Origin of the sequence: Streptomyces phaeoluteigriseus (genome assembly GCF_001896135.2) — a bacterium.
In the GTDB taxonomy this organism is placed as follows: Bacteria; Actinomycetota; Actinomycetes; order Streptomycetales; family Streptomycetaceae; genus Streptomyces; species Streptomyces phaeoluteigriseus.
Map to the genome: position 1 here is coordinate 491040 of NZ_MPOH02000015.1, position 57671 is coordinate 548710.

Below are 57671 nucleotides of genomic sequence, written 5' to 3' on the forward strand. Positions count from 1 at the left end.
GGGGGGGGTCGCCGGGCGCGGGGGGGATCGAGGCGCGGCGTGCTTCCGTGCTCATGCACCCCCCGTTTCCTCGTGCCCGCGCCGTCGTTGTCCTGCGCGGGCCGCTCTCCTCGCCCGGGCGGCCCCGGTGCGGACACGCCGGTCCTTCCTGGGCACGCATACCCGCACGGGCGGACCGGCATCCCGGCACGGGTGCCCGGCCGGAGCGGTCCTCCGTGCGTGCGCGTCACTCTACGGCTTGTTCCTGCGCGAACGGGAACCAGTCCGCGCCCCCGGGGCATCTGCCCGGAACGTCCCCCTACCCTGCGGTAATCGGGTCTGGCAGGCTGCGTCCATGACTGCGCGCGCCGCCGACCGGGCCCGGTACGACCGGGCCACCGCCCATCTCGACGCCCCTCTCGCCATCGTGGACCTGGAGGCATTCGACGCCAACGCGGACGACCTGGTCCGCCGGGCGGGCGGGAAGCCGGTCCGGGTCGCCAGCAAGTCCGTCCGCTGCCGGGCCCTGCTGGAACGCGTCCTGGCGAAGGACGGTTTCGCGGGCATCATGTCCTTCACCCTGGCCGAATCCCTGTGGCTGGCCCGGTCGGGCTTCGACGACGTCCTGCTCGCCTACCCCTCGGCCGACCGCTCCGGCTTCGCGGAACTGGCCGGTGACCCCAAGCTGGCCGCCGCCGTGACCGTGATGGTCGACGACGTCGCCCAGCTCGACCTCATCGACTCCGCGCGCGGCGACGGACACGAAGTGGTGCGGGTCTGCCTGGAGTTGGACACCTCGCTGAGGCTGCTGGGCGGGCGGATGCGGGTGGGCGCGCTGCGCTCCCCGCTGCACTCACCCGCCCAGGTCGCCGACGTGGCACGGGCGGTGGCCCGGCGGCCCGGGTTCCGGCTGGTGGGGATCATGGCCTACGAGGGACACATCGCGGGGGTGGGCGACTCGCTGGCCGGACGGCCCTTCCGGTCCCGTGCGATCCGGCTGATGCAGGCCACCGCCCGCCGCGAACTCGTCGAGCGGCGTGCCGCGGTGGTGCGCGCGGTGCGGGCCGTGGTGCCGGACCTGGAGTTCGTGAACGGCGGCGGCACCGGCAGTGTGCAGCACACCGCCGCGGAGGACGCGGTCACCGAGATCGCGGCGGGCTCGGGCCTGTACGTGCCGCGTCTGTTCGACAACTACACGTCCTTCAGCGGCCGTCCGGCCGCCCTGTTCGCCCAGCCCGTCGTGCGGCGGCCGGGCGTCGGCGTCGTCACCATCCTCGGCGGCGGCTACCCCGCCTCCGGGGCCGCAGGACCCGACCGGCTGCCGGTGCCGTATCTGCCTGAGGGACTGCGCTACGACCCGCAGGAGGGACCCGGTGAGGTGCAGACCCCGCTGCTCGGTTCCCCCGCCGACGATCTGCTGATCGGCGACAAGGTGTGGTTCCGGCACGCGAAGGCCGGTGAGCTGTGCGAGCGGTTCGACGTGCTGCGCCTGGTCGAGGGGGACGCGGTGACGGCGACGGTGCCGACGTACCGGGGCGAGGGGCAGACGTTCCTCTAGACCGCTCAGCGGCGTTCGGCACGTGCGGCGGCGGTCGGCTCACGGCGTCGGTCCGAGGCCGCTGCCGACCCCGCCGCCCGTGTCCGCGTCGCCCACCGGGCGGATGCCCTTGGTGATGCGGTCCATGTCGGCGAGCGGCGGGCCGTCCTGGCCCGCGTCGAAGACGTACCGGACGAGGACGGGGGCCTCGGTGCCGACGGTGGACGGGAAGACCAGGGACTGGACGTAGCCGCCCGGCCCCTCGGCCGTCGTCACCCGCCAGCGGACGTAGTACCCGGCGCGGCCGGCGACCGCGACCGGCCCGGCCGCCACCACCTGGTGCGACTCGATGCCGCCGAAGTGGCTCCGGCCGACGAGGTCGCGGTCGTAGGCGTCGTCGCCGCGTCGGCGATGTCCGCCTCGGCCAGTGCCCTGGGCGAGGTCTCGCTGGTGTCGGTGACGGTGCGGCAGATGACCCGGCCGTGGCGGCAGACCCCTCCGCCCGGACAGTCGTAGGTGCCGTCGGTGGTCATGACGACGTCGGGTTCGGCGACGTGCTCGGGGAGAACCCAGCCCTCGGGCAGCGGGAGGGTGATGCCGTTCAGCTCGTCGACGACGACGGAAGGGTCGGTCGACGGGCTGGCGGACGGGTCGGTGGAGGGTGCGGAGGGGGAGGCGTCCGGGTTCGTCGCGGGCGCCGAGTGGGTGGCGGCCGGCGGGGCCGCGTCGGGTTCGGTGCCGGCGCCGTCGTTCCCGCGCAGCACGACGGCTGCGGTCACGACCGCCGCGACGAGGACGGCCGCGACGACCGTCAGCGCGACGGGCCGGGACCGGCGGCCACCACCGCCACCGCCACCGGACGAGGAGTGGCCTGGACCCGCGGGCGGTCCGAAACCACCGGAAACCGGTGTCACAGCCGGTACCGGCGGTCCGAAGCCCTGCTCCGGCACCACCGGCGCCACCCGCGCGGCCAGGCTCTGCGGGGTGCGCCGGTGGTCGGTCCAGGTCGTGCCGTCCCACCAGCGTTCCTGATGCGGGGCCGTCGGGTCGCCGTACCAGCCGGGCGGGGGCCTCATGCTCATCCCCGCACTGTAGGACGCGGCCTACAGCGGCGTGACGTACGCCCCCGAGATGCCGCCGTCGACCAGGAAGTCGCTGGCGTTGACGAAGGAGGAGTCGTCGCTGGCCAGGAAGGCGACGGCGGCGGCGATCTCGTCGGCCTCGGCGAACCGCCCGACCGGGATGTGCACGAGGCGGCGGGCCGCCCGCTCGGGGTCCTTGGCGAACAGTTCCTGGAGCAACGGGGTGTTGACCGGTCCGGGGCAGAGGGCGTTGACGCGGATGCCCTCCCGTGCGAACTGCACGCCCAGTTCACGGGACATGGCGAGGACGCCGCCCTTGGAGGCCGTGTACGAGATCTGCGATGTGGCGGCGCCCATCCTCGCCACGAAGGACGCCGTGTTGATGATGGAGCCCCTGCCCTGGCGCCGCATGTAGGGGATGGCGGCCTTGCAGCACAGGTAGACGGAGGTGAGGTTGACCTCCTGGACGCGCTTCCAGGCGTCCAGGCCGGTGTCGAGGATGGAGTCGTCGTCGGGAGGTGAGATGCCGGCGTTGTTGAAGGCGATGTCGACGCTGCCGTAGGTGTCGTACGCCGCCTTGAACAGCGCCTCGACCTGGTCGGGGTCGGTGACGTCGACCTTCACGAACAGGCCGCCGACCTCCTCGGCGGCGGCCTTGCCGCGGGGTTCGTCGATGTCGCCGCAGACGACGTGCGCGCCCTCCGAGGCGAGGCGGCGCGCGGTGGCGAGGCCGATGCCGCTGCCCGCCCCGGTGATGACGGCGGTGCGGCCGACGAGCCGACGGCAGATGATCTCTCTGGTCACTGTGCGGGGCCCTCCGTGCTGATGAAGACGTTCTTGGTCTCGGTGAAGGCGGTCAGGGCGTCGGGGCCGAGTTCGCGGCCGATGCCGGACTGCTTGAAACCGCCGAACGGGGTCCAGTAGCGGACGCTGGAGTGGGAGTTGACGGACAGGTTGCCCGCGCGGACGGCCTGCGAGACGCGCAGGGCGCGGCCGACGTCGCGGGTCCAGATGGAGCCGGAGAGGCCGTAGTCGGTGGCGTTGGCGAGTTCGACCGCCTGCGCCTCGTCCTCGAAGGGCAGGACGACGGCGACCGGGCCGAAGACCTCCTCGACGGCCACGCGCGCGCCGGGGTCGACGCCGGTCAGGACGGTGGGCGGGAACCAGAAGCCGGGCCCCTCGGGAGCCTTGCCGCGGATGCCGGCCAGGTCGTCCGTCACGTAGGAACGCACCCTGTCCAGCTGGGCCTTGGAGATCAGCGGCCCCATGTCGGTTCTCTCGTCGGCCGGGTCGCCGACCCTGACCGACTCGACCGCGGGGGCGAGGAGGTCCAGGAAGCGGTCGTAGACGGAGCGCTGGACGAGGATGCGGGTGCGGGCGCAGCAGTCCTGGCCGGAGTTGTCGAGGAAGGACATGGGAGCCGCCGCGGCGGCGGCCTCGATGTCGGCGTCGGCGAAGACGATGTTGGGGCTCTTGCCGCCGAGTTCGAGGGTGACGCGCTTGAGCAGGTCGCTGCCCTTCGCCAGCACCCGTCTGCCCACGGCCGTCGAACCGGTGAAGACGATCTTGGCCACCCCCGGATGCTCGACCAGCGCGTCGCCCGCGACGGGGCCGTGGCCGGGCAGCACCTGGAGGAGATCCTCCGGCAGGCCCGCCGCCAGGGCGAGTTCGGCCAGTCGCAGGGCGGTCAGCGGGGTCGTCTCGGCGGGCTTGAGGATCACCGCGTTGCCGGCGGCGAGTGCCGGGGCGGTGCCCCAGGCCGCGATCGGCATCGGGAAGTTCCAGGGCGCGATGACCCCGACGACGCCCAGCGGTTCGAGGATCGTGATGTCGAGGCCGCCCGGAACCGGGATCTGGCGCCCGGTGAGCCGCTCCACTCCCCCGGCCGCGTAGTCGAGCAGGTCCCGGACGTTGCCCGCCTCCCAGCGGGCGTTGCCGACGGTGTGTCCGGCCTCGCGGACCTCCAGCTGCGCGAGTTCCTCGAGGTGTTCGTCGACCTGGACGGCGAAACGGCGCAGCAGGCGGGCGCGGTCACCGGGCGCCAGGGCGGCCCACCGGACCTGGGCACGGGTGGCCCGTACGACGGCGGCGTGGACGTCGGCCCGGGTGGCGGCGGGGACGGTGGCGACGATCTCTTCGGTGGCCGGATCGAGCACCTGGAGCTGGTCTGACGTGAACGGGTCCGCCGTGAGCGGGTCCGCGGTGAGCGGGTCGGACGTGAGCGGGTCGGACACCAAGGGCCTCACATGCGTTCGAAGGAGCGGCGCAGCTCCCAGTCGGTGACCGCCGCGTCGAAGGCCTCCAGCTCGACGCGGGCCATGTTGCGGTAGTGCGCGACGACCTCGTCGCCGAAGGCGGCCCGCGCGATGGGGCTGTTCTCCCAGAGTTCGGCGGCCTCGCGCAGGGTGGTGGGGACGTGTGCGTAGTCGGCGGAGTAGGCGTTGCCCGTGCAGGGCTCCGGCAGTTCCAGCTTCCGCTCGATGCCGTACAGGCCTGCGGCCACCAGTCCGGCGACGGCGAGGTGCGGGTTGACGTCGCCGCCGGCAGCCGGTTCTCGAAGCGCAGGGAGCGGCCGTGGCCGACGACGCGCAGGGAGCAGGTGCGGTTGTCGTGGCCCCAGGCGACGGCGGTCGGGGCGAAGGAGCCCGGCTGGAACCGCTTGTAGGAGTTGATGTGCGGGGCGTAGAGCAGCGAGAAGTCGCGCAGGGCGGCGAGCTGTCCGGCGAGGAAGTGCCGCATGACCTCCGACATGCCGTCCGGCCCGGCCATCGCGTTGGCGCCGTCGGCGTCGGCGAGGGAGAGGTGGATGTGACAGGAGTTGCCCTCGCGCTCGTTGTACTTCGCCATGAAGGTGAGGGAAACGCCTTCCTGGGAGGCGATCTCCTTGGCACCGGTCTTGTAGATGGCGTGCTGGTCACAGGTGACCAGGGCTTCGTCGTACCGGAATACGATCTCGTGCTGGCCGGGGTTGCACTCGCCCTTGGCGGACTCGACGGTGAGGCCGGCGCCGGCCATGTCGTTGCGCAGGCGGCGCAGCAGGGGCTCGATGCGGCCGGTGCCGAGGATCGAGTAGTCGATGTTGTACTGGTTGGCCGGGGTGAGTCCCCGGTAGTGGGCGTCCCAGGCCTGCTCGTAGGTGTCCTTGAAGACGATGAACTCCAGCTCGGTGCCGACCTGGGCGGTGAGGCCCAGCTCGGCGAGACGCTCCAGCTGGCGGCGCAGGATCTGCCGGGGTGCGGCGGTGACGGGCGAGCCGTCCTCCCAGGCGAGATCGGCGACGAGCATCGCCGTACCGGGGTGCCAGGGCAGGCGGCGCAGGGTGCTCAGGTCGGGGTGCATGGCGAAGTCGCCGTAACCACGCTCCCAGGAGGACATCTCGTAACCGTCCACCGTGTTCATCTCGGTGTCGACGGCGAGGAGGTAGTTGCAGCCCTCGGTGCCGTGTTCGAGGACCTCGTCGAGGAAGAAGCGGGCGGCGAAACGCTTGCCCTGGAGACGCCCTTGCATGTCGGGGAAGGCGAGGACGACAGTGTCGATCTCTCCGCCGGCGACGAGGGCGTGCAGTTCCTCGACGCCGAGCGGGGGTGTGCGGTCTGCCACGGGAGGGCCTCCTCAGGCTTCCTCTGCTGCTACGGCTGTGCCGGACGGCCGGGAGCCATAAGGTATTGCCGGAGACCTTTACTTGGGAAGGGGGCGCGACCGGATGCCGGTGGACGCCGAGGAGGAACCGGCGGACCGGCTCACGCCGGTACTGCGGCCGGTACGCGCCGGGAACGGCTTCGAGGAGGCACTGGAGCAGATCCTCCTGGTGGTGCGGCTGGGTCTGGTGCCCGGCGGGGAGCGGCTCCCTGCCGAACGGGACCTGGCGGAACGGCTCGGGATCAGCCGGGTGACGCTGCGCGAGGTACTGAAGGTGCTCCAGGACCAGGGGCTCGTGGAGTCCCGGCGCGGCCGGTACGGAGGAACGTTCGTGCTGCCGCGCGCTGACGCGGTCGGCGAGGCCGAGCTGCGGCGGCGGATCGCCGAGGTCGACATAGAGGACGTGCTCCGGTTCCGGGAGGTGCTGGAGGTCGGCGCGGCCGGACTGTGCGCGGCGCACGGCCTGACCGGGGAACGGGCGGGACGGCTCCGGGAGGCGCTGGCGCGCACCGAGGACGCCCCGCTCACCGACTACCGCCGCCTCGACACGATGCTGCACCTCACCCTCGCCGAGCTGTGCGGTTCGCCGTCGCTGACGGCGCAGTACGCGGCGGTCCGCGCGACGGTGAACGACCTCCTGGACTGCATCCCGCTGCTGGTACGCAACCTGGAGCACTCCCAGCGCCAGCACACGGCCCTGGTGGAGGCGGTGCTCGACGGGGACGCGGACGGGGCGCGCGAGATGATGCGCGAGCACTGCGCGGGGACGGCCGCGCTGCTGCGGGGCTTCCTCGCCTGACCTGCGGGCGTGTGCAATGGTTCCGGTCAAGTCCATTCAGGGGTCGTCGGGGTGGGAGGGAGGCGGGCATGGCGAACGTGACGGGCAGACCGCTGATCGGTGTCAGTACGTATCTGGAGGCCGGGGCGCGCTGGGGGGTGTGGGAGCTGGAGGCGGCGCTGCTGCCGGCCGGGTATCCGCGGCTCGTGCAGCGGGCGGGCGGACTGGCGGCGATGCTGCCGCCGGACGCCCCCGAGCACGCGGCGTCCGTCGTGGCCCGGCTGGACGGGCTGGTGATCGCGGGTGGGCCCGATGTCGAACCCGGGCGGTACGGGGCCGAGCGGGATCCTCGCACGGGGCCGCCGGCGCGGGAGCGGGACGCCTGGGAACTGGCCCTGATCGAGGCGGCGTTGGGGGCACGGGTGCCACTGCTCGGCATCTGCCGGGGGATGCAGCTGCTGAACGTGGCGCTCGGGGGGACGCTCGTACAGCATCTCTGGGGGCATGCGGAGCTGGTCGGGATGTTCGGGCGGCATCCGGTGAAGCCCGTGCCGGGGACGTTGTACGCCGGGCTCGTGCCCGAGGAGATGTCGGTGCCGACCTTTCACCATCAGGCGGTGGAGCGGTTGGGGGCGGGCTTGGTGGCATGCGCGTATGCGGGCGACGGGCGGTGGAGCGTGACTCCCGTCGGGTGGGCGGGGGTGGGTGCTGGGGGTGCAGTGGCATCCGGAGATGGGGGAGGACCTGCGGGTGATGCGGGGGCTGGTGCGGGCGGCGGGGTAGGTTCGGGGCCTTTTTCGGGGCCTTTTCGGGGCGTTTTTCGCCGCCCCCACCCCGTCCCGTCCCGACCGTGGGGCCTGGGCCGCAGAACCAGACCCCGCTTCGGCCTGAACGGCCTCGTCCGGCGTCTCCCCAGGAGGGAGACCCCGGAGCCGGAGGTGCTGCGCCGCCCTAACCCCGCGTCAGCGACAGCAGGTCCCGGGCCGGGCCCGTGGGGCGGTGGCCCGTGGGCCAGACCGCTCGCAGGTCTCGGGCCAGGCGGACTCCGTCGACCGGGACGGACACGAGGCGTCGTCGGCCCAGTTCCTCCCCCACCGCCAGTTCGCTCAGGACCGCCGGCCCGGCGCCGCTGACCGCCGCCGCTTTCACCGCCGTCGTCGAGGACAGTTCGATCAGGGGGCGGGCCAGCCCTCCGAGGGCCGCGTCGAGGACCTGGCGCGTGCCGGAGCCCTCCTCCCGGAGGATCAGCGGCGTCGAGGCCAGCTCCTGCGCCGACAGGGCCCGCCGGCGCCGTGCCCACGGATGTGCCGGTGCGGCGACGACGATCAGCCGGTCGTGGGCGATGACCGTCGAGTCCAGGCCCGCCGGCACGTTGAGCCCCTCGACGAAGCCGAGGTCGGCCTCCCCGGAGAGCAGCCGCTCCGCGACCACCGTCGAGTTGCCCGCGAGCAGCGACACCGCCGTGTCCGGCCGTTGCGCGCGCAGCGCGAGGAGCCAACCGGGCAGCAGGTACTCGGCGATGGTCATGCTCGCCGCGACCCGCAGCCGCGAGTCACGGCGGTCGCGCAGCGCCTGCGCGCCCGCGTCGAAGGCCGCCGCCGCGTCGACGATCCGCCGCGCCCAGTCGGTGACCAGCGCACCGGCGTCGGTGAGCCGGGATCCGCGCGGTGAACGGTCGACGAGGGCCACGCCGAGCTGGCGTTCCATGGAACGGACGCGGCTGCTCGCGGCGGGCTGGGTGATGCCCAGTTCCCGGGCCGCCGCTCCCAGGCTGCCGAGCCGGGCCACGGCCAGCAGGAGTTCCAGGGCGCCGAGATCGGGGACCCGGTGCGCGATCGAGCCGCCGGGCCTGTCCCCCAGGGGCTCGTGCGTCGTCTCGTCGCTGGTCATAAGGTCAGCTTATGCCCCCATAGAGCCATCGTCCCTGGTCGGGGCCGCGTCGGGGCGGGACGGTGGAGTCATGGTCACCGCAGCCCCGCCCCTGTACGTCGCGAGCCCAGGGCCACGCCCGCGTGCCACAGCCGTCCGTCATCTCGGACCGAACTGGTACGCGACGGTGATGGGCACCGCTGTGGTGGCGACGGCGGGCGCGGCACTGCCCGTCCGTGTTCCGGGGCTGCGCCCGGCCTGCGCGGCCGTCTGGCTCCTCTCCCTCGCGCTCCTGTCCGCGCTGCTCGCCGCCAGGACCCTGCACTGGCGTCACCACCGCGACCGGGCCCGCGCCCATGTCCTGGACCCGGCGACGGTCCCGTTCTACGGCTGCCTGGCGATGGCGCTGGTCGCGGTCGGCGGCGGAAGCCTCGCCGTGGGCCGGGACTGGATCGGCACCGACGCCGCCGTCGCCCTCGACGCCGTGCTGTTCTGCGCCGGTACCGCGGTGGGGCTGGCGGCGGCCGTCGCCGTCCCGTACCTCATGGCCGTACACCACAGGGTCGAGCCGGGGCAGGCCACGCCCGTGTGGCTGCTGCCGCTGGTCGCGCCCATGGTGTCGGCCGCGGCGGGCCCGCCTGGTGCCGTATCTGCCGGCCGGGCAGGCCCGCGAGACGCTGCTGTTCGGGTGCTTCGCGCTGTTCGGGCTGAGCCTGCTCGCCACGCTGGTGATGCTGCCGGTCGTCTTCGCCCGGCTGGTCACCCGCGGGCCGCTGCCCCTCGCCCTGACGCCGACCCTGTTCCTGGTGCTGGGGCCGCTCGGGCAGTCGACGACGGCCGTGGGCACGTTCGCGGAGGTCGCGCCCGCAGTGGTGTCCGCGCCGGACAGCCGTGGGTTCGCCGTCCTCGCCGTCCTGTACGGGGTGCCCGTCATGGGGTTCGCGCTGCTGTGGCTGTGCCTCGCCACCGCCCATGTGATGCGGGCCCGCCGGCACGGGATGGGCTTCGCGATGACGTGGTGGGCGTTCACCTTCCCCGTCGGCACCTGCGTGACCGGCGCCGAGGCTCTGGCCCGGCACACGGGACTCGTCGCGTACGAGGCGCTGGCCACCGGGCTGTACGTCGTGCTGGTGGCCGCCTGGGCCGTCGTCGCCGCGCTCACCGTACGGGGGCTGCTCAGCGGTGAGCTGCTCGCAGCGCCCCGGCCAGTACCTGTGGCGCCTCGGCCAGCGACGGCCCGTACCACGTCAGGTGCCGGCCGCTGACGAGTGCGCACGGCAGGCCGGGAAAGGCCTCCGGGCCGTCCTCGGCGGTGAAGCGGTAGGGCTCGTCGGGGAGGACGACCAGGTCCGGGGCCGCCGCCCGCAGCTCGTCCAGGGCGACCTTGGGGTAGCGGTCCTGGTGGGCCGCGTACCGGTGGTCCACGCCGAGGCGGGACAGGACGTCCCCGGCGAAGGTGTCGCGGCCCAGCACCATCCACGGGCGGCGCCAGACGGGTACGACGGCCGTCCGGCGCCGGTCCGGCTCCAGGGCGCCCCAGACCTCCTCCGCCTCGTCCAGCCAGCGGGGGCGTGAGCGGGCGCCGCATGCCTCCAGCACCCGTGCCAGCTCCCGGAAGGCCTGCGGCACGTCCCGCACCTCGGTCACCAGCACCTCGATGCCGGCGTCCCGCAGGGCGGCGAGATCGGGCTCGCGGTTCTCCTCCTCGTTGGCGATCACCAGGTCGGGCGCGAGCGCGGCGATCCGGTCGGTGGCGGGGTTCTTGGTGCCTCCCACGCGGATCACGTCCAGGTCCGGCGGATGGGAGCACCAGTCGGTGGCGCCGGCCAGGACGCCGGGCAGCGACACGGCCACCGCTTCGGTCAGCGAGGGCACCAGGGAGACGGCCCGCACTACCGCTTGCGGTCCCGGACCGCCTCGATGTGCTCCGCCACGGCGACGACCACGATCCGGGTGTCCGGCACGGTGGCGCGCCAGCGGTGGCGGACCCCGCCGGTGAGGTAGAGGGTGTCGCCGCGGCCCAGGCGGTAGGCCCGGCCCTCGGCCTCGATCTCCACCGCGCCGTCGGCGACGTACATCAACTGGTCGTTGCGGTACTGGAACTCGCGGCCGGCCTCGTGGTCGCCGGTGAACTCGGAGGCGTGCATCTGGTGGTGGCCGCGGACCAGTGAGCGGGAGCGCGGGTCGGGGCGGCCTCGGCGATCTCGGCGCGCACGACGTCGACGCTGCACGCCGGGTCGGCTGCGGCCAGGAGTTCGACGGCCGTGGTGCGCAGGGCGTCGGCGACCTTCTCCAGGGAGCCGGTGCTGGGCCGCGCCCGGTCGTTCTCGATCTGGCTCAGGAACGGGACCGACAGGCCGCTGCGCTCGGCCACGACGGCGAGCGTGAGGTCCAGGGACCGGCGCCGCCGCCGGACGGCAGCGCCCACCCGGAGGGGCTGTTCTTTGTGGTCGCCCATCGCTCCGGCTCCCTCCTACGCTCGTCGGTCCGACTACCGAGTGCCCCATCGCGGGCGCCCGTCCTCTGATGAGTTCTCTGCACCCTACGCATGTTCGGCAAACCGTTTCACGAGCCCGTGACATCGAGGACATCGGGCGTCACACACGAACCCACGGTTCACGCCAGTCGATCATCCGCGCGCGGGCCGGTCCCTCGTGTTCTCCGGTTCAATGCCCGGAAGCCTTGGGGTGTTCCCGTGCCGTTTCCGGAGACGATCGGGCAGGTCGCGCGGCCGACGCGGCCGGGCGACGGCGCGCCGGGCCGGGGGCGGGAGTGGCGCTGTGTGGTTGGCCGGATCCTTGTCGTGCGAAACGGCGCGCGGGGCGGGCACCGGCGTACGTGTCCCGGACGTACGCCGGTGCCCGCCCCGGGTAGGGCGGTCGTGGTGCTGTCAGGTCACCCGGCCGCCCCGCTCTTCTCCCCGGCGCCGTCGACCGGTGCCCACCTGTCGAGCAGGCCGGGGTTGTCCTTCAGCCAGGTGCGGACGGCGTCCTGTTCCCTGCCCTTGCCGGACTTCTGGATCTGCGCCTCCAGACCGGTGAGCTGCCGCTCGGTCATGGAGAAGTCCTTCAGCCAGGCGCCGACCTCGGGGTGGTCGGCGGCGAAGCCGTTGCGGGACAGCGTGTGCACGCCGTCACCCGCGCCCCAGGCGCCCTCGGGGTCCTTCAGCTTCTTCAGGTCGTACTCGCTGTACGCCCAGTGCGGCGACCACAGCGTGACGACGATCGGGTCCTTCCTGGCGTACGCCCGCTTCAGCTCGGCGAGCATCGCCGGGGTGGAGCCGTCGACGACCCGGTAGCCGTCGAGTCCGTACTGCTTGACGACCTTGTCCTTGAGCAGGCCCATCATTCCGGCGCTGGGCTCGATGCCGGTGATCCTCCCGCCGAACTCGGCCGACCTGGCCCTGAGATCCGCGAGGGTGTTCACGTCCTTCATGTACGACGGGACGCTCAGCTCCAGGGAGGTGGGGCCGTACCACTTGCCGAGGTCGTCGAGCTGCTTGCCGTACTTCTTCCAGTACTCGGCGTGCGTGGTGGGCAGCCAGGAGTCGGTCTGGAAATCGATCTGTCCGGTGGCGAGGCCGGTGTAGAGGGGGGCGGCGGCGTACTGGGTGGTCTTCACCTCGAAGCCGCGCTGCTCCAGGAGTTCCTTCCACAGGTAGGTGGAGGCGATCCCCTCGTCCCAGGGGATGTAGCCGATGGTGATCTCCTCGCCCTTGCCGACGTCCGTGGCGGAGGCCCCGGCGGTGCCCGGGTTGGAGCCGAAGACGCCCATGCCGCCGGCGACGAGCGCGAGGACGACCACGCCGACCACGGCCACGGCCGGGCGGGGACGGTGGCTCCACACGGTGGGGCGGACCTTCGCGGCGGCTCGCCGGCCCAGCGGGGAGATGCGGGTGCCGAGGGCACCGGTCATGCGGTCGAGGTAGATGGCGAGGACCACGATGCCGAGGCCCGCCTCGAAGCCGAGACCGATGTCGAGCCGGCCGATGGCCTCGTTGACGGAGCCACCGAGTCCGCCGGTGCCGACCATGCCGGCGATGACGACCATCGACAGGCCGAGCATGATCACCTGGTTGACGCCCGCCATGATCGTGGGCAGGGCGAGGGGCAGCTGGACCCGCAGCAGGGTGTCGCGGGGCTTCGTACCGAAGGCCTCCGCGGCCTCGACGAGTTCGGGGTCGACCTGGCGGATGCCGAGTTCGGTCATGCGCACGCCGGGGGCCAGCGCGAAGATCAGGGTGGCGATCACACCGGCGGGCACGCCCATGCCGAAGAAGAGGATCGCGGGGATCAGCAGGACCATCGACGGCATGGTCTGGAGCAGGTCGAGGACCGGCCGCAGGGTGGCGCTGACGGCCTTGGAGCGGGCCGCCCAGATGCCCAGCGGGACGGAGATCACCAGGGCTATCACGGTGGCGACGATCACCAGGGACAGCGTGGACATCGCCTCCTCCCACAGGTCGAGGGAGTCGATGAGAGCGAACCCGGCGAAGCCGAGGGCGCCCGCGACCAGGCCGCGCAGCCACCAGGCGAGCACGGCGAGGATGCCGGCGAGGAGCAGGGGCTCGGGGGCGGTGAGGACGGCGTCGATGCCGTCGTACATGCCTTCGACGACCCCCTTGACGGCGTCGAACAGCCAGGACAGGTGGGTGACGAGCCAGTCGACGCCGGAGTCGACCCAGTCACCGAGGTGCAGCCTAGGCACGGGCGGTCACCTTCCCCTCGTCGCGCGGGTCGCCGCAGGCGGTGGGCTCCCCGTGTTCGTCGCCGAGGAAGCCGACGAGGCGCCGGCGGGGCACCACTCCGACGAGTTCGCGCCGCGCGTCCAGCACGGCGACCGGGTGGGTCAGGCGGGCGCTCATCGCGCACAGCTCGGTGAAGGGGGTGTCGGGGTTCGCGGTGGCGCAGTCGCAGTCGGCCTCGTCGCCGCGGAGGTCGGTGTCCATGACGGCGGACGCGGTCAGCACGCGGGAGCGGTCGACGTCCTGGATGAAGGAGGCGACGTAGTCGTCGGCCGGGCGCACGAGGATGTCCTCGGCGGTGCCGTTCTGCACGATGCGGCCGTCGCGCATGACGGCGATGCGGTCACCGAGGCGCATGGCCTCGTTGAGGTCGTGGGTGATGAAGACGATCGTCTTCTTCAGGGTCTGCTGGAGCGTGAGGAGCTGGTCCTGCATGTCGCGGCGGATCAGCGGGTCCAGGGCGCTGAAGGACTCGTCCATGAGAAGCAGGTCGGCGTCGGTGGCGAGGGCGCGGGCGAGACCCACGCGCTGCTGCATGCCGCCGGACAGCTCGTCGGGCCAGGACTTCTCCCAGCCGGCCAGGCCGCACAGGCGCAGCGCCTCCGTGGCGCGCTGCTCGCGCTCGGCGCGCGGGACCCCCTGCACGGCGAGGCCGTAACCGGCGTTCTCCAGCACGCTGCGGTGCGGGAAGAGGGCGAAGTGCTGGAAGACCATGCTGATCTTCCTGGCACGGACCTCGCGCAGTTCCCGGTCGCCGAGCGCGGTCAGGTCCTCGCCGTCGAAGAGGACGCGCCCCGCGGTGGGCTCCAGCAGTCCGTTGAGCATGCGCAGCAGGGTGGACTTCCCGGATCCGGACAGGCCCATGACGACGAAGATCTGGCCGGGGTCCACGGTGAAGGAGGCGTCGATCACGGCGGCGGTGGTGCCGTCGGCCCTCAGCTCCTCCCGGTCGGCGCCGCGGCGGAGCCGCTCGACTGCCTCGTCCTGTCGTCTGCCGAACACCTTGTACAGGTGATCGGTTTCTAGCCTGGAGGACACACGTACCTTCTCGGATCGGGGGCAAGGGCGGGAGTGGCGCCGGTGGCCGGGCGTGACCGCCGAGCATCGTTCGCAGTTGAAAGTGCAACCGGCACCGCTCCGGAGCGGCCCCTGCCCCGCCCCTACAGGGGCAAACGTGCAAGTGGGCCAGTTCACAGACCGTTCACACCTGCCACCGGAGTGAATACCGGGGGGTCGGTGTCGGACCGGTGCGGCATGATGCGTGGGGTGACCGGACGACTGATGCTCCTCGACACCGCCTCGCTCTACTTCCGCGCCTACTTCGGCGTCCCCGACTCCGTGAAGGCCCCGGACGGCACCCCGGTGAACGCCGTGCGCGGGCTGCTGGACTTCATCGACCGCCTGGTCAAGGACCACCGGCCCGACGAGCTGGTCGCGTGCATGGACGCCGACTGGCGCCCGCAGTGGCGCGTCGACCTCATCCCCTCCTACAAGGCGCACCGGGTCGCCGAGGAGCACGAGACCGGCCCGGACGAGGAAGAGGTGCCGGACACGCTCTCGCCGCAGGTGCCGGTGATCGAGGCGGTCCTGGACGCGCTCGGCATCGCGCGCGTGGGCGTCGCGGACTACGAGGCGGACGACGTGATCGGCACCTTCACGGCCCACGCGAAGGGCCCGGTCGACATCGTCACCGGGGACCGCGACCTGTACCAGTTGGTGGACGACGCGCGCGGGGTGCGGGTGCTGTACCCGCTCAAGGGCGTCGGCACGCTCCAGACGACGGACGAGGCGTGGCTGCGTGAGAAGTATGGCGTCGACGGGCGGGGGTACGCGGATCTGGCGCTGCTGCGCGGCGACCCGAGCGACGGCCTGCCCGGCGTGCCCGGCATCGGCGAGAAGACGGCGGCCAAGCTGCTGACCGAGTTCGGCGACCTCGCCGGGATCCTGGCCGCCGTCGACGACCCGAAGGCCAAGCTCACGCCCTCGCAGCGCAAGCGGCTCGACGAGGCCCGGCCGTACCTCGCCGTCGCGCCGACGGTGGTGAGGGTCGCCGCCGACGTGCCGCTGCCGGAGGTGTCGACGGGGCTCCCCCGCACGCCGCGGGACCCGGCGGCACTGGAGGAGCTGGCGGAGCGCTGGGGGCTCGGCGGGTCGCTGCAGCGGCTGCTGACGACGCTCGGCGCGTAAGCATTGGTCCCGGGAGCGAACTCCCGGCTTGAGGCGCCACAGGGGGGCGGGATGCTAACTTAGGTAACCCTAACCAACGAGGGCTTGGGAGGCCGTCATGGCAGAACGTCCGGCACGGAAGCCGCGGAAGCCCCATTCCGCGCAGGTCGTCCGCACCGAACGGCTCACCCCGCACATGCAGCGTGTCGTTCTCGGCGGAGAGGGACTGGCCGAGTTCACCGCCGCCACCTGCACCGACCACTACGTGAAACTGCTGTTCGGGCCCGAGGGTGTGACCTACCCGGAGCCCTTCGACCTGGAGCGGATCCGCGCGGATTTCCCCCGCGAGCAGTGGCCGGTGACCCGGACGTACACCGTGCGCCACTGGGACACCGAGCACCGCGAGCTGACCCTGGACTTCGTCCTGCACGGCGACGAGGGCATCGCCGGTCCGTGGGCGGCCCGCGTCCAGCCGGGCGAGACCGTCCGCTTCATGGGCCCCGGCGGCGCCTACGCCCCCGATCCGGCCGCCGACTGGCATCTGCTGGCCGGCGACGAGAGCGCCCTGCCCGCCATCGCGGCGGCACTGGAGTCGCTGCCCGCCGGCGCCGTGGCCCACGCCTTCATCGAGGTCTCCGGCCCCGAGGAGGAGCAGAAGATCGACTCGGAGGTCGGGGTCGTCTGGCTGCACCGCGGCGGGCGTCCGGTCGGTGAGCGGCTCGTGGAGGCCGTCCGCGCGCTGGAGTTCCCCGAGGGCCGGCTGCACGCGTTCGTGCACGGCGAGGCCGCCTGCGTGAAGGAGCTGCGCAGGCTGCTGCGGGTCGAGCTCCAGGTTCCCCGCGAGGACCTGTCGGTCTCCGGGTACTGGCGGCTCGGCCACGACGAGGACGGCTGGCAGGCCGCCAAGCGGGAGTGGAACGCGCGCGTGGAGGCCGAGCAGGAGGCCACGGCACCGGCCGCCTGAGGCCCGTGGACAGCGGCCCGCACCCGTGGGAGCGGGCCGCCTCGTGACTCCGTACGGCCGTGGCGGCATCCCGCGCCGCCCACGGCTGCTCCACCGACTGCCGGTACGACCTGAACGTCCGGATCGGCAGCCGGACCACCACCGCGGCGAACCCCGCAGGCCCGCCGCCACGGACGAGCACCGCGCCCCGGTCGGGGCCACGAAAGGGCATGCCCGGCACCTCCTCACCCGTCCGGAGCGTGCCAACCGGTTTTCACGGCCGCCGTAGGGTGGGTCGCGATGAGACGCCGCACGCCTCCCCCGCCCTCCCCCCTCCCGCAGCGCGAAGGGGTCGATCCGGTGCGGGTCCGGCTGCCGGGCGACGGCCACTGGGCGACCGTGGGCGAGCACCTGGCCGAGCGGTACGGTGCGGCGCGGGCCGAGGACGTGGACAGGATGTTCGCGGCGGGGCTGATCGTCGGGGCCGACGGGCGGGCGGTGCCGGCGGACGCGGCGTACGTGCCGGGGATGTTCGTGTGGTTCCACCGGGACCTGCCCGCGGAGGAGCCGGTGCCGTTCCCGCTGGAGATCGTGTACCGCGACGAACATGTCGTCGTCGCCGACAAGCCGCACTTCCTCGCGACCACGCCACGTGGCAGCCATGTCACCGAGACCGCGCTGGCCCGGCTGCGGCGGGAGCTGGACCTGCCCGCGCTGGGCGCCGCCCACCGCCTCGACCGGCTCACCGCCGGGCTGGTGCTGTTCACCGTGCGCCCCGAGGAGCGCGGCGCCTACCAGACCCTGTTCCGCGACCGCCTGGTCCGCAAGGTGTACGAGGCGGTCGCCCCGTACGATCAGGGGCTCTCCCTGCCGGTGACCGTGCGCAGCCGGATCGTGAAGGAGCGCGGGACGCTGACCGCCCGTGAGGTGCCGGGCGAACCCAACGCGGTCAGCCGGGTCGAACCGGCCGGACACCGGCCGGACGGGCTCGCCCGCTACCGGCTGACCCCGGAGACCGGGCAGACCCATCAGCTGCGGGTGCACATGAGCGCGTTGGGCGTGCCCATCCTCGGCGACCCCCTCTACCCGCAGGTGACCGCCCCCGGACCGGCCGGCGACTTCCGACGCCCGCTGCAACTGCTGGCGCGGGAGCTGGAGTTCACCGATCCGGTCACGGGGGCGGAGCACCGGCTGCGGAGCCGGCGGACGCTGTCCGCCTGGACGTCGTACGACACCTGGGGCGGCGGGCACGACGACCGTCAGTAGCCGCGCCACCAGGCGAGGAAGCGGCGCCAGGCGTTCGGCCGGCGGGACGGTTCCCATGCGGGGGCCGGTTCGGGCGCGGGCCGCGGGGACCGTCGCCGCCGGCCGGGGTTCGCCGGGCGGCGGCAGCCGGGTGGCCAGGGGCGGAGCGACCTGGGCGGCGGCGGACGCCGGCGTGAAGTCGAGACTCACCGGGATGACCGGGCGCGGCGTCGGGAGCGCGCCGTGGGTCGGCCTGACCATGACGTCCTGCTGGGGCTTCGGCTCGAAGCGGACCGGCAGTTCCACGAGGTGCCGCGAGGCGATCGAGGTGGTCCAGCGCAGGTCCTCCTCGGCGCAGGCGAGCTGCACGTCCGGCAGGCGCGTCAGCAGGGCGTCGACGCCCACGTCGGCGATGGCACGGCCGATGTCCTGGCCGGGGCACTCGTGCGGACCGCCGCCGAAGGCCAGGTGGGCGCGGTTGCCCTGCATGTTGGCGGACAGGTCGGGACGGACCCGCGGGTCCACGTTGCCCGGCGCGGGCGCGAAGAGGAGGCCGTCGCCCCGGCGGATGCGCTGCCCGCCCAGCTCGGTGTCCTGCTTGGCGAAGTAGGCGAAGACCGTACTGAACGGCGGCTCGTCCCACAGGGACTGCTCGACCGCCTCCGGCACCGTCATCTGCCCGCCGTTGAGCTGGGCGAGGAACCGCGGGTCGGTGAGGACCATGCGCAGGGCGTTGGAGAGCAGGTTGACCGTGGCCTCGTAGGCGGCGAAGAGGACGAGGCGCAGATGCTCGCGGACCTCGTCGTCGGTCAGTCCCGCCGGGTCCCTGACGAGATGGCTGGTGAAGTCGTCCTGGGGGTCGGCGCGGCGGCGGACGGTGAGCCGGCTCAGTGCCTCCATGACGTAGGTGTGGCTGGCGATCGCGGTCTCGGTGCCCTTGAGCGCGTCCCGGGCGGCCTGGACCATCCGGTCGTCGTACTCCTCGGGCATGCCGATGACGTGGCACATCACGGCCATCGGGAGGTGCTCCGCGAACTGGCCCACCAGCTCGGCCCGGCCGCGCTCGCAGAAGCGGTTGACCAGGCGCTGGGTGGATCGGTAGATGTACCGGCGCACGCTGCGGTCGTCGATGGTCGCCATGGCCGCGGTGACCGCGCCGCGCAGCCGCTTGTGCTCGTCGCCCTCGGCGTGGGAGCAGATGGGCTGCCACGCGATGTGCGGCATGAGCGGGTGGTCGGGCTTGACCGCGCCGTCCAGCAGCGGCGTCCAGATCCGGCTGTCGCGGCTGAACTGGGAGGGAGTGCGCACCAGGTGCATGTTCTCGGCGTGGCCGAGGACCACCCACATGGGCACGTCGTCGTGGAGCAGCACCGGCGCCACCGGGCCGTGCTGTTCGCGCAGTTGCTCGTAGAGGTCGTCCAGGTCCTCCGCGCCGGGCCCGTAGAGCCGGTGCAGTCCGCCGGGGCCACGGCCGTGCGCGGGGCAGCCGGGCGGCGGGTCGAGGGCGAGGTCGTGCGGACCGGTCGTCGTGGGGTGCTCAGGCGTCACTGGGTCGCTCCGAAGGGGGCCGGGAAGGTTCGGAAGGGTCGGGGAAGTCCGAGAGGTCGGGAAGTCCGGGCGGGCCGGGAGGCCGGGAATGGCCGGTCAGGCCGGGGTCCCGGGAGGGGTGAGGGCGGCGCGCGTCAGGTGAGGTTGCCGGCCAGCGCGAGGTCGTGCAGGAAGCGCGTCAGCGTCATCAGCACGTCGCGGCTGGAGGCCCGGCGGCGCACGTCGCACTCCACGATCGGGATCTCGGGCGGCAGGTCGAGGGCGCCCCGCAGGTCGTCGAGCGGGTAACGAGGGCCGTCGGGGAAGGTGTTGACGGCGACCACGAAGGGCACACCGCGTTCCTCGAGCCGGCCCATGGCCTCGAAGCTGACCTCCAGGCGGCGGGTGTCGACCAGGACGACCGCACCGAGGGCGCCCTCGAACAGGCCGTTCCACAGGAACCAGAAACGCTCCTGGCCCGGTGTGCCGAAGAGGTAGAGCACGACCTGGTCCGTGATGCGGATCCGGCCGAAGTCCATCGCCACGGTGGTGGCGGTCTTGGTGTCGGAGCCGTAGTTGTCGTCGACGCCGATACCCGCCTGCGTCATGGTCTCCTCGGTGGTCAGCGGCTTGATCTCGCTGACCGACCCGACCATGGTCGTCTTGCCGACACCGAAGCCGCCCACGATGACGATCTTGGCCGCCGCCGTGGTGGTGTGCGGCAGATGATCCTCGGCGCGTGGGCCGGGGATGGTGTCAGAGCCGTTGAAGTCCATGCATCACCGCTTCGAGGAGGGAACGGTCGGGAAGGTGCTGCCGGACGATCGGGGCGCGCGCCTGCACGAGTTCGGCCGCCAGCATCTCGGTGAGCAGCACCGTCACCACGCTGAACGGCAGGCTGAGGTAGGCCGACACCTCGGCCACCGCCAGCGGGGCCCGGCACATCCGCAGCACCGCCGACTGCTCCGGGGTGGCCGAGGAGGGCGGTTCGGCGCGCGCCACGATTAACGTGACCAGGTCGAGGGGGGCGCGCTCGCCGTCCGGCCCCGTGATGATGTACAGCCGCTCGGGGTTCTTGCCCTCCCCCTCCTTCGGCGGCTGCTGGGACGGTTCCGGGTCGGGGTCGCGCCGCCGGCGTTGCGGAGGCGTCATACGCTCTGCCCTGTGCGGCGCGGCGGACTGGTCAGGTGGGCGCCGATCCGGACGACGAGGTCGCGCATCATGGCGCTCATCCGGCCGGCCTCGCAGCGCACGTCGGCCAGGACCGCGAGATAGGCGTTGGCCCCGGCGGACATCATGTAGAAGTAGCCGCCGTTCAGCTCGATCATGACCAGGTTCATCTCGCCGTCGCTGGACTGGATCTCCTGGGCGACCGCGTTGGCCAGGCTCTGGAGGCCGGCACAGGCGGCGGCGACCCGGTCGGCGGCGTCGGGGTCACCGGCGTAGCGGGCGATGCGCAGTCCGTCGGCCGAGAGCACGACGATCATCTCGATACCCGGAACGCCGTCGTAGAGTTCCTTGAGCAGCCAGTCGAAGTTTTGGCGCTGCTGGATCACGTGAGGTCCCCTTCGTCGTCGGCCTCGGGCTTGGCCTTGTCCTTGAGCAGGTGCAGGTATGCGGTGGGATTGCGGGTGAAGTCGGTCGGGTGGTGCCCCGGAGGGGCCTCCTTCTTCAGGCCCTCCCAGAAGGCCTCGAAGGCCACGCCGGGCTCCTGCCGCTTCACGTCGGGATCGGGTTCCGGCTTCGGCTGCGCGAACGGGTCCGGCTCACCGGCGAGTTCGGCGGCCTGGGCGGCGTACGCCTCGCGGTAGCGCTGGCTGATCGGGATCGTCGTCTTGCTGCGGCGTTGCGGCAGACCCTTGTCGGTCCACTCGGTGACCTCGGGCACCTCGTCGTCCAGGGAGACACCCGCCGGGAACCTCGGGTTGGTGGGGCGACGCTTCTTCGGGGGCCGCTTCGGGCTCTCGACCTCGATGTTGCCCAGGTCGATCTGCGGTACGGCGGTGGCGCCGATGCCGTGGGCGAAGCCGGGCGCCGGGTCGGAGGTGACCATCTCGCTCGGCGCGATCAGTACGGCGCGGACGCCGCCGTAGGCCGAAGTGCGCAGCGACACCTGCATGTTGAACGAGGTGCAGAGCCGGCCGACGACCGCGAGGCCGAGGCGCGGGGTGCCGCCGACGTCCTGGATGTCGACACCGGCCATGGCCTGTTCCAGCATGCGCTCGGCCTTGGCTCGGGCCTCCTCGCTGAGGCTGACGCCGGCGTCCTCGATCTCGATCGCGATGCCGGTCTGCACCTCGACCGCGTTGACGTGCACCTTGCTGGTGGGCGGCGAGTAGCGGGTGGAGTTGTCGAGGAGTTCGGCGAGCGCGTGGATCAGCGGTTCGACGGACAGGCCTCGGATGTTGACCTTGGCGATCGAGTCGAGCTGGATGCGGCGGTACTCCAGGATGCGGGACATGGCGCCGCGCAGCACGCTGTACAGCGGGACCGGCTGGGGCCAGTTGCGGCTGGGGCGACCGCCGCCGAGCACGCCGATGGAGTCGGCGAGACGGCCGATCAGGGCGGTGCCGTGGTCGATGCGCAGGAGGTCGTCGAAGACCTCCGGGTTACGACCGTGGTCCTCCTCCATCTCCCTCAGTTCCGCGGCCTGTTGGTGCACGATGGCCTGGACGCGCCGGGCGACGCTGACGAACGAGCGCTGGGCGGAGTCGCGCAGGGCCTCCTCGTGGTCGACGATCTCGAGGATCCCCTTGACCACCTTCCGCTGGCCCTCGTCGAGCTCGCGGTAGTCGGCGTCCACGTCGGCGAAGTGGAGCATCACCTCGCGGGGCGAGTTCCCGGCGCGCAACCAGGCCACCGCCTGCGGCACGAAGTAGTCGGCGAGCCGCAGGTTCTGCTCCCCCTGGGCGGCGACCCGGCGCTCCAGGTACGCGATCCGGCGTTCCTTCTCGGCGCTCAGTGCCTGCAGTTGACGGCCGCGGCGGGCCGACTCGGCCCCGGCGGCGACCACCAGGAGAGTGGCTACGGCTCCGCAGGCGCCGACGGCGACCTGGGCCGGCACCGCCACCAGGGCGACGGCCGCGCCGGTCGCCGCGGCCATCAGTATCGCCGGCAGCAACACCATGCGCGCGTACGCCAGTTCACGGCGACCGGGTGGGGACTGAACACTCACCATGTGGGCACCCTCTGTAGGGGATCTGTCGGCATCTTCGGGGTATTAGGGAACAAGCGCACGAATTCGCCTCAACTCGGTGCGCCGCGGGCGAGCTTAGTCCGACCGGATCATCGCCGTGTCATATTCGGCAACCGCCTGAAACCACGGCAGCACCTGGAGTAACCTCGGGCGTTTTGCACGCACGGAATCCACTCGCACACTGTGCGTAACGGCGTACGGGCGCGCGAGAACCCTCACCGGGACGGGTGAATCGGAGGGGCGAGGCCGCCGTCAGGCGCCGGCGATGCGCAGCGCCGCGTCGCCGGTGGCGCGGGCGAAGTCCGAGACGGGCCGCCCGGGGCCGGAGCGGTGGACGTGTGCAGCAGTTCGGCGCGCGGCTCCAGCCCACTGTCGCGCCGCTGCGCGGCACGCGACCGGCCGACTCGGCGCCCACTGCTCGTCCCCATGCGTTCGACCTCGCACACGGCACCGGACGACGACCTGGCGAGAGACCAGCGGACGGCGACCTGGGGGGCCGGTACTTTCGGCTCCGCGTGGCCGGTACTTTCGGCTCCGCGTGGCCGGTGCTTTCGTCCCCGCAAGGCCGACGCCCTCAGCTCCACAGGGCCGGTGCTTTCGTCCCCGCAAGGCCCGCACCCTCAGCTCCACACGGCCGGTGCTTTCGTCTCCGGCAGTCGCTGCGCACCGAGGAACGGCTCACCCGCGTCGCGGACCTGCTCCGGCCCGACGCGTACGTCGCCGTGACGGGCGCTCATCTGACCAGGCGGCCGCTGAACCAGCCTGTCCCTGGCCGCCGTACTGGACCGTACGACGACGGCCCCCGTGTACCGTCTGCACGCCCGGACGTCCCCGCCGAAGCCAAGTCTCGTGCACGTGGGCGAGGGAGGCGCGCCGGTCGAGGTGGAGGTCCGGCGTCTCCCGGCGGCGGGCCTGGGCGGGCTGCTGTCCGCCCTCCCCCGTCCGATGGCACCCTGGGCCGCATCACCCTCACCGACGGCGCGGAACTCCCGGGCTTCCTCTGCGAACCGTCGGCTCTGACGGACGCGGAGGACATCACGGAGTACGGAGGGTGGCGGGCGTACCTGGCCCGCTGAGGCGAGCGGGGGGCCTGTTCCGTCGACCGGTCCAGACCGCCCGCCGCCCGCCGCCGCCGACGGCGCGGCGTCTCAGCCCACCGACGAGTACGCCACGACGCCCCGCAACAGCGCGTCGACCGCCTTGCGGGCGTTCTTCGCCACCGACGAACTCTCCGGGGGCGCCGCCGCCGCGATCTGCCCGAGGACGTCGATGACCTGCTTGCACCACCGCACGAAGTCCCCGGCCGGCATCTCGACCTCCCGCAGGACCTCGTCGAGGCCCTTGCCGGAGGCCCACATGTAGGCGGCCCAGGCGAAGCCGAGGTCGGGCTCGCGCTGCCCGACGCCCTCGGTCTGGCTGATCCGGAAGTCCTCCTCCAGGGCGTCCAGCCGACCCCAGATCCGCACCATTTCGCCGAGCGCGGCCTTGGCCCCGCCCGAGGGCAGCTTCGGCGCCAGCGCGTCGTCGCTGCTCCGGGCCTCGAACACCAGCGCCGAGACGCACGCGGCGAGTTCGGCGGGGGTCAGGCCGTCCCACACCCCGGCCCGCAGGCACTCGCTCGCCAGCAGGTCCAACTCGCCGTAGAGCCGGGCCAGCCGCTTGCCGTGCTCGGTGACCTCGTTGCCCCGCAGGTAGTCCAGCTCGGTCAGCAGGGCCACGATCCGGTCGAAGGTGCGGGCGATGGTGTTCGTCCGGCCCTCGATCCGGCGCTCCAGCTGCGAGGTGTCGCGCAGCAGCCGGTAGTAGCGCTCGGCCCAGCGGGCGTGGTCCTCGCGGTCGGAGCAGCCGTGGCAGGGATGGGCGCGCAGCGCGGCGCGCAGGCGGGCGATCTCCCGGTCGTCGGCGGCCTGGGACCGGCCCCTGCGGGAGCGCTCCGGCTCGATGTGCCCGGCCTTGGTGCGCAGCGCGGAGGCGAGGTCCCGGCGGGACTGCGGCGAGCGCGGATTGAACGACTTGGGGATGCGCATCCGCTCCAGCGCCTCGATCGGCACCGGGAAGTCCATCGCGGCCAGCCGCTTGACCTGCCGCTCGGCGGTCAGGACGAGCGGGCGCGGCCCGTCCTGGTGCTCGAAGCCACGATGGCCGTTGGCCCGCCCGGCGGGCAGGCCCGGGTCGAGGACCAGCGCCAGCCCGGCGTACTTGCCGGTGGGCACGTGGATGACGTCGCCCGGCTTCAGCTTCTCCAGCGCCACCGCCGCCTCGGCCCGCCGCTGGGCCGCGCCCTGCTTGGCCAGCTCCGTCTCGCGGTCCTTGAGTTCGCGGCGCAGGCGCGCGTACTCCTCGAAGTCGCCGAGGTGGCAGGTCATGGAGGTCTTGTAGCCCTCCAGGCCCTCCTCGTTGCGCTGCACCTGCCGCGAGATCCCGACGACCGACCGGTCGGCCTGGAACTGCGCGAAGGAGGTCTCCAGCAGCTCGCGCGAACGATGCCGCCCGAACTGCTGCACCAGGTTGACCGCCATGTTGTACGACGGCTTGAAGCTGGAGCGCAGCGGGTACGTGCGGGTGCCCGCGAGACCGGCCAGGTGGTCGGGGTTCATGGCGCGCTGCCACAGCACGACGGCGTGGCCCTCGACATCGATGCCGCGTCGGCCCGCACGGCCGGTGAGCTGGGTGTACTCGCCGGGGGTGATGTCGGCGTGCTGTTCGCCGTTCCACTTGACGAGCTTCTCCAGCACCACCGAGCGGGCGGGCATGTTGATGCCGAGCGCGAGGTCTCGGTGGCGAAGACGGCCTTGACCAGTCCGCGCACGAACAGCTCCTCGACGACCTCCTTGAAGGTCGGCAGCATGCCCGCGTGGTGGGCGGCGATGCCCCGCTCCAGGCCCTCCAGCCACTCGTAGTAGCCGAGGACGTGCAGGTCCTCGTCGGGGATGGCGGCGGTGCGCTCCTCCACCAGGGAGCGGACCCGCTCGCGCGCGTCCTCGTCGTTGAGCCGCAGCCCGGCGTACAGGCACTGCTGGACGGCGGCCTCGCAGGCGGCACGGCTGAAGATGAACGTGATCGCGGGCAGCAGGCCTTCGGCGTCGAGCCGCTCGATGACCTCCGGCCGCCCGGGCGTCCACACCCTCGACCGCTGCCTGCGCTCGCGCTCCCGGTCCGCCTCGCGGATGTTCCGGCCACGCTTGCGGTCCTGGTACGACGGCCGGCTGGCCTCCATGCGGGCCAGCCGCGCGAGGTCGGGGTTGACGGCCTTGCGGTGGCCCTCGCCCTCCTCGAACAGGTCGTACATCCGCCGTCCGGCGAGCACGTGCTGGAACAGCGGCACGGGCCGGTGCTCGGAGACGATCACCTCGGTGTCACCGCGCACGGTGTCGAGCCAGTCGCCGAACTCCTCGGCGTTGGACACGGTCGCCGAGAGCGAGATCAGCGTGACCGACTCGGGGAGGTGGATGATCACCTCCTCCCACACGGCGCCCCGGAAGCGGTCGGAGAGGTAGTGCACCTCGTCCATCACCACGTACCCGAGGCCGAGGAGGGTCTGCGAACCGGCGTACAGCATGTTGCGCAGGACCTCGGTGGTCATCACGATCACCGGGGCATCGGAGTTGACGCTGTTGTCGCCGGTGAGCAGGCCGACCTTGTCCGCGCCGTAGCGACGGCACAGGTCGGAGTACTTCTGGTTGGACAGCGCCTTGATGGGTGTCGTGTAGAAGCACTTCTTGCCCTGCTTGAGGGCGAGGTGGACGGCGAACTCGCCGACGATCGTCTTGCCCGAGCCGGTGGGGGCGGCCACCAGGACGCCCTTGCCCGACTCGAGCGCCTGGCAGGCCTCGATCTGGAAGGGGTCGAGGCCGAAGTCGTACATCTCGCGGAAGGAGGCGAGCGCGGTGGCCTGCTCGACAGCACGCTTACGGGCTGCCGCGTACCGCTCGGCCGGTGAGAGGTCCTCTGTCATCGTGCTTTCGAGCGTACCGGGCCGCACTGACAACAGGACGATCATTATCCGGATCCACTGCCGGGAAACCCGCGTCCGCGCAGTTCAGGGCCTCACGATGGCTGCCTCCACGGGGCACAAGGCAAGCGGCCGGGCGCCGCATGGGCGCCCCGGCCGCGAGGGAGATCCGTCCAGTGCTCAGGTCACGTCGTCGTAGCCGTTGACCCGCTCCGCGGTCGCCTGCTCGGGCAGCGCCCGGCTGGGGGCCACGGCCTCGACCTCGCCGATGGCCTCGGGGGTGAGATCCAGCTCGGAGGCCTCGTCGTCGGCGGGGGCCAGGGCGTCCCGGCGGCGCCTGCGGCGGTCGTTCAGCAGGGAGAAGCCGGTCGCGAGGAAATAGAGGATCCAGATCGGCCCGGCGAGAGCCAGCATGGTCAGCGGGTCGGTGCTGGGCGTGGCCACGGCCGCGAAGACCGTGATGCCCATGATCATGCCGCGCCACCAGTTCATCATGCGGCGGCCGGTCAGCGCCCCGGTCAGGTTGAGCATGACCAGCAGGAGGGGCAGCTCGAAGGAGAGGCCGAAGACGAGCACCATGCGGACGATGAGGTCGAGCAGATCGTCCAGCGGAAGCTGGTTGTCCAGATCCGCCGGCGAGAACTCGAGGAGCACCTTCGCCATCGTAGGCAGCGTCTTGTAGGCGAAGAAGGCGCCGCCGAGGAACAGCGGTACACCGGTGCCGACGAAGGCATAGGCGTACTTGCGCTCGTGCTTGTGCAGTCCCGGCGCGACGAAGCCCCACAACTGGTAGAGCCAGACCGGCGACGCGAAGATCACACCCGCCATCAGGGAGACCTTCAGGGCGAGCGTGAACGGGGTCAGCAGGCCGTTCAGCACGATGCGGGCGCAGTTGCCGCTGCTCTGCTGCGCCAGCTCGGAGAAGGTCGAATCGCACCCCACCGCGGTCAGGATCGGGTTCGTGAAGAACTCGATGATGTCCTTGTAGAAGAAGGCGGCGACGATGGTCACGGCGACGATGGCCAGCAACGCCTTCGCGAGCCGGTTGCGCAGCTCACGAAGGTGTTCCGCGAGGGGCATCCGCCCCTCCGGGTCCTTCTCCTTCTTGCGGGCAGACTTGAGCAACCCACGTTCCCATCTCGTGCGGCGGGCCGGAGGTCACCGGCCCTGCGTCAGCGCTTGGTCGAATCCGTGGGCTCGCTGACCGGGCGCGAGCTGGTCACGTCACCGGGGGACGCCTGGATCGTGCGCTGAGCGGGGGGCTGCTCGCCCTCGTTGGGCGGACCGGCCGGGGTGGCCGTGCTGCTGCCCTCGTCCTTCATCGCCTTGGCCTCGCTCTTGAGGATGCGCGCGGACTTGCCGAGCGAGCGCGCCATGTCCGGAAGCTTCTTCGCGCCGAACAGCAGGATGATGACGACGAGGATGAGAATGATCTCGGGGGCGCCGAGCCTTCCGAACATAAGTCTTTACCTTCTCACCGAGGCGGCTGGGTGGGACTGCTGTCCGACCGGCCGGACAGGTGTCCGAGCGATCGTGCTGACAGCGATCGTAACGCTCAGGGGTAAACGTGAGGCAATCCCCGTGCGTACTCCCGGTCCGCGTTCCGGGCCTCGTTCTCCGGACCGCGACCAGCAGCGTACCTGTCCGAACCGCCGGGGCGGGAGGGCGAAGTGACCCAAAACGTGTTCCGCGCGGGACTCACAGGAAGGCCACAGCGGTACTCACACGGAGTCCACAGCCCGGGCCGCGCTCAGGGACGCCCGCTCCAGTTCCTCGGCCGCGCGGTTGATGCGCTGCGCGGAATCCGCCACCTGCCTGCCGAGGCGCTCCGCCTCCAGGAAGACCCGGACGGCGAACACCGCGAGAACGGCGAGACCCAGAAAACCCACGGCTACCGCGAACATCGGCCAGAACATGACGCCGAGCCTAGACCTTGCTACGGCATCTGCAGCCGCAGGGTCCTGACGCCGCCCCCGGTGAGCAGTTCGACGACCCGCTCACCGGCCGGCTTGCGCACGGCGGCACCGCAGTCCGGGCAGGTGAAGGAGTAGAACGTGGTGCGGCTGGAGCCGCCGATGGTCAGGCGCAGCGCGCCCGCGGCGAGTTCGAAACGGCCGCGGCAGTCCGGGCAGCCGGCCCGGAAGACCACCGGGGTCACGCTCCTCATACCCGAGAACGCCGAGGCCACCGAGATGTCCCGCACACCGGACGTCGTCACCGACTCGCTCACAGCTGCTGCTCCCGCCCCTCGATCCGCTCCCGTACCCGCCCGGTGCTCCCACCGAAGGTGTCCGCCGTGCCGCCGTACGCCTCGACGCCCGCGGCCTCCACCCCGTCGTACGCCGCCAGTGCCTCGCGGGCGGCGCGGCGGGCGCTGTCGGCGAGGTCCTGCGGCGAGACGATGCGGCCGTCGCGGCCGAGCCGCAGTGCCAGGCGCCGCAGCGAGGCCGGCTCGGGCGTGCGCACAGTGATGCGCAGTCCGCCGTCGGGCAGTTCGTCGGCGCTGTCGTGCGGGTAGTACTCGGCGACCCAGCGCCCGCCGGGTCCCACCTCGACGACGACCTCCGGGTCCTCCGCGGCGGGCTGGACCAGTCCCTCCGACAGGTCGCGCAGTTCGACCTCGGGCGGCGCGGAGGGCTCGTCGAGGATCTTGATCTCGGCGACCCGGTCGAGGCGGAAGGTGCGGCGCGCCTCGGAGCGGCGGCACCAGGCCTCGACGTACGTGTGCCCGACGCTGACCAGGCGGATGGGGTCGATCTCGCGCTCGGTGACCTCGTCACGGGCGGGCGAGTAGTAGCGGATCCACAGCCGGCGGCGCTCGGAGATCGCCCGGTCGACGTCGGCGAAGACACCGCCCTCGGCCTCGAAGGTCACCGACAGGCGCGAGCTGGCGCCCGCCGCCTCCCCGGCCGCGGTCTCCACCTTGGCGGTGGCCCGCAGCAGCGCCTGGCGGTCGCTCTCGCGCAAGCCCGGCAGGGTCGCCACCGCGCGGGCGGCCACCAGCAGCGCGGTCGCTCGTCGGCGGCCAGCCGCAGCGGCTCGGCGGCGTCCGCGCCGAGGGCGGCCGGGTTGTGCCACCAGATCCGCTCACCGTCGGTGTCGATGTCCAGCAGGTCACCGCCGCGGAAGCTGGTGCCGCACATGGGCAGCACGTCGAGGTCGGAGACCAGCTCGTCCTCGGTGATCCCGAAGGCCCGTGCCACGTCCTCGATGCGCGCTCCGGGACGCTCCCGCAGATACGTCACCAGGGAGAGCATCCGCCGGGTCTGGTCGATCGCGTTCGCCGGCCTGACCGGTTTGCCTGCCACTGTGTTGCTCGCTCCCCCTCAGCCCTTGGCCACGGCGCGCAGCCGGTCCACCACGTCGGCCCGCAGCTCCGCGGGTTCCAGCACCACCACATCCGGCCCGAACTCCACCAGCCAGGCGTCCAGCCCGTGCCCGTACGGAATCTCCAACTCGTCCCAGCCGTCGTCGAGTTCCCGCACCGCGGTGGCCCTCGCCCGCAAGGGGTACCCGGAGCCGCCGCGCAGCCGGATCAGCGCGCTGCGGTCGGCGTTCTCCCCCGCCCAGCTCGCGACGGTCTCACGGACGGTGACGACGTCGGGCACGGGCGCGGTGAACGCCGTGCCGCGCGAGCGCACCTTGCCGGTGATCCGGGAGAGCCGGAAGACGCGCTCGGCGCCCCGGTCACGGTCCCAGCCGGCGAGGTACCAGTGGCCGCGCCAGCACTCCAGCGCCCATGGCTCGACGTGCCGGGGCTCGGGGCGAGCGGCGGTGGCCTTGCGGTAGTCGAAGAGGACGGGCCGGCGGTCGCGGCAGGCCAGCATCAGCGGCTCGAAGGCGGCCTCGTGGACGGGGATGCGCGGCTCCAGAGCACTGTGCGGCTCGTACGGGTCGACGTCCTCGGGCAGTCCGGCCGCGCGCAGCTTCTGGAGAGCACCGCTGGCCGCGCCGGCGAGCCTGGCCTGCTGCCACACCTTGGCGGCCAGGCCCAGGGCGGCGGCCTCCTCGGCGTCGAGGGTGATGGGCGGCAGACGGTTGCTGTCACGGCGGGCGAGGTAGCCGACCTCGCCGTCCAGGCTCTCGACGGTCTCGATGACGAGACCCAGCTCGCGCAGGTCGTCCTTGTCCCGCTCGAACATCCGGTTGAAGGAATCGTCCGAGCCGGCCGCACCCCTGCCCGGACCGAACGCCTCGACGTAGGCCTCGATGGAGTCGCGCAGCTCGCGCTTGCTGAGCGGCCGCCGCGTCCCGAGCAGACACAGCGCCAGGTTCATCAGCCGCTCTGCCTTGGCAATGGCCATCGACGCCCTTCGCCTTTCCTATGGTGCTTCCGACGGATGACCGTACCGCTCCGCGGTGTCCGGGCAAAAGCCGAGGGCCCATGCCCGGACAGGCATGGGCCCCAACTGGTCGAGACCGGTCGTACGACGATCAGACCCCGAGCAGGTCGACCACGAAGATCAGCGTCTCGCCGGGCTTGATCGCCGGCGTCGGGCTCTGGTTGCCGTAGGCGAGGTGGGCCGGGATGGTCAGCTGGCGACGGCCGCCGACCTTCATGCCCTGTACGCCCTGGTCCCAGCCCTTGATGACCCGGCCGCCGCCGAGCGGGAAGCGGAAGGGGGTGCCGCGGTTCCAGCTGGCGTCGAACTCCTCGCCGGTGCTGAAGGCGACACCGACGTAGTGCACGGAGACGGTCTGGCCCGCCTGCGCCACCTCACCGTCGCCCTCCCAGATGTCCTTGATCTCGAGGTCCGCCGGGGGCTCGCCGCCCGGGAAGTCGATCTCGGGCTTCTCGATGCTCACGTCTTACGCTCCTGCTTGTTCGCGGAAAGGCAACAGGCACAGTCTTACATCACGGCGGCGTCACATCTTCGCGAGGATGTCCACCGTGAAGACCATCGTGGAGTCCTTCTCGATGCCGCTGCCGGCCGGCGGCTGGTCGCCGTACCCCAGGTCGGGCGGGATGACGATGACGACGCGGCTGCCGACCTTCCTGCCGGTCAGGCCCTGGCCCCAGCCCTTGACGACCTGCTGGAGCGAGAACGAGGTCAGCGCGGAGTTCTTGTACGTGGAGTCGAACTCCTTGCCGGTGTCCCAGACGACGCCCTTGTACTGCACGAGGACGGTGTTGTCGGCCGCGACCACCTCGCCGTCGCCCTCGATGACGTATTCCGCCACGAGCTTCTTCGGCGGATCGGTCTTGGGGATCTTGACGGAAGGGGCCTTGCCGTCGGTGTTGGTGCCGACCACCGGGACGGCCGCGTCATCCTGCGGCACGTTCTTGCCCTTGGCCGAGCTCCTGGCGTTGAAGGTGTCCTGGATGTCGAACACGAACACCAGCGTGTCGGTGCCCTTGATGCCCGCCTCCGCGTTGCCCTCCTTGCCGAAGCCCCAGGTGGGCGGGACGGCGAACTCCACACGGCTGCCGGTCTTCTTGCCGGTGAGGGCGTAACGCCAGCCCTCCATGGTGCTGCCCTGCGCGATCTGGGCGAGCAGGGGCGCCTTGCGCTCGTAGGAATTGTCCAGGACCTTCCCGGTGTCCCAGATCTGGCCGAGGTAGTGGGCCTGGATGTAGTCGCCCTCCGCGACCGTCTGACCGCCGCCCGCGATGACCGTCCTGACGGCGAGCTGGTCGGAGGGCTCGCCACTGCCCTTGGCGACCGTCGGCTTCTCCCCGAACTTCGTGCCCGCGGTGATCGCCGGCAGCGGGCCGTCGACGATCTTGGGGGCGGGCGCGGCGGAGGGGGCCGAGGCGGAGGGCGACGCACTGCTGTCGACCGCACTCGACGAATCGGACGTGTCGTCGTCCCCGCATCCGGCGAGTGTGACCAGTCCTGCGGGCACGGCGGCGAGAATGAGTGAGCGTCGGCGCACGGTGGGGGCCTCGTAATCGGTTGATCTCGGCTGATGGCGTGCGCGCAACTCTACGGCGTGAGAAGGGCGCCGTACGGGTAACGTACGGCGCCCGTGTTGCGTTCCGGCATTACCGGGGAACGCGTGGCCCGGTCACATACCGGCGATCAGCTTCTCCACCCGGTCGTCCACCGAACGGAACGGGTCCTTGCACAACACGGTGCGCTGTGCCTGGTCGTTGAGCTTGAGATGGACCCAGTCGACGGTGAAGTCCCGCCGCTGTTCCTGCGCCCGGCGGATGAAGTCGCCGCGCAACCGTGCCCGAGTGGTCTGCGGGGGGACCGACTTGCCTTCGAAGATCTTCAAGTCGTTGCAGATCCGGGCGGCTTGGCCCTTGCGTTCCAGCAGGTAGTACAGGCCACGACGGCGGTGGATGTCGTGGTAGGCGAGGTCTATCTGCGCCACGCGCGGGTTCGACATGGTCATGTTGTGCTTGGCCCGGTACCGCTCGATGAGCTTGTACTTCATCACCCAGTCGATCTCGGTGCCGATGCGGTCGAGGTCCTCGGCCTCGATCGCGTCCAGCGTGCGGCCCCACAGCTCCAGGACCTGGTCGACGGTGCCGGTGCGGATGCCACGGCGCTCGACGAAGTCGACGGCCTTGTCGTAGTACTCGCGCTGCACCTCGAGGGCGGAGGCCTCGCGGCCGCTGGCCAGGCGCACCTTGCGCCGACCGGTGATGTCGTGGCTGACCTCGCGGATCGCCCGGATCGGGTTCTCCAGGGTGAGGTCGCGCATCACCGTGCCCGCCTCGATCATGCGCAGCACCAGGTCGGTCGCCCCGACCTTGAGCAGCATGGTCGTCTCGGACATGTTCGAGTCGCCCACGATGACGTGCAGCCGGCGGTAGCGCTCGGCGTCGGCGTGCGGTTCGTCGCGGGTGTTGATGATGGGCCGCGAGCGGGTCGTCGCCGAGGAGACGCCCTCCCAGATGTGCTCGGCCCGCTGACTGACGCAGAAGACGGCCCCGCGGGGCGTCTGGAGCACCTTGCCGGCGCCGCACAGGAGCTGCCGGGTCACCAGGAAGGGGATGAGGATGTCCGCGAGCCGGGAGAACTCCCCGTGCCGGGCCACCAGATAGTTCTCGTGGCAACCGTAGGAGTTGCCCGCCGAGTCGGTGTTGTTCTTGAAGAGGTAGACGTCGCCCGCGATTCCTTCCTCGTGCAGGCGTCGTTCCGCGTCCACCAGGAGTCCTTCGAGAATGCGCTCGCCGGCCTTGTCGTGGGTGACCAGTTCGGTCACGTTGTCACATTCGGGTGTCGCGTATTCCGGATGCGATCCCACGTCGAGATAGAGGCGGGCGCCGTTCCGCAGAAAGACATTGCTGCTTCGGCCCCATGACACGACACGGCGGAAGAGGTATCGCGCCACCTCGTCAGGCGACAGGCGGCGCTGTCCCCTGAACGTGCACGTGACGCCGTACTCGTTCTCCAGCCCGAAAATGCGGCGGTCCATGAGTGAACATTACGCCCGATCCCCTGAACTGAAACGGGGTTCGGCAGCACGGTTTGGATCATTTTCCGACGAAGCCGCGACAAGCCCACTTCCGGCGGGAAGCGCGAGTACCCGCCCCGTGGCCAGCAAAACCACCAGGGCCACGGCACCCGCCGCGCCCGGAACGACGAACCCCCACTGGGCGCCACCCGCCTCGACGACCGGCCCCGCCACCGCCGTTCCCAGCGAGTGGCCGACCGTGAACGTCGTGACCAGCCAGGAGAACGCCTCGGTGACCGTGCCGCGCGGCGCGTGCCGGTCGATGATGACGAAGGCGCAGGCGAGGACGGGCGCGAGGAACACACCGGCGAGCGCCGTGAGCGCCACCATGGCGACCGCGCCCGGGAGCAGCATGAGCGGCAGATAACACACCGCCAGAAACGCCACCAGGACCCGCAGTCGCCGCTCCGGCACCCCCACCCACTGCCGCGCCCCGTACGCGACACCGCCGACGAGCGCGCCGAGGCCCACGGCTGCCATCAGCCAGCCGTACACCACGTCACCGCCGTGGTCGTCGGCGTACGGCACGGCGGCCACCGTGATGGAGCCCAGGGCGATGCCGACGAACAGGAAGGCGCCCAGCAGTACGAGCAGGCCCGGCGAGCGCAGCGCGCCGAGCCAGTGCGCCTCGCGCGGGGCGGAGCGCCACGCGCGCGAGGGCGGCGAGAGGACCACGGTCAGCGCGCCGAGGACGCCGAGCGCGTTGAGGACCAGGAGCGCGGCCTGCGCCGACCAGAGCGAGGTGCACAGCGTCACCAGCAGCGGTCCGACGGCGAACATCACCTCCTGCGCCACCGCGTCCATGGCGTACGCGGTGTGCACCTGGTCCTCCCGTCGCAGCACCGACGGCCACAGCGCCCGCAGGCCGCCCTCCAGGGGCGGGGTGAACAGCCCGGCGGCCGCGACGGAGACGTAGGCGAGCGCGAGCAGGTCGGTGCCGGTGAAGGCGAAGACGGCCATGGCGAGGGCCGCGGCGAGCGCGGCGGGCAACTGCACGCGCGGCTGGCCGCGCAGGTCGACCAGACGGCCGAGCAGGGGCTGGCCGACGGCGTTGGCGACGCCGTACACGGCCGCCAGGGCGCCCGCGAGGGTGTAGCTGCCGCCCTCGGCGCGCACGAAGAGCACGATCGCGATGGCGCCCGTGGCGTTGGGCAGCCGCCCCACGAGAGTGCCGGCGAGCAGCCGGGCAGCGTGTCTCGCCCTGAGGATCTCGAGGTATCCCGCGGCCATGTCCCGCCTCCGTCGGCTCACCCGAGGCGGTCCACCCCGCCCAGGTTTTACGTATAACGTGTCTCGGTCATACGTACCATGTGCGCTGTTCACCCGTCCATACGAAAGAGCAGGCCCACGGTGGCACGAGCCAGCACGCGCCCCACGAGCCGTGACGTCGCCCGGGCCGCGGGGGTGTCCCAGGCCGCCGTCTCGCTCGTCCTCGGCGACAAGTGGCGCGGCCGGGTCTCCGAGGCCACCGCCGAGCGGGTACGCCAGGCCGCCCGGGACCTCGGCTACCGGCCCAACCTGGCCGCCCGCAACCTGCGCCTGGGCCGCACCCGCACGGTCCTCCTCGTCGTTCCGGAGCTGACCACCGAGTTCTTCGCCGGCGTCTACACGGGCGCGGCCCGCCTGGCCGCCGCCCACGGCTTCGGCGTCGTGCTCTACCCCTCCCCCGAAGGCATCGGCCCGGCCCCGGACCCCTTCGCCTCCGCCCCGGCCGCCCTGGACGGTGTGCTGGCCTCGTCCATGGCCGCCGACGCCCTCACCGCCATCCGCGGCGACCAGCTGCCCCTCGTCATGCTCGACAGCGACCCGGCCGGCAGCCTCGGCTCCGCCACCGTCAACCTGGACATCGCCGACGGCGCCCGCCGGATCGCCGACCACCTGCTGGACCTCGGCCACCGGCACTTCCTGCACCTTGCGGCGGACGTGCCGTCCTGGACCTTCGCGGTGCGCGCGCGGGAACTGGCCGGCCGCGTCGCGGCCGTGTCCGGCACCTCCCTGCGGACCGCCCCCACCCCGATGACCATCGAGGGCGCCCTCACGGCGACGGAGGCGGCCCTGGACGCCCCCGGTCCCCCTCCCACCGCCATCGTCTGCGACGACGACAAACTCGCCGCCGGCGTCTACAAGGCCCTCAGGCGGCGCGGACTGCGGGTCCCCGACGACGTCTCCGTCACCGGCGTGGACGACATCGCGCTCGCCGCCGCGCTCGATCCCGAGCTGACGACCGTCCGGCTGGACGCCGAACTCTTCGGGGAACGGGGCATGCGGGCCCTGCTGGCCGTCCTGGAGGGCCGCACGCCCGAGGAGGGGGAGATTCCGGTCGAACTGGTCGTCCGGGGCTCCACGGCCCCGCCCAGGGCCTGAGGAGACGCCTGTGCCCCGGCCGTGGAACCGGCCGGGGCACATCAGGAGCGGGTCGGGCTACTTCTCGTCGGGCTCCTCGGCGCTCTCCGCCTCGGTCGACGCTCCGTCGGTCTCCAGCAGCCGCCCCAGCTGCCCGCCGACGATCCGCTTGAACTTCCGCGACTGCGGCCGCGTACGGTCCAGCACCGCGACCTCCAGGCGCTCGGCGGGGATCTCCCGCTGCGTGCCGTTCGTGTCACGGGAGAGGGCCTGGACGGCGAGCTTCAGGGCCTCGGCGAGGCTCATGCCGTCCTGGTGACGCTGGTCCAGGTAGCTGCTGATCTGTTCGGCGTTGCCACCGACCGCGACCGAGCCGTGCTCGTCCACGATCGACCCGTCGTGCGGCAGCCGGTAGATCTGGTCACCGTCCGGCGTCTCACCGACCTCGGCCACCACCAGCTCCACCTCGTACGGCTTCTCGCCGGCCGAGGAGAAGATGGTGCCCAGCGTCTGGGCGTAGACGTTGGCGAGACCGCGGGCGGTCACGTCGTCACGGTCGTACGTGTAGCCGCGCAGATCGGCGTACCGAACGCCGCCGATGCGCAGGTTCTCGTACTCGTTGTACTTGCCGGCGGCGGCGAAGCCGATCCGGTCGTAGATCTCGCTGAACTTGTGCAGCGCGCGGGACGGGTTCTCGCCGACGAACACGATGCCGTCGGCGTACTGGAGCACGACCAGGCTGCGACCGCGGGCGATGCCCTTGCGCGCGTACTCCGCGCGGTCGGCCATCGCCTGCTGGGGTGAGACATAGAACGGCGTCGACACCGGTTATCCGTCCCTTTCTGTGGAAGTCACTCGATCACCTTGCCAAGGGGGCGGCCGGCTACAGCAGCGCGGCCCGGGGACCGTCCGGCTGCTCGAGACGGCGCGCCAGCACCGAGCGGGCGATCTCGGAGGACTCGTCGTCGGTGAGCCTGCGGAAACCGTCGTCGGTGATCACGGTGACGATGGGGTAGATCCGGCGGGCGACATCGGGACCACCGGTCGCCGAGTCGTCATCTGCCGCGTCGTAGAGCGCCTGGACCACGAGCGTCGTGGCCTCCTCCTCGCTCAGGTCGCGGCGGTACAGCTTCTTCATGGCGCCGCGCGCGAAGACCGAGCCCGAGCCGGTCGCCGCGAAGTTGTGCTCCTCGGAGCGGCCGCCGGTGACGTCGTAGGAGAAGATCCGGCCCCTGTCGCGGTCCACGTCGAACCCGGCGAAGAGCGGGACCACGGCCAGGCCCTGCATGGCCATGCCGAGGTTGGAGCGGATCATCGTCGACAGCCGGTTCGCCTTGCCCTCCAGCGACAGCTGGGCACCCTCGACCTTCTCGAAGTGCTCCAGCTCCAGCTGGAAGAGCTTGACCATCTCGACGGCCAGACCGGCGGTGCCGGCGATCCCGACGGCCGAGTACTCGTCGGCCGGGAAGACCTTCTCGATGTCGCGCTGCGCGATGACGTTGCCCATGGTGGCGCGGCGGTCACCGGCGAGCACCACACCACCGGGGAAGGTCACGGCCACGATCGTCGTCCCGTGCGGCGCCTCGACCACGCCCTGCATGGGCGGAAGTTGCCGGTTGCCGGGCAGCAGGTCCGGCTGGTGGTCGGACAGGAAGTCCATGAAAGAGGCGGATCCGGGCGTCAGGAAGGCTGCTGGCAGACGCCCGATGCCAAGGGAGTTGGCTTCCACGAGGTTCCTTCCGGATAGGCCGAATTCACAGGTGAAGCATCGGTATGCCAGGGACCCTACCCGGCCCGCGGCGGTGATCCACATGTCCCGCGGAACGCATCTCGCGGCACCCCGTCGGGGTGCGAGGACCGGTGAACCCGAAACAGGTGGCGGGCTTACCGGTCACTCACACCCCCGCACGCTTGAACCTTCACTTCGAAGGCAAAGACGGCTTACTGCCCGCCCTTTTGCACGAAGCTTCGCACGAAGTCCTCGGCGTTCTCCTCGAGCACGTCGTCGATCTCGTCCAGCACGGAGTCCACGTCGTCGTTCAGCTTCTCCTGACGCTCCTTGAGGTCCTCCGAGCCCTGCGTCTCGGCCGCCTGCTCCTCGACCTCCTCGGTGGAGCGCGTCGCCTTCTGCTGGCCGCCGCCGGTGTCCTTGGTCGCCATAACCCTCACCCCGCTCAGTTCGCCCGACATGGTCGACAGGTCGGCATCCTGCCGATCGGTGATGATCAGACCCTACAATCCGGGTCCGACATCGGCCCCGCAGTTGTCACAACGTACGGGGGCCACCTCGATGATTCCCGGGCACGGGGATTTCCACCCCGGGCGCCCAGGTGCGGCCGAGTACCCGTTCAGCCGCCCGACAAGACCCTGACCAGGTCTTCCGCGGTGCGGCAGCGGTCCAGCAGCGCCTTGACGTGATTTCGCGTTCCGCGAAGCGGTTCCAGGGTTGGAACGCGCTGGAGGCTGTCGCGGCCCGGCAGATCGAAGATGACCGAGTCCCAGGAGGCCGCGGCGACGTCGTCGGCGTACTGCTCCAGGCACCGGCCGCGGAAGTACGCGCGCGTGTCCTCCGGGGGCTTGCCCACGGCCCGGTCGACCTCCGCCTCGTCCAGGAGCCGCTTCACGCGCCCGCGGGCCACCAGGCGGTTGTAGAGGCCCTTGTCGGGCCGTACGTCGGCGTACTGGAGGTCGACCAGGTGCAGGCGGGCCGCGTCCCAGTCCAGGCTGTCGCGGCGCCGGTAGCCCTCCATCAGTTCGCGCTTGGCCACCCAGTCCAGCTCGCCGGCCAGGCTCATGGGGTCGGTCTCCAGACGCGTGAGGGTGTCCTCCCAGCGCGTCAGGACGTCCTTGGTCTGGTCGTCCGCGTCGGCGCCGTAACGCTCCTCCACGTACTTGCGCGCCAGCTCGAAGTACTCCATCTGCAGCTGGACCGCGGTGAGTGTGCGGCCGCTGCGCAGCGTGACCAGACGCTGCAGGCCGGGGTCGTGCGAGACCTGGTGGAGGGTGCGGACGGGTTGGTCCACCGCCAGGTCGACGTTGATGAAGCCGTCCTCGATCATCGACAGCACCAGGGCCGTGGTGCCGAGCTTGAGATAGGTGGAGATCTCCGAGAGGTTGGCGTCGCCGATGATCACGTGGAGGCGGCGGTACTTCTCGGCGTCGGCGTGCGGCTCGTCGCGGGTGTTGATGATCGGGCGCTTGAGTGTCGTCTCCAGACCGACCTCGACCTCGAAGTAGTCCGCACGCTGGCTGAGCTGGAAGCCGTGCTCGTGCCCGTCCTGGCCGATGCCGACCCGGCCCGCCCCGGTGAAGACCTGGCGGGAGACGAAGAACGGGGTGAGGTGGCGCACGATGTCCGAGAAGGCGGTCTCCCGCTTCATCAGGTAGTTCTCGTGCGTGCCGTAGGAGGCGCCCTTGTTGTCCGTGTTGTTCTTGTAGAGGTGGATCGGCTGGGCGCCCGGGAGCGCCGCGGCACGCTCGGCCGCCTCGGCCATGATCCGCTCGCCCGCCTTGTCCCACAGGACGGCGTCGCGCGGGTTGGTGACCTCGGGCGAGCTGTACTCGGGGTGGGCGTGGTCGACGTAGAGACGGGCGCCGTTGGTGAGGATCACGTTGGCGAGGCCGATGTCCTCGTCGGTGAGCTGGCTGGAGTCGGCGACCTCGCGGGCGAGGTCGAAGCCCCGCGCGTCCCGCAGCGGGTTCTCCTCCTCGAAGTCCCAGCGGGCCCGGCGGGCCCGGTGCATCGCCGCCGCGTAGGCGTTGACGATCTGGGACGAGGTGAGCATGGCATTGGCGTTCGGGTGACCGGGGACGGAGATCCCGTACTCCGTCTCGATGCCCATTACTCGCCGTACGGTCATGCGGCCCTCCTTGCCCGGCGGCACCCTCGGTCGTGGGCGCCGCTCAAGTACCGCGGGTGCTCCGGTGCGTGTGCGGTGCCCGTCCCCGCACTGCGCCCGGCGGTACGCAAGAGCCTAGAACGCCTCTGCGCTGGTGGGGAGATCATTTGCGTCATTGCCTGCTCCAGCCGTGGCCCGAAAAGCAGTCGCTGCGGGTACCCGGAAAGGGCACCCGCAGCCGCCCTGGTTTTACAGGTACTGTCCGGTGTTCGCCACCGTGTCGATGGAGCGTCCGGTGTCGGAACCCTGCTTTCCGGTGATCAGGGTGCGGATGTACACGATCCGCTCGCCCTTCTTTCCGGAGATCCGGGCCCAGTCGTCCGGGTTGGTGGTGTTCGGCAGGTCCTCGTTCTCCTTGAACTCGTCCACGCAGGCCTGGAGGAGGTGGGAGACGCGAAGGCCCTTCTGGTTCTTCTCCAGGAAGTCCTTGATCGCCATTTTCTTGGCGCGGCCCACGATGTTCTCGATCATGGCGCCGGAGTTGAAGTCCTTGAAGTAGAGGACTTCCTTGTCGCCATTGGCGTAGGTGACCTCCAGGAAGCGGTTCTCCTCGGATTCGGCGTACATGTGTTCCACTGCCGTCTGGATCATGCTCTGGACGGTGGTGGTCCGGTCGCCGCCGTGCTCGCCGACGTCGTCGGAGTGCAGCGGCAGACGCTCGGTGAGGTACTTGCCGAAGATGTCCTTGGCCGCTTCGGCGTCCGGACGCTCGATCTTGATCTTCACGTCGAGCCGGCCGGGTCGCAGGATGGCCGGGTCGATCATGTCCTCACGGTTGGAGGCACCGATCACGACCACGTTCTGGAGGCCCTCCACGCCGTCGATCTCGGCGAGCAGCTGCGGGACGATGGTGTTCTCCACGTCCGAGCTGACGCCGGAGCCACGGGTGCGGAACAGCGACTCCATCTCGTCGAAGAAGACGATGACGGGGGTGCCCTCGCTGGCCTTCTCACGAGCACGCTGGAAGACCAGGCGGATCTGCCGCTCGGTCTCGCCGACGTACTTGTTCAGCAGCTCGGGACCCTTGATGTTGAGGAAGAAGCTCTTGCCGGTGGCCTGTCCGGTCACCTCGGCGACCTTCTTGGCCAGCGAGTTGGCGACGGCCTTGGCGATCAGTGTCTTGCCGCATCCGGGGGGCCCGTACAGCAGCACGCCCTTGGGCGGCCGCAGCTCGTGCTCCTTGAACAGGTCGGGGTAGAGGTACGGCAGCTCGACCGCGTCGCGGATGGCCTCGATCTGGCCGCCGAGACCGCCGATCTGCTCGTAGCCGATGTCCGGGACCTCTTCGAGGACGAGTTCCTCGACCTCGCTCTTGGGGACCACCTCGTAGACGTAGCCCGAGCGGGGTTCGAGCAGCAGGGCGTCGCCGGGTCGGATGACGACGTCCAGGAGCGGCTCGGCGAGCCGCACCACCCGCTCCTCGTCGGTGTGTCCCACCACCAGGGCGCGCTCGCCGTCCTCGAGGATCTCCTTGAGGGTGACGATGTCGCCGACGCTCTCGTACTCCATGGCCTCGACCACGTTGAGTGCTTCGTTGAGCATCAGTTCCTGGCCGCGCCGCAGCTCTTCGAGCTCGACGCCGGGGCTGACGTTCACCCGGAGTTTGCGGCCTCCGGTGAAGATGTCGGCGGTGCCGTCCTCGTTCGCCTGAAGGAAGACACCGAAGCCGGCCGGCGGCTGTGCGAGCCGGTCGACTTCCTCTTTGAGGGCCACGATCTGGTCGCGGGCCTCACGGAGCGTGTTTGCCAGTCGCTCGTTCTGGGCGGACACGCCGGCCAGATTGGTCTGCAGCTCGACGATCCGCTCTTCGAGAATCCTCGTGTGTCGCGGAGAGTCGGCGAGCTTGCGTCGCAGGACGGCGATCTCCTGCTCAAGGTAGGCAATCTGCCCGGCGGGGTCGTCGGACCCTCGTCCCGGGCGGATGCCGCGGTTCATGTCGTCGTCGTGGGCTGCCACGGTCCTCACCTCCTCCAAGGGGAGCTGGACGCTTCCAGACCCTACCTGGGTGGGTGTCGATTGAAACCCCTAGATCACAAAGACTCTCGGGGTGTGTCCGATCTTCACCCTTGCGCTCTCCCTCACGCCAGGGGAATACCCACCGAACATGATTGGAAAGCTGCCGGAGGTAGGGTCGAAGTGTTCAACACCCGTCAGAGCCTGCATCGTTCCCGTACGGCTCGGCAAAACATTCGGCAGGAGATATGGGCGTACAGCAGGAAGCCGGGGTCGGCGGCGAGGCGCTGGAGGTCTGGATCGACCAGGATCTCTGTACCGGCGACGGCATCTGCGCGCAGTACGCGCCGGAGGTGTTCGAGCTGGACATCGACGGTCTGGCGTACGTCAAGACCCCGGATGACGAGCTTCTCCAGGGCAAGGGGGCCACGACGCCGGTCCCGCTGCCGCTGCTGACCGACGTGGTGGACTCGGCGCGGGAGTGCCCGGGCGACTGCATCCATGTGCGAAGGGTTTCGGACAGGGTCGAGATCTACGGGCCGGACGCCGAGCCGGACGCCGTGTGACCCGTTGCGCACGCGCTGTGACGACTGTCTGATTTCTCACAACGGCCGGTGACCCGCTTCAGACGCTGTGGGCACAGGCGGGCGTCGAGCGGATGAACGCGTCGTCCTTCCAGCGCCACTTGGCGCTCTCCTTCACGTCCGGGCAGCAACTGGGCACATCGGCCGAGGAGTAGCCCAGGTAGTCGGCGAGGACGGCGCCGTCGTCGACCGACAGGGCGGTGACGGTGCGGCGCTCCTTGGGGTCGACCAGGGTGGCCACGACCCGCGGAGTCCTCGCGTCGGCGGCCTGGGTGAGGACGTAGACCCCGTCGGGCGGGGTGCCCATGGGGGCGTCGCAGTGGACCACGACGACTGTTTCCGGCCTGCCGTCGCCGTCCAGGTCCCCGGAGGCCGTCCGCATCACGAGCGCCTCCACCGGGCCGCACTCGATCGGGAAGTCGACGCCGGTGGTGGCGGGGGCGGCGACGGTCACGGGTGCGGGCGGCGCACCCGGGCCGCTCGCCTGGGCGGCGGTCGCCGGACCGGGCTGGAGCACCGAGGACAGGGCCACGACACCGGCCACGGCGGTGGCCGTCGCGACCCAGTGGATCGGCCGGGTGTGAGTGTGTGCCAGTTCCGGGACGGCGGATTGCTGCACGAGGAGCGTCTCCTGTGAGGGCTGTGCCGGTGGGGTTGGCCTGCATCGTGCCACACGTCACAGTACGGGGGAACAGGGGGTCCGGGATCCCGGACGGCGGCGCGGATGCCGGGCCCAACATGACGACGCCGTGCCCGAGTTCCCGGGGTGTCACGGGAACTCGGGCACGGCGTCGGTTCGTTCGTGCGGCACGGAGCCGCCCGAGGCAGGGCCCGTGGACGACGGGCTCTAGCGGTTGCCTCCGTCGGCGTTGGGACCGGTGTAGTCCTCGCCGTAGGCGCCCTTAGCGGGGCGGCGGCGGCGCATGGGCGGCTCGACACCGTCCGCGAGGCGGCGGGCGGTGAGGAGGAAGCCGGTGTGGCCGATCATCCGGTGGTCCGGGCGGACGGCGAGTCCCTCGACGTGCCAGTTGCGGATCATCGACTCCCAGGAGGTCGGCTCGTTGAAGGAGCCGATCTCGCGGATGGACTCGACGGTCCGCGCGAGCTGGGTGGTGGTCGCCACGTAGCAGCACAGGATGCCGCCGGGGACGAGCGCCTTGGAGACGGCCTCCAGGCACTCCCAGGGGGCGAGCATGTCGAGGATGACGCGGTCGACGTCGGTGTCGCTCAGGTTGTCCTGGAGGTCCCCGACGGTGAGCTCCCAGGCGGGGTGCGGGCCGCCGAAGTAGCGCTCCACGTTCTGCTGGGCGATCTCCGCGAAGTCCTCGCGTCGCTCGTAGCTGTGCAGCATGCCCTGGTCGCCGATCGCGCGCAGCAGGAAGCTGCTGAGCGAGCCGGAGCCCACGCCCGCCTCCACGACGCGCGCGCCGGGGAAGATGTCGGCGAAGGCCAGGATCTGCCCCGCGTCCTTGGGGTAGACCACGGCGGCGCCGCGGGGCATGGACAGGACGTAGTCGGGGAGCAGGGGGCGCAGCGCGAGGTAGGCGACGTTCCCGGTGGTGCGGACAACGCTGCCCTCGGGAGCACCGATCAGTTCGTCGTGCGGGAAGGAACCCTTGTGGGTGTGGAAGTTCTTCCCGGCCTCGAGCGTGAACGTGTAGTGGCGGCCCTTGGGGTCGGTCAGCTGAACCTGGTCCCCGACCTTGAAGGGCCCGCGCCTGCGGGCGGCACCGGTCGGTTCGGACATGTGACCAGCCTACCGGGGTTTGTGAGGGGCGCCGACCAACGGGGCGATGCCTACGAGGGCCTGGCCATGGCCTTCACGAAGGCGCGCTCGACATCGGCCGCGGAGAGGACGCCGTAGATCTCGCCGGTCTCCTCGACCACGAGGTACTCGGTGGCGGGGGTGGCGCGCAGGGCGTCCAGGAGGTCCTCGCCGGCCAGTTCGGCGGAGACGCGCATGCCCTCGGTGAGGTCCTGGGCGAGGCCGCTGACGGCGACCCAGGGGCGGCGGTGCTCGGGTACACCGACGATGGCGGCCTCGCGGACCAGGGAGAGGGGTTCGCCGTGGGCGTCGACGACGACCAGCGCGCGGGCGCCGGCGTCGTTGGCGCGGCGCAGTGCCTCGGAGAGCGGGGTGTTCGTCTCGACCGGGACCGCCCGGCGGGTGAGGTTGCGGGCACGCAGTTCGGGAAGGTGCTCGCGCAGCCGGGCCATGCGCAGGCTGTTTCCGGCGCCGGTCCAGATGATCGCGGCGAGGATGGCGGCGAGCAGGGCGTCCAGGACGGTGTCCATGCCGACGCTGTCCTCGGCCTCGGAGCCGAGCGCCCCGGACTGGGTGAGCAGGGGCAGGCCGATCAGGACGGAGACGGCGAGTGCGCGCCCGACCCAGGCGGCGGCGATGGTGCCGGTCATGGGCCTGCCGGTGATCTTCCAGACGACGGCGCGGAGCATACGGCCGCCGTCGAGCGGCAGTCCCGGCAGGAGGTTGAAGACCGCCACGATGAGGTTGGACACCATCAGCCCCGCCAGCAGGACACCGGGGACGGTGCCGGGCTCGACGGTCTGCATGGCGAGGTAGAAGAGGCCTGCCAGCACCAGGGAGAGGAGCGGGCCGACGAAGGCCAGCACGAACTCGCGGCCGGGGGTCTCGGCCTCCTTCTCGATCTCGGAGACGCCGCCGAAGAACTGGAGCTGGATGCGGCGGACCGGGAGCTTGAAGCGGAGGGCGGCGATGGTGTGCGCCAGCTCGTGGACGAGCACGGACGCGTAGAAGGCGACCGCGAAGAAGAGGGCGACCAGGTAGCGGGCCGCGCCCAGCTCGGGGAGTACGCGGTCGAGCTGTCCGCCGAACACCCAGGTGATCAGGGCGGCGACGAGGAACCAGCTGGGGGCCACGTAGACGGGCACGCCGAAGGGACGTCCCATCAGCAGGCCGCCGCGGGACTCCGGAGGGCGCGGGGGGCGGCGGCCCTTGGCGGGAGGTGGGAGCTTCGCCGAGGGCGGGGGGTGCCGCGGTCGGGGGGTGCTGTGGGCGAGGGGGGCGGTCCGGGTGGAGGTCGGCGGGGTCCGGGGTCCGGTCTGCCGGGTCCGGGGCGCCGGCCGTTTCCGGCTCCTGCCTCTCCGGTTCCTGCCTCTCCGGCTCCTGCCTCCGCGTTTCCTGCCTCCGCGTTTCCTCCCGGTCCGTTTCTCTCGCCGTCTCGTTCGGCGTCTCCTCCGGGGGAGCGTCCTGCTTCCGCGTGAAGGTGTCGGGGGCCTCGGGCCGGGATCTGCCCGGGTGCGGCCGGCGGGGGCGCGGGTGTCGTGCGGCGCTCGGCCGACTCGTCGCTGTCCGGCCGCGGCCGCCCGCTCCCGCCGCTTTCCACCACGGTGTCCCCTCGCTGGTCGCAACTCCCGCTCCTGCCGGGCGGAAGGGTCTGGGACCGATGGTATGCGTCCGCCGGGACGCGTTCTGCCCCGGCACCCCCTGGGATTTCACGGCCGTCGCCCCGTGGCGCGGGCGGAGTGGGCTCACTGTCGGTGGCGGGCCGTAAGGTCTGTGGGCATGGACAGCAGCAGCGAGGGTGTCGCCCGGTCCGGCGACGAGGACGGCGTGGGGAGCCCGCCGCAGGTGGCGGTCGTGGAGCCGGTCGCGGCGGTGGAGGCCGTCGTGGAGAAGGCCGTCACCGCGATAGCGCCCGCCTCGCTCTCGCCCTCGCGCGCCGGCGATTTCATGCAGTGCCCGCTGCTGTACCGGTTCCGGGTGATCGACCGGCTGCCGGAGAAGCCGAGCGCGGCGGCCACCCGGGGCACGCTGGTGCACGCGGTGCTGGAGCGCCTCTTCGACGCGCCGGCCGCCGAGCGGACCGCGCCGCGGGCCAGGTCCCTGGTGCCCGGCCAGTGGGACCGGCTGCGCGAGTCCCGGCCGGAGGTCGTGGAGCTGTTCGCCGACGATCCCGAGGGCGAGCGGCTGTCCGGCTGGCTGGCAGAGGCCGAGCAGCTGGTCGAGCGGTGGTTCACGCTGGAGGACCCGACTCGGCTGGAGCCCGCCGAGCGGGAGCTGTTCGTGGAGACCGAGCTGGAGTCGGGGCTGAGGCTGCGCGGGATCATCGACCGGGTCGACGTGGCCCCCACCGGTGAGGTGCGGATCGTCGACTACAAGACGGGCAAGGCGCCCCGGCCGGAGTACGCGGAGAGCGCCCTGTTCCAGATGAAGTTCTACGCACTGGTCGTCTGGCGGCTGAAGAAGGTGATCCCCCGGCGGCTCCAGCTGGTCTACCTGGGCAGCGGTGACGTGTTGACGTACGACCCGGTGCTCGCCGATCTGGAGCGGGTCGAGCGCAAGCTGCTCGCGCTGTGGGAGGCGATCCGGCTGGCCACGGAGACGGGAGAGTGGCGGCCCCGTCCGACGAAGCTGTGCGGCTGGTGCGACCACCAGGCGCACTGCCCGGAGTTCGGCGGCACTCCCCCGCCGTATCCGCTGCCGGTGCGACCGGCCGGGGGCACGGTCCGCGGGTAGGGCGTCGGTGAGGGCGGCCGAGTCCGGCGGGGTGGCGCAGGGCAGAATGGGGCCGGACTACCGAAGGAGACTTACGTGGCCATCCGCGTCCTACTGGTCGACGACCAGCCGCTGCTGCGTACCGGCTTCCGGATGATTCTGGAGGCGGAGCAGGACCTCGCGGTGGTCGGTGAGGCCGGCGACGGCCTCCAGGCCCTCGACCAGGTGCGGGCCCTGCAGCCCGATGTTGTTCTGATGGACATCCGTATGCCCCGCATGGACGGGGTGGAGGCGACCCGGCAGATCACCGGGCCGGGACGGGACGGTCCGGCGAAGGTGCTGGTGCTGACGACCTTCGACCTCGACGAGTACGTGGTGGAGGCGCTGCGCGCCGGGGCGAGCGGGTTCCTGCTCAAGGACGCCCCCGCCAACGAGCTGGTGCAGGCGATCCGGGTGGTGGCCGCCGGCGAGGCGATGCTGGCGCCGAGCATCACCCGGCGGCTGCTCGACAAGTACGCCACGCATCTGCCCTCGGGCGACGAACCCGTGCCGGACACCCTGCACACGCTCACCGACCGTGAGGTCGAGGTGCTGAAGCTGGTGGCACGGGGCCTGTCGAACGCGGAGATCGCCGCCGACCTGTTCGTCAGCGAGACGACCGTGAAGACGCATGTGGGGCATGTGCTGACCAAGCTGGGCCTGCGGGACCGGGTGCAGGCCGCGGTGTACGCCTACGAGAGCGGGCTGGTGCGTCCCGGAGCGCAGTAGCGGCGGGACTCACCGCGTGGACGGCACGGAGGGCGCCCCTTCCTGACAAGGGGCGCCCTCCGCGTTCGTAGGGGCCTCTCAGCCCTTGTCCAGCTCCCAGAAGCGGAAGACGGTGGAGGCGTCGAGGCAGTTCTCCAGGCCGTAGACGTCCTCGTGGACGACGGCGTACTGCTTGGCCTGCCAGATCGGGAGGACGGGCACCTGCTCGGCCACGATGTCCTGGAGCCGGCCGTAGTCGTCGCCGGTGGCGCCGCGGTCGCTCTGGGCGGCGGTGCGCGGGATGAGCGTGCCGGTGATCGTGCTGGAGGCGTAGTTGTTGCCCAGGACGTTGCCCTCGCCGAAGAAGGGCGCGGTGAAGTTGTCGGGGTCCGGGTAGTCGGGCACCCAGCCCTTGACGTAGACGCCGTACTTGCCGTCGGCGATGTCCTTCTCGTACTGCTGGTACGCCACCGACCTGACGTCGGCGTCGAAGAGGCCACTGGCGTTGAGCTGGGCGGCGATCGCCTTCAGCTCCTGGTCGGTGGCGGGGCCGTAGCGCGAGGGGGTGGACCAGAGGGTCAGCTCGACCTTGCCGGTGATGCCGTCCTCCTCGAGGGCGGCTGCGGCCTCGGTCCGGGAGGGGCTGGCGCCGTAGCGGTCGAAGAAGGCGGTGTTGTGGCCTGCGATACCGGCCGGGATGATCGAGTACAGCGGGTCGGCGGTGCCCTGGTAGACGTCCGCGATGAGGGCCTCGCGGTCGATCAGGTGGGCGATGGCGCGGCGGACGCCGAGCTTGCCGGCGACGGGGTCGTCCATGTTGAAGACCAGGTGCTGGACCTCGGCGCTGCTGCCCTCGACGACCTCGACGCCCGAACTGTCGTCACCGGCCTCGACGTCGGCGATGTCGGTGGCGGTGAGGCCCCGGTAGGCGATGTCGACCTGGCCGTCGAGAAGGGCCTTCTTCAGGCCGCTCTGGTCGCCGTGGAAGAACTTGAGTACGACGCCGGTGTTCTTGACCTCGGCGGTGCCCTTGTAGTGCTCGTTGACGGAGAAGACGGCCTCGTCCTCGCCGAAGGAGTCCAGCTTGTAGGGGCCGGAGCCGACGGCCTCGCCGTCCTCGCGCAGGCCGTCGGCGTCGTACTGGCGATGGTCGACGATGGAGCCGGCGCCCGAGGCGATCTTGCTGGGGAAGGTGGCGTCGGGGACCTTCAGCCTGAAGACGACCGTCTTCTCGTCCGGCGTCTCGACCTTGTCGAGCGTGGGGAACATGATCGCGGGGCCGGCGTCGTCGTCGATGTCCAGCATGCGGTCGAAGGAGAACTTGACGTCCTCGGAGGTGAGGGCGTCACCGTTGCTGAACTTCAGGCCGTCCCTGAGCGTGCACTCGTAGACCTTGGTCCGTGTGTCGCTGAAGCCGCAGTCCTTCGCGGCGTCCGGCTCGGGTTCGGTGCCGCCCTTGGGGAAGCTCAGCAGGGACTGGAAGACGTTGTTGAACAACAACCAGGAGCCGGGGTCGTAGCCGGACGCCGGGTCGGTGGCCAGGACGTCGTCGGACATTCCCATGACCACGGCGGAGCCGTCGCCGCCGGAGCCGGCCGTCTGCGAGCCGCAGCCGGTCAACAGGCCGGAGGCCAGCCCCGCCACGAGGGGCAGGACCGGCCACTGGTTGCGCTTGTTCACGTGTGTGTGCCTTGTCGTCGTTCTCGTGCTGCCGGGGCCGTCGTCCACGGCCCCGGGGTCGGACGGTCCGTCAGCCGCTGACGCCGCGGGACAGCTCCCACAGCTGGAGGGTGGCGGAGGAGTTCAGCACGTAGGCGGTGCCCGTGACGTCGTCGCGGGAGGCGACGTACTGCTTGCCCTGCCACAGGGGCAGGATCGGGACGTCCTCGGCGACGATGTCCTGAATCTCCGTCAGCGTCTTGCCGGCGGACAGGCGGTCGGCCTCGCGGCGGGACTCCGGGATGAGCTTGTCGATGATCTCGCTGTTCTGGTACGGCGACTTGAGGAAGTTGTCCTTGTCGAGGAACGGCGCGATGTAGCTGTCACCGTCGGCGAAGTCGGGGAACCAGCCCATGCCCCAGACGTCGTACTCGCCCTTGCGCTCGGCCGGGACGAAGGCGTCCCAGGGGGTGCCCTCGATGGAGACGTCGAACAGGCCGCTGTCGTTGAGCTGCTTCTGGAGCAGCTCGAACTCCTTCTTGGTGGCCGGACCGTAGTGGTCGGTCGTGTAGTGCAGCGTCAGCTTCACCGGGGTGGTGATGTCGGCCTTGGTCAGCAGGGTCTTGGCCTTGCCGACGTTGGCGTCGCCGTACTTGTTGAAGAAGGAGTTGGAGTGGCCGGTGACCGAGGCCGGGACCAGCGAGTACAGCGGTTCGGCCTGGGAGCCGTACACGTCGGTGACCAGCTCGCCGCGGTTGACGACCTGGGCCATCGCCTGACGGACCGCCTTGTCCTTCACGGTCGGGGCCGTGGTGTTGAAGGCGAGGTAGCGGATCTCGAGGCCGGCCAGCTCCACGATGTCGACGCTGTCGTCCTTGGAGGAGTCGGAGAGCTTCTCGATCTGCTCGGGCGACATGGTGCGGGTCATCACGTCGATGTCGCCCTTGTCGAGGGCGGTGCCCATCTCGTCGGCGTCCGCGTAGGAGACCATCTCGACCTTGTCGTTCTGCACCTCGAGGGCCCCGTTGTAGTTGGGGTTCTTGGTGAAGACGGCGCTGGTCATCTCGTCGCCGTCGGTCTTGGCCTCGATGGTGTACGGGCCGGAGCCGTCGACCGCGAAGCCGTCGCGGAGCTTGCCCTTCTCGTAGTCGTCGGGGTTGACGATGCCGGCGACCGGGGTCGACAGCTTGAACGGGAAGGTGGCGTCGGCGGTGTTGAGGTGGAAGATGACTTCGTTGTCACCCTTGGCCTCGACGGTGTCGACCGTCGACAGCAGGGCGAAGACGCCCGAATCGGCCTTGAGGGCGCGGGCCCGGTCGATGGAGAACTTGACGTCCTCGGCGGTGATGGCGTCGCCGTTGGCGAACTTCAGGTCCTTGCGGAGCTTGCAGGCGTAGCGCTCGTTGCCGGTGTCGGTGAAGCCACAGCTCTCGGCCGCCTCGGGGACGGGGTCGCCCTCCCCCTTGGGCTGGATCATCAGGGTCTGCACGGTCTGGCGCAGGATGTTCCAGCTGCCGACGTCGTAGGCGTACGCCGGGTCGAGGGGCGCCGGAGCGTCCTTGGTGGCGGTGAACCGGTCGGTGGTGCCCACGACGATGGCGTCGCCGCCGCCGCTGCCGCTGTCGGACCCTCCACAGGCGGCGAGCACGGGCGCGAGCAGACCTGCCACGGCCGGCAGCACCAAAGTCTTGCGGTTCATGCTCGAGTTTCTCCAGAGCTGTCAGGTCCGTGTACGCGGCATGCAGGGGTGTCGCGGCCGATCACGGGGGTAAGGGCGATGTTCTCGCGACGAGATTAGTCCGCACCCGCACGAGGGTTCGCAGCCACCGGAGTTGAAAGTCCATCACGCAGCGAAACCGGGTGTGGACGCACCGAAAACCCGACAGGGGAATGATTCGTGCAGCGTCCCATGAATCGGGACACAAGGGCACGCCCGCACCCCCCGAACGAGGGGGAACGGCACACCGGGCCGCCCCTGTCGAGACCCTTCGGCGTGGCGAAGGTCACAGATTCGCCACGGGTCGCGCGGAGCGGAATTCAGCCGTCTGCGTCGGGGCGAATTCACCGCGTGCACGGGCGTCGAATTCCCGTGCTATCAGCGCTGCACGCTGGGTGAACGGCGCTCGCATTTCTGTCATCAAAAGATCACGGAGATCACGGTTGATCTCCGGGTCGATCATCCGAGCGGCATCAGACCACGCAGGAATGTCAGGTCGACCTGCTCCAGCGAGGGCACGACGGCCCGCCGGGGCGCCGGGGCGATGGGGGCCACGGAGGGTACGGCGACGACCTGGCAGCCCGCCGCCTCGGCCGCGGCGACCCCGGTCGCGGTGTCCTCCACGACGGCACATCTGGCCGGATCCGCACCCAGGCCGGCGGCGGCGAACAGATAGGGGTCGGGGTGCGGCTTGGTGCGCGACACCTCGTCGCCGGCCACCGTCAGCGCGAAGTGCTGGGGCCCCAGCGAGGTGAGGACGCGGTCGATGATGCGCCGGTGCGAGGCCGAGACGAGGGCCGTCGGGATCCGGTGCGCCGCCAGCTCGGCGAGCAGCCGGGCGGCTCCCGGCATCAGGGGCAGGCCCTGTCCGATGCGCTCCTCGAACCCCTGGTTGAGCAGGACGCTGAGTTCGGCGAGGGTGATGTCGGCGCCCGTCGCCTCGATCAGGAACCCGGCACTGCGGCTCATGGGGCCGCCGACCACGACATGGCGCCAGGAGTCGTCGAGGGTGTGGCCGAGCCCGGCGAAGACCTCGGCCTCGACATCCCACCAGAAGCCCTCGGTGTCCACCAGGGTGCCGTCCATGTCGAGGAGCACCGCCTGCAGGGCCGAGCCTTCGGCCGTCCGGGTTCCCAGCGCGGGGACCGTACTGGTCATCCACATACCTCCTTGAGGGACGAGCAGGCCGGTTCGTGGGGGAACCGGCCTTCAGTGGACCGACCAGTGTACGACTTATCCGATCAGTGTGCCGGGCGGGCCGCAGCCCGCCGTGTGGGGGGGCTCACCGTGCGTTGAAGTACTTCGCCTCCGGGTGGTGGATCACGATCGCGTCCGTGGACTGCTCGGGGTGCAGCTGGAACTCCTCGGAGAGATGGACGCCGATCCGCTCGGGCCGCAGCAGGTCGGCGATCTTGGCGCGGTCCTCCAGGTTGGGGCAGGCGCCGTAGCCGAGGGAGAAGCGGGCGCCGCGGTACTTCAGGGCGAACATCTCCTCGATGTCGGCGGGGTCCTCGCCGGCGTAGCCCAGCTCCGAGCGCACGCGCCCGTGCCAGTACTCGGCGAGGGCCTCCGCCAACTGGACCGACAGCCCGTGCAGTTCGAGGTAGTCGCGGTAGGCGTTGGCCTCGAAGAGCTTGGCGGTCTCCTCGCCGATGCGGGAGCCGACGGTGACGACCTGGAGGCCGACCACGTCGGTCTCCCCGGACTCCTCCGGGCGGAAGAAGTCGGCCAGGCACAGCCGGCGGCCGCGGCGCTGGCGGGGGAAGGTGAAGCGGGTCCGCTCGTTGCCCTGCTCGTCCAGGATGATCAGGTCGTCGTCCTTGGACACGCAGGGGAAGTAGCCGTAGACGACGGCGGCTTCGAGCAGGTTGTCGGTCTGGAGCTTGTCCAGCAGCCCGCGCAGCCGCGGCCGGCCCTCCGTCTCCACCAGCTCCTCGTACGTCGGGCCGTCGCCGGTGCGGGCCTGCTTGAGGCCCCACTGGCCCTTGAAGAGGGCGCCCTCGTCCAGCCAGGAGGCGTACTCCTTGAGCTGGATGCCCTTGATCACGCGAGTGTCCCAGAACGGCGGCTCGGGGACGGGGTTGTCGGTGGCGACGTCGGAGCGGACGTGGCCCTCCTCCGGGCGTTCCTCGGCCTCGACGACGGTGGCGCTCGCGCGGACCCGGCGCTGCTTCAGCTCGGGCAGCGCCGCGCCGGGCACGCCCCGCTTGACACCGATGAGGGCGTCCATCAGGCGCAGGCCCTCGAAGGCGTCGCGGGCGTAACGGACCTCGCCCTCGTAGACCTCGTGCAGGTCCTGCTCGACGTAGGAGCGGGTCAGGGCGGCGCGCCGAGGATGACCGGGTAGTCCGCCGCCAGGCCGCGCTGGTTCAGCTCCTGGAGGTTCTCCTTCATGATCACCGTGGACTTGACGAGGAGACCGGACATGCCGATGACGTCGGCGCGGTGCTCCTCGGCGGCCTCGAGGATCGCGGAGACCGGCTGCTTGATGCCGAGGTTGACGACGTTGTAGCCGTTGTTGGTCAGGATGATGTCGACGAGGTTCTTGCCGATGTCGTGGACGTCGCCGCGGACGGTGGCCAGCACGATGGTGCCCTTGCCCTCCTCGCCCTCGACCTTCTCCATGTGGGGTTCGAGATAGGCGACCGCGGCCTTCATGACCTCGGCGGACTGGAGGACGAACGGCAGCTGCATCTGGCCGGAGCCGAACAGCTCGCCGACGACCTTCATGCCGTCCAGGAGGGTCTCGTTGACGATCTCCAGGGCGGGACGGATGCGGAGAGCCGCGTCCAGGTCGGCCTCCAGGCCGTTCTTCTCGCCGTCGATGATGCGGCGCTTGAGGCGCTCGTCCAGGGGCAGGGCGCCAGTTCCTCGGCGCGGCCCGCCTTCAGGGACTTGGTGGTGGCGCCCTCGAACAGGGCCATGAGCTTCTGGAGGGGGTCGTAGCCCTCGCTGCGGCGGTCGTGGATGAGGTCGAGTGCCGTGCCGACCTCTTCCTCGGTGAAGCGGGCGATCGGGAGGATCTTCGACGCGTGGACGATGGCCGAGTCCAGGCCCGCCTTGACGCACTCGTCGAGGAAGACCGAATTGAGCAGGACGCGGGCGGCCGGGTTCAGGCCGAAGGAGATGTTGGACAGGCCCAGCGTGGTCTGGACGTCGGGGTGGCGGCGCTTCAGCTCGCGGATCGCCTCGATGGTGGCGATGCCGTCCTTGCGGGACTCCTCCTGACCGGTACAGATGGTGAAGGTCAGGGTGTCGATGAGGATGTCCTCCTCGCGGATGCCCCAGTTCCCGGTGAGGTCGGCGATCAGCCGCTCGGCGATCGCGACCTTGTGCTCCGGGGTGCGGGCCTGGCCCTCCTCGTCGATGGTGAGGGCGATCAGCGCGGCACCGTGCTCCTGGGCCAGCCGGGTGACCTTGGCGAAGCGGGACTCGGGGCCGTCGCCGTCCTCGTAGTTGACGGAGTTGATGACCGCTCGGCCACCGAGCTTCTCCAGACCGGCCCGCAGGACCTCGACCTCGGTCGAGTCCAGGACGATCGGCAGGGTGGAGGCGGTGGCGAAGCGGCCGGCGAGTTCCTCCATGTCGGCGACGCCGTCGCGGCCGACGTAGTCCACGCACAGGTCCAGCATGTGGGCGCCTTCGCGGATCTGCTCGCGGGCGATCTCCACACAGTCGTCCCAGCGGCCCTCGAGCATGGCCTCACGGAACTTCTTGGAGCCGTTGGCGTTGGTCCGCTCACCGATCGCCATGTACGCGGTGTCCTGGCGGAACGGGACGTTCTGGTAGAGCGAGGCGGCGCCCGCCTCGGGGCGCGGGTCACGCGCGGCGGGGGCGAGGCCGCGGACGCGCTCGACGACCTGGCGCAGGTGCTCGGGGGTGGTGCCGCAGCAGCCACCGATCAGGGAGAGGCCGTAGTCGCGGACGAAGTTCTCCTGGGCGTCCGCCAGCTCGGGGGCCGTCAGCGGGTAACTGGCGCCGTCCTTGCCGAGGACCGGCAGGCCCGCGTTCGGCATGCAGGCCAGCGGGATGCGGGCGTTGCGGGCCAGGTAGCGCAGGTGCTCGCTCATCTCGGCGGGGCCGGTGGCGCAGTTCATGCCGACCATGTCGATGCCGAGCGGCTCCAGGGCCGTCAGGGCGGCGCCGATCTCGGAGCCGAGCAGCATGGTGCCGGTGGTCTCGACGGTCACGGAGACGATCAGCGGCACGTCCAGGCCGGCGTTGCGGCGGGCGCGCTGGGCGCCGAGCACGGCGGCCTTGGTCTGGAGCAGGTCCTGGGTGGTCTCGACGATCAGCGCGTCGGCGCCGCCGGCGATGAGGCCCTCGGCGTTCTCCTGGTAGGCGTCGCGCAGGGTGGTGTAGGCGACGTGTCCTAGGGTGGGCAGCTTGGTGCCGGGGCCGATCGAGCCGAGCACCCAGCGGGTGCGGCCGTCGCGTGCCGCGAAGGAGTCCGCCGTCTCGCGGGCGATGCGGGCGCCCGCCTCGGACAGTTCGTGGACCCGTTCCGGGATGTCGTACTCGGCCATGGCGGCGAAGTTCGCGCCGAAGGTGTTGGTCTCCACGCAGTCCACTCCGGCGGAGAAGTACTCCTCGTGCACCGAGCGCACGATGTCGGGCCGGGTGACGTTCAGGATCTCGTTGCAGCCCTCGAGGTTCTCGAAGTCCTCGAGTGTGGGGTCCTGGGCCTGGAGCATCGTGCCCATGGCTCCGTCGGCCACCACCACCCGGGTGGCGAGGGCCTCGCGGAGCTCGGACACACGGGTCCGGCTGTCGGCGGAAGGGGTCGGCGGCACAGAGGCCATGTATGGGCTCCCTCGGGTGCGACGGCTGTCGGCTTCACGGCGCCCTCCGGTGGCTCCCGGACCGTCCCGCGGGATCGGTCACGGAGCTTCCCGTGGAGGGCGCTCGCCGCCAGGGTAGCCGGGACCGGGGGCTTATGGTCAGGGCGTCCACGGGACGGACCGCGGTGTCGCCGCCGCACCCTCGGCGGCCAATGGCGTGACGCGTATTGACCGACCATTAGCGGGAGGTCGGCATGGACCGGTAGTGTTCGACAATGCCGAACGACGGCAGCACTGGCTGCGCGTGGACGGCCGAGGGGACGGAGGCAGAACGGCGATGGCACGGAACATCCAGTCGCTCGAACGGGCGGCCGCGATGCTGCGACTGCTCGCGGGCGGCGAGCGGCGGCTGGGCCTCTCGGACATCGCCTCGGCCCTGGGCCTGGCCAAGGGTACGGCCCACGGCATTCTGCGCACCCTCCAGCAGGAGGGCTTCGTCGAACAGGACGACGCCTCCGGCCGCTACCAGCTGGGCGCGGAGCTGCTGCGCCTGGGCACCACCTATCTGGACGTGCACGAGCTGCGCGCGCGTGCCCTGGTGTGGACGGACGACCTGGCCCGCTCCAGCGGCGAGAGCGTCCACCTGGGTGTGCTGCACCAGCAGGGCGTGCTGATCGTGCACCACGTGTTCCGGCCCGACGACAGCCGGCAGGTCCTGGAGATCGGGGCCATGCAGCCGCTGCACTCGACGGCCCTGGGCAAGGTGCTGTCGGCCTACGACCCGGTGGCGCACAGCGAGGCCATGGAGGCCGACCGCAAGCCCTTCACGGAACGCACGGTGTGCGAGCTGGAGGACTTCGAGCACCTCCTCGACCTCACGCGCGCGCGTGGGTACGCGGCGGACGTCGAGGAGACCTGGGAGGGTGTCTCCTCCGTCGCCGCGCCCATCCACGACCGGCGGCGCATGCCGGTGGGGGCCGTCGGCATCACCGGCGCCGTGGAGCGCCTGTGCCGGGACGGCGAGGTGCGCCCCGAGCTGATCGCCGCCGTCCGCGACTGCGCCCGCGCGGTGTCGCGCGATCTGGGCGCCGGGCGGTTCTGAGACCCTCGCGGTCACGCACCGGGACGTCGGGACGGCGTTCCGGCTCTCGGCATGCCTGCATGCCCGTTCCGGCTCCCGCCGTGCCCGTTCCGGCTCCCGCGGCACCCGCCACGCCGCTCGGCCCGCCCTGACGTGGACATTCACGCCCCGAGGCACGCTGCACGCGCGTGGGCCGCCGCTCCACCGGGGCCGATCGGGGAGAGCGATCAATAACGATCGTGCTTTCGATAACAGGACTCTTGACGCACCTGTGAAGCCGGAGCAAGACTCCCGTCCATCGGTCGCATTGTCGAACACCTACCGGCAATACGCGCTAGAGTGTGACAACGCCAAGGGCCGGCA

41 protein-coding genes and 10 pseudogenes are annotated in these 57671 nt (G+C 71.2%); 13 read left to right on the forward strand and 38 right to left on the reverse strand.

Features of this window, described 5'->3' with window-relative positions:
• Positions 1–334: 334 nt before the first annotated feature.
• Positions 335–1537 carry an amino acid deaminase/aldolase gene (locus tag BM536_RS20120; protein WP_094103287.1) on the forward strand — a complete coding sequence of 401 codons (1203 nt, stop codon included), beginning with the start codon at positions 335–337 and terminating at the stop codon, positions 1535–1537.
• Between the two features lie 39 nt (positions 1538–1576).
• On the opposite strand, the pseudogene BM536_RS20125 reads toward BM536_RS20120, so the two are convergent.
• The 4 genes and pseudogenes from BM536_RS20125 to BM536_RS20140 form a co-directional block, all read right to left on the reverse strand.
• Positions 1577–2592 (reverse strand): annotated as a pseudogene (locus BM536_RS20125) (DUF2510 domain-containing protein).
• A 27-nt stretch (positions 2593–2619) separates the two neighbouring features.
• Positions 2620–3402 (reverse strand): 3-oxoacyl-ACP reductase, encoded by a 783-nt coding sequence (locus BM536_RS20130; protein ID WP_073497442.1) that lies wholly within the window; start codon positions 3400–3402, stop codon positions 2620–2622.
• Positions 3399–4754, reverse strand: coding sequence for an aldehyde dehydrogenase family protein (locus BM536_RS20135; protein WP_073497457.1), 1356 nt, complete (start codon positions 4752–4754; stop codon positions 3399–3401). The genes BM536_RS20130 and BM536_RS20135 overlap by 4 nt, the downstream gene beginning before the upstream one ends.
• A gap of 86 nt (positions 4755–4840) precedes the next feature.
• Positions 4841–6198, reverse strand: a pseudogene (locus BM536_RS20140) (glutamine synthetase family protein).
• 103 nt (positions 6199–6301) lie between these two features.
• Between BM536_RS20140 and BM536_RS20145 the strand changes: the two are divergent.
• Both BM536_RS20145 and BM536_RS20150 read left to right on the forward strand, forming a co-directional pair.
• A complete protein-coding gene (locus BM536_RS20145; protein ID WP_073497446.1) occupies positions 6302–7036 on the forward strand; it encodes a FadR/GntR family transcriptional regulator in 735 nt (244 codons plus the stop codon).
• Between the two features lie 77 nt (positions 7037–7113).
• A pseudogene (locus BM536_RS20150) lies at positions 7114–7798 on the forward strand (gamma-glutamyl-gamma-aminobutyrate hydrolase family protein).
• A 168-nt stretch (positions 7799–7966) separates the two neighbouring features.
• On the opposite strand, the gene BM536_RS20155 reads toward BM536_RS20150, so the two are convergent.
• On the reverse strand, positions 7967–8905 hold the full coding sequence (locus BM536_RS20155; RefSeq protein WP_094103288.1) for a LysR family transcriptional regulator: 939 nt from the start codon (positions 8903–8905) through the stop codon (positions 7967–7969).
• A 70-nt stretch (positions 8906–8975) separates the two neighbouring features.
• Here BM536_RS20155 and BM536_RS20160 point away from each other — a divergent pair.
• Positions 8976–10149 (forward strand): annotated as a pseudogene (locus BM536_RS20160) (TDT family transporter).
• Here BM536_RS20160 and BM536_RS20165 read toward each other — a convergent pair.
• The 4 genes and pseudogenes from BM536_RS20165 to BM536_RS20180 all read right to left on the reverse strand — a co-directional run bounded on the left by BM536_RS20165 (position 10061) and on the right by BM536_RS20180 (position 14666).
• Positions 10061–10777 (reverse strand): helical backbone metal receptor, encoded by a 717-nt coding sequence (locus BM536_RS20165; RefSeq protein WP_073497450.1) that lies wholly within the window; start codon positions 10775–10777, stop codon positions 10061–10063. The pseudogene BM536_RS20160 and the gene BM536_RS20165 overlap by 89 nt on opposite strands.
• Positions 10777–11342, reverse strand: a pseudogene (locus tag BM536_RS20170) (helix-turn-helix domain-containing protein). Before BM536_RS20170 ends, BM536_RS20165 begins: the two are co-directional and overlap by 1 nt.
• A gap of 437 nt (positions 11343–11779) precedes the next feature.
• Positions 11780–13591, reverse strand: a complete 1812-nt coding sequence (locus BM536_RS20175) for an ABC transporter permease/substrate binding protein (RefSeq protein ID WP_073497452.1) — start codon at positions 13589–13591, stop codon at positions 11780–11782.
• On the reverse strand, positions 13584–14666 hold the full coding sequence (locus BM536_RS20180; protein ID WP_073497454.1) for a quaternary amine ABC transporter ATP-binding protein: 1083 nt from the start codon (positions 14664–14666) through the stop codon (positions 13584–13586). The genes BM536_RS20175 and BM536_RS20180 overlap by 8 nt, the downstream gene beginning before the upstream one ends.
• Positions 14667–14885: 219 nt before the next feature.
• Here BM536_RS20180 and BM536_RS20185 point away from each other — a divergent pair, with 219 nt between their 5' ends.
• The 3 genes from BM536_RS20185 to BM536_RS20195 all read left to right on the forward strand — a co-directional run bounded on the left by BM536_RS20185 (position 14886) and on the right by BM536_RS20195 (position 18003).
• Positions 14886–15815, forward strand: coding sequence for a 5'-3' exonuclease (locus BM536_RS20185; protein ID WP_245873732.1), 930 nt, complete (start codon positions 14886–14888; stop codon positions 15813–15815).
• A 97-nt stretch (positions 15816–15912) separates the two neighbouring features.
• Entirely contained in the window at positions 15913–16758 is an 846-nt protein-coding gene (locus tag BM536_RS20190; protein ID WP_094103290.1) for a siderophore-interacting protein, read from the forward strand.
• Between the two features lie 279 nt (positions 16759–17037).
• Positions 17038–18003: an RluA family pseudouridine synthase gene (locus BM536_RS20195; RefSeq protein ID WP_094103291.1), complete on the forward strand. Its 966-nt coding sequence runs from the start codon at positions 17038–17040 to the stop codon at positions 18001–18003.
• On the opposite strand, the pseudogene BM536_RS43005 reads toward BM536_RS20195, so the two are convergent.
• From BM536_RS43005 to BM536_RS20220, 5 genes and pseudogenes are all read right to left on the reverse strand, one after another.
• Positions 17997–19530: pseudogene (locus BM536_RS43005) on the reverse strand (cytochrome P450). The gene BM536_RS20195 and the pseudogene BM536_RS43005 overlap by 7 nt on opposite strands.
• A gap of 134 nt (positions 19531–19664) precedes the next feature.
• Complete coding sequence (locus BM536_RS20205) at positions 19665–20285, reverse strand: GTP-binding protein (protein ID WP_073495306.1); 621 nt, start codon at positions 20283–20285, stop codon at positions 19665–19667.
• Positions 20266–20661: a DUF742 domain-containing protein gene (locus BM536_RS20210; RefSeq protein ID WP_073495309.1), complete on the reverse strand. Its 396-nt coding sequence runs from the start codon at positions 20659–20661 to the stop codon at positions 20266–20268. Before BM536_RS20210 ends, BM536_RS20205 begins: the two co-directional genes overlap by 20 nt.
• Positions 20658–21065, reverse strand: coding sequence for a roadblock/LC7 domain-containing protein (locus BM536_RS20215; RefSeq protein WP_073495312.1), 408 nt, complete (start codon positions 21063–21065; stop codon positions 20658–20660). The genes BM536_RS20210 and BM536_RS20215 overlap by 4 nt, the downstream gene beginning before the upstream one ends.
• On the reverse strand, positions 21062–22636 hold the full coding sequence (locus BM536_RS20220; protein ID WP_073495315.1) for an ATP-binding protein: 1575 nt from the start codon (positions 22634–22636) through the stop codon (positions 21062–21064). Before BM536_RS20220 ends, BM536_RS20215 begins: the two co-directional genes overlap by 4 nt.
• 656 nt (positions 22637–23292) lie before the next feature.
• Here BM536_RS20220 and BM536_RS43010 point away from each other — a divergent pair.
• Positions 23293–23781, forward strand: a pseudogene (locus BM536_RS43010) (allophanate hydrolase-related protein); the annotation flags it as partial.
• A 72-nt stretch (positions 23782–23853) separates the two neighbouring features.
• Here BM536_RS43010 and BM536_RS20230 read toward each other — a convergent pair.
• The 11 genes and pseudogenes from BM536_RS20230 to BM536_RS20280 form a co-directional block, all read right to left on the reverse strand.
• Positions 23854–26705 (reverse strand): annotated as a pseudogene (locus BM536_RS20230) (DEAD/DEAH box helicase).
• Between the two features lie 132 nt (positions 26706–26837).
• A complete protein-coding gene (gene tatC / locus BM536_RS20235) occupies positions 26838–27782 on the reverse strand; it encodes a twin-arginine translocase subunit TatC (RefSeq protein ID WP_073495319.1) in 945 nt (314 codons plus the stop codon).
• A 47-nt stretch (positions 27783–27829) separates the two neighbouring features.
• The gene (gene tatA / locus BM536_RS20240) at positions 27830–28117 is read right to left on the reverse strand and encodes a Sec-independent protein translocase subunit TatA (RefSeq protein ID WP_073495322.1); all 288 of its coding nucleotides are present in this window, start codon (positions 28115–28117) and stop codon (positions 27830–27832) included.
• A gap of 261 nt (positions 28118–28378) precedes the next feature.
• Entirely contained in the window at positions 28379–28573 is a 195-nt protein-coding gene (locus tag BM536_RS20245) for a hypothetical protein (RefSeq protein ID WP_073495325.1), read from the reverse strand.
• Between the two features lie 20 nt (positions 28574–28593).
• Complete coding sequence (locus BM536_RS20250) at positions 28594–28887, reverse strand: hypothetical protein (protein ID WP_073495328.1); 294 nt, start codon at positions 28885–28887, stop codon at positions 28594–28596.
• A pseudogene (locus BM536_RS20255) lies at positions 28884–29965 on the reverse strand (helix-turn-helix transcriptional regulator). The gene BM536_RS20250 and the pseudogene BM536_RS20255 overlap by 4 nt, the downstream one beginning before the upstream one ends.
• An 18-nt stretch (positions 29966–29983) precedes the next feature.
• Positions 29984–30961, reverse strand: coding sequence for a helix-turn-helix transcriptional regulator (locus tag BM536_RS20260; protein WP_094103292.1), 978 nt, complete (start codon positions 30959–30961; stop codon positions 29984–29986).
• 130 nt (positions 30962–31091) lie between these two features.
• Positions 31092–31463, reverse strand: a complete 372-nt coding sequence (locus BM536_RS20265) for an FKBP-type peptidyl-prolyl cis-trans isomerase (RefSeq protein WP_073495330.1) — start codon at positions 31461–31463, stop codon at positions 31092–31094.
• A 60-nt stretch (positions 31464–31523) separates the two neighbouring features.
• Positions 31524–32534 (reverse strand): FKBP-type peptidyl-prolyl cis-trans isomerase, encoded by a 1011-nt coding sequence (locus BM536_RS20270; RefSeq protein WP_073495333.1) that lies wholly within the window; start codon positions 32532–32534, stop codon positions 31524–31526.
• 132 nt (positions 32535–32666) lie between these two features.
• Positions 32667–34028, reverse strand: a complete 1362-nt coding sequence (gene pafA, locus BM536_RS20275) for a Pup--protein ligase (protein ID WP_073495336.1) — start codon at positions 34026–34028, stop codon at positions 32667–32669.
• A gap of 9 nt (positions 34029–34037) precedes the next feature.
• Positions 34038–35297 (reverse strand): MFS transporter, encoded by a 1260-nt coding sequence (locus BM536_RS20280; protein WP_094103293.1) that lies wholly within the window; start codon positions 35295–35297, stop codon positions 34038–34040.
• 120 nt (positions 35298–35417) lie between these two features.
• On the opposite strand from BM536_RS20280, the gene BM536_RS20285 reads away from it, so the two are divergent.
• The gene (locus tag BM536_RS20285) at positions 35418–36431 is read left to right on the forward strand and encodes a LacI family DNA-binding transcriptional regulator (RefSeq protein ID WP_170109936.1); all 1014 of its coding nucleotides are present in this window, start codon (positions 35418–35420) and stop codon (positions 36429–36431) included.
• 57 nt (positions 36432–36488) lie between these two features.
• Here the strand turns inward: BM536_RS20285 and prcA are convergent, their stop codons facing one another.
• From prcA to arc, 5 genes are all read right to left on the reverse strand, one after another.
• A complete protein-coding gene (gene prcA, locus BM536_RS20290) occupies positions 36489–37235 on the reverse strand; it encodes a proteasome subunit alpha (RefSeq protein WP_073495340.1) in 747 nt (248 codons plus the stop codon).
• A 58-nt stretch (positions 37236–37293) separates the two neighbouring features.
• Positions 37294–38139 (reverse strand): proteasome subunit beta, encoded by an 846-nt coding sequence (prcB, locus tag BM536_RS20295; protein WP_073495343.1) that lies wholly within the window; start codon positions 38137–38139, stop codon positions 37294–37296.
• 212 nt (positions 38140–38351) lie between these two features.
• Positions 38352–38570: a ubiquitin-like protein Pup gene (locus tag BM536_RS20300; protein WP_073495346.1), complete on the reverse strand. Its 219-nt coding sequence runs from the start codon at positions 38568–38570 to the stop codon at positions 38352–38354.
• Positions 38571–38758: 188 nt separating this feature from the next.
• A complete protein-coding gene (dop, locus tag BM536_RS20305) occupies positions 38759–40270 on the reverse strand; it encodes a depupylase/deamidase Dop (RefSeq protein ID WP_342748830.1) in 1512 nt (503 codons plus the stop codon).
• A 228-nt stretch (positions 40271–40498) separates the two neighbouring features.
• Positions 40499–42265 (reverse strand): proteasome ATPase, encoded by a 1767-nt coding sequence (gene arc / locus BM536_RS20310; protein WP_073495360.1) that lies wholly within the window; start codon positions 42263–42265, stop codon positions 40499–40501.
• Between the two features lie 245 nt (positions 42266–42510).
• On the opposite strand from arc, the gene BM536_RS20315 reads away from it, so the two are divergent.
• On the forward strand, positions 42511–42828 hold the full coding sequence (locus BM536_RS20315) for a ferredoxin (protein WP_073495352.1): 318 nt from the start codon (positions 42511–42513) through the stop codon (positions 42826–42828).
• A 58-nt stretch (positions 42829–42886) separates the two neighbouring features.
• On the opposite strand, the gene BM536_RS20320 is transcribed toward BM536_RS20315, so the two are convergent.
• From BM536_RS20320 to BM536_RS44000, 3 genes are all read right to left on the reverse strand, one after another.
• Entirely contained in the window at positions 42887–43465 is a 579-nt protein-coding gene (locus tag BM536_RS20320; protein ID WP_094103295.1) for a hypothetical protein, read from the reverse strand.
• A gap of 228 nt (positions 43466–43693) precedes the next feature.
• On the reverse strand, positions 43694–44593 hold the full coding sequence (locus BM536_RS20325; protein ID WP_073495357.1) for a tRNA (adenine-N1)-methyltransferase: 900 nt from the start codon (positions 44591–44593) through the stop codon (positions 43694–43696).
• A gap of 50 nt (positions 44594–44643) precedes the next feature.
• On the reverse strand, positions 44644–45774 hold the full coding sequence (locus BM536_RS44000) for a site-2 protease family protein (RefSeq protein ID WP_425444655.1): 1131 nt from the start codon (positions 45772–45774) through the stop codon (positions 44644–44646).
• A 616-nt stretch (positions 45775–46390) separates the two neighbouring features.
• On the opposite strand from BM536_RS44000, the gene BM536_RS20335 reads away from it, so the two are divergent.
• Both BM536_RS20335 and BM536_RS20340 read left to right on the forward strand, forming a co-directional pair.
• Complete coding sequence (locus BM536_RS20335) at positions 46391–47344, forward strand: RecB family exonuclease (RefSeq protein ID WP_107439612.1); 954 nt, start codon at positions 46391–46393, stop codon at positions 47342–47344.
• A gap of 75 nt (positions 47345–47419) precedes the next feature.
• Positions 47420–48091 (forward strand): response regulator, encoded by a 672-nt coding sequence (locus BM536_RS20340; protein WP_030606450.1) that lies wholly within the window; start codon positions 47420–47422, stop codon positions 48089–48091.
• A gap of 78 nt (positions 48092–48169) precedes the next feature.
• Here the strand turns inward: BM536_RS20340 and BM536_RS20345 are convergent, their stop codons facing one another.
• The 5 genes and pseudogenes from BM536_RS20345 to metH form a co-directional block, all read right to left on the reverse strand.
• Positions 48170–49750 (reverse strand): ABC transporter substrate-binding protein, encoded by a 1581-nt coding sequence (locus tag BM536_RS20345; RefSeq protein WP_073491982.1) that lies wholly within the window; start codon positions 49748–49750, stop codon positions 48170–48172.
• A 70-nt stretch (positions 49751–49820) separates the two neighbouring features.
• Complete coding sequence (locus BM536_RS20350) at positions 49821–51428, reverse strand: ABC transporter substrate-binding protein (RefSeq protein WP_073491981.1); 1608 nt, start codon at positions 51426–51428, stop codon at positions 49821–49823.
• 304 nt (positions 51429–51732) lie between these two features.
• Positions 51733–51909 (reverse strand): hypothetical protein, encoded by a 177-nt coding sequence (locus BM536_RS40825; protein ID WP_158086539.1) that lies wholly within the window; start codon positions 51907–51909, stop codon positions 51733–51735.
• Positions 51906–52604 (reverse strand): HAD family hydrolase, encoded by a 699-nt coding sequence (locus BM536_RS20360; protein ID WP_073491985.1) that lies wholly within the window; start codon positions 52602–52604, stop codon positions 51906–51908. Before BM536_RS20360 ends, BM536_RS40825 begins: the two co-directional genes overlap by 4 nt.
• A 124-nt stretch (positions 52605–52728) precedes the next feature.
• A pseudogene (gene metH, locus BM536_RS20365) lies at positions 52729–56248 on the reverse strand (methionine synthase).
• 316 nt (positions 56249–56564) lie between these two features.
• Here metH and BM536_RS20370 point away from each other — a divergent pair.
• The gene (locus BM536_RS20370) at positions 56565–57329 is read left to right on the forward strand and encodes an IclR family transcriptional regulator (RefSeq protein WP_094103296.1); all 765 of its coding nucleotides are present in this window, start codon (positions 56565–56567) and stop codon (positions 57327–57329) included.
• Positions 57330–57671: the final 342 nt, after the last annotated feature.

Bases quoted from the DNA above. Each gene is read 5' to 3' on its own strand.
- tatA (WP_073495322.1), bottom strand. From the start codon at position 28,117: ATGTTCGGAAGGCTCGGCGCCCCCGAGATCATTCTCATCCTCGTCGTC.
- BM536_RS20145 (WP_073497446.1), top strand. From the start codon at position 6,302: ATGCCGGTGGACGCCGAGGAGGAACCGGCGGACCGGCTCACGCCGGTA.
- BM536_RS20280 (WP_094103293.1), bottom strand. From the start codon at position 35,297: ATGGCCGCGGGATACCTCGAGATCCTCAGGGCGAGACACGCTGCCCGG.
- BM536_RS20220 (WP_073495315.1), bottom strand. From the start codon at position 22,636: ATGGTGTTGCTGCCGGCGATACTGATGGCCGCGGCGACCGGCGCGGCC.
- BM536_RS20315 (WP_073495352.1), top strand. From the start codon at position 42,511: ATGGGCGTACAGCAGGAAGCCGGGGTCGGCGGCGAGGCGCTGGAGGTC.
- BM536_RS20335 (WP_107439612.1), top strand. From the start codon at position 46,391: ATGGACAGCAGCAGCGAGGGTGTCGCCCGGTCCGGCGACGAGGACGGC.
- BM536_RS20360 (WP_073491985.1), bottom strand. From the start codon at position 52,604: ATGACCAGTACGGTCCCCGCGCTGGGAACCCGGACGGCCGAAGGCTCG.
- pafA (WP_073495336.1), bottom strand. From the start codon at position 34,028: ATGGACCGCCGCATTTTCGGGCTGGAGAACGAGTACGGCGTCACGTGC.
- BM536_RS20195 (WP_094103291.1), top strand. From the start codon at position 17,038: ATGAGACGCCGCACGCCTCCCCCGCCCTCCCCCCTCCCGCAGCGCGAA.
- BM536_RS20300 (WP_073495346.1), bottom strand. From the start codon at position 38,570: ATGGCGACCAAGGACACCGGCGGCGGCCAGCAGAAGGCGACGCGCTCC.
- BM536_RS20190 (WP_094103290.1), top strand. From the start codon at position 15,913: ATGGCAGAACGTCCGGCACGGAAGCCGCGGAAGCCCCATTCCGCGCAG.
- BM536_RS40825 (WP_158086539.1), bottom strand. From the start codon at position 51,909: ATGATCGACCCGGAGATCAACCGTGATCTCCGTGATCTTTTGATGACA.
- BM536_RS20205 (WP_073495306.1), bottom strand. From the start codon at position 20,285: ATGGACTTCAACGGCTCTGACACCATCCCCGGCCCACGCGCCGAGGAT.
- BM536_RS20185 (WP_245873732.1), top strand. From the start codon at position 14,886: ATGCGTGGGGTGACCGGACGACTGATGCTCCTCGACACCGCCTCGCTC.
- BM536_RS20120 (WP_094103287.1), top strand. From the start codon at position 335: ATGACTGCGCGCGCCGCCGACCGGGCCCGGTACGACCGGGCCACCGCC.
- BM536_RS20370 (WP_094103296.1), top strand. From the start codon at position 56,565: ATGGCACGGAACATCCAGTCGCTCGAACGGGCGGCCGCGATGCTGCGA.
- BM536_RS20245 (WP_073495325.1), bottom strand. From the start codon at position 28,573: ATGTTCTGGCCGATGTTCGCGGTAGCCGTGGGTTTTCTGGGTCTCGCC.
- BM536_RS44000 (WP_425444655.1), bottom strand. From the start codon at position 45,774: ATGGGACGTCCCTTCGGCGTGCCCGTCTACGTGGCCCCCAGCTGGTTC.
- BM536_RS20325 (WP_073495357.1), bottom strand. From the start codon at position 44,593: ATGTCCGAACCGACCGGTGCCGCCCGCAGGCGCGGGCCCTTCAAGGTC.
- dop (WP_342748830.1), bottom strand. From the start codon at position 40,270: ATGACCGTACGGCGAGTAATGGGCATCGAGACGGAGTACGGGATCTCC.
- BM536_RS20155 (WP_094103288.1), bottom strand. From the start codon at position 8,905: ATGACCAGCGACGAGACGACGCACGAGCCCCTGGGGGACAGGCCCGGC.
- BM536_RS20210 (WP_073495309.1), bottom strand. From the start codon at position 20,661: ATGACGCCTCCGCAACGCCGGCGGCGCGACCCCGACCCGGAACCGTCC.
- BM536_RS20260 (WP_094103292.1), bottom strand. From the start codon at position 30,961: ATGGCCATTGCCAAGGCAGAGCGGCTGATGAACCTGGCGCTGTGTCTG.
- BM536_RS20350 (WP_073491981.1), bottom strand. From the start codon at position 51,428: ATGAACCGCAAGACTTTGGTGCTGCCGGCCGTGGCAGGTCTGCTCGCG.